Origin of the sequence: Corynebacterium sp. HMSC08A12 (assembly GCF_001807485.1) — a bacterium.
Taxonomy (GTDB): domain Bacteria; phylum Actinomycetota; class Actinomycetes; order Mycobacteriales; family Mycobacteriaceae; genus Corynebacterium; species Corynebacterium evansiae.
On sequence record NZ_KV789172.1, the window covers coordinates 1 to 56,420 of the forward strand.

Genomic DNA, 56,420 nt, shown 5'->3' on the forward strand with positions numbered 1-56,420 from the left:
TTCTCAGTCCAACTAATGGGGAGCAGTTCAGTAGCGGTTAACCGCTACGCTTCTTTTATGCTCTTCCTATGCCCCAACTTTGCAACAGCACCAATAAACTGGCGCCCCGGTTATAAGTTGGGGCGCCAAGTCGATGTGCTCGAGTCGGGGGATGTTAGTGGCCGGTGCCAAGCCGGCCAGACAGGCGGTTCAGCCGGTCCTGACTGGGACCGTCGAGCCCGATAATGGACACGGTTTTGCCTCTGTCCTGGAACTTCTGCGTAATCGCGTCAAAGGTCGCGACCGTGGAGGCATCCCAGATCTCCGCCTCAGTGAGATCAATAGTGATATGACGGGCAGAATCGGTGTAATCAAAGCGATAAACCAGGTCATTGCTTGATGCCCAAAACAACTGGCCATGCACCCGGTAGGTACGAGTATCAATCTCGCCATCGCCGTCGCCGTCGATCTCGGAGACCTTTTCAATGGAAGCGATATGTGCCATCCGACGGGCGAACATGATCATCGCGGTGACCACACCCAACACCACACCAATGGCCAGGTTGCTGGTGGCTAGGGTGGCAATAATCGTCACGGCCATAACAATGGTCTCAGAGACCGGCATGAGTTTAAGGGTGCGTGGATGCACCGAGTGCCAGTCGATGGTGCCGACCGAGACCATGATCATGATTGCCACCAGCGCAGCCATCGGGATCATGCCAACGATGTCGCCCAGTGCCAGGACCAGGACCAGCAGGAACACACCGGCTAACAGGGTGGATAGGCGGGTACGTGCCCCGGATTCGCGGACGTTGATCATGGTTTGACCGATCATCGCGCAGCCACCCATGCCGCCGAAGAAACCGGAGGCAATATTAGCCACCCCCTGTCCCCAGGATTCACGAGTTTTATCGGAATGAGTGTCGGTGATGTCATCGACGAGCTTGGCGGTCATCAACGATTCCATGAGACCGACCACGGCCATGGCCAGGGCATAAGGCGCGATGATCTGCAGGGTCTCCAACGTCCACGGCACGTTCGGAATAAACAGGGACGGTAAGGTCTCCGGCATCTTGCCCATGTCCGAGACCGTCGGGACAGTCAAACCGGCGGCAATGACCAAACCGGTGAGCACGATAATCGTGACCAGCGGGGCGGGGATCACACTGGTGAGCTTGGGGAAGAAAATCATGATCACCACACCCAAGCCGACGAGTGGGTAGACTATCCAAGGCACATCAATGAGGTGTTCGAGTTGGGCGGTGAAAATCATAATGCCCAGTGCATTGACGAAACCCAGCATCACCGATCGGGGGATAAAACGCTGAAGTTTCGCCACACCGAGGGCGCCGAGCACGATTTGTAGGACACCGCCCAACAGGACGGTGGCGATGAAATAATCCATCCCGTAACCACGCGCCACAGGAGCAATGACTAGGGCAATAGCCCCGGTGGCGCCGGTGATCATTGCCGGGCGGCCACCGGTAAAGGCGATCGCAATGGCCATGACTACCGAGGAAAACAGACCCATGGCTGGGTCAACACCGGCAAGGATGGAAAAGGCAATGGCCTCAGGGATCAGCGCCAGGGATACCGCCAGTCCGGCCAGAATCTCTATACGGATACGGGCGGGGGAAGAAAATGCGTAACGGAAGGATGCGATGATCCCGGTAGGGGCATCAGCGCCGTCTGGACTCAGGAGGGGGCGGGGGGCCGCCGTGCTAGTTTCAGTCATAGATGTCCAATCTTTGAGGGGATAGGTAACTGGGCGAACGCCCGAAAGGAATCCAACCCTCTAGTAACTTTAGGTTTGGTGATGGTGGTCATGGTAGCGGGAGTTTTACTCAACCGCCAACCCAGGCACAGGAACCCGTGGGCAACATCACCGTGAAGGAGAACAGGCAATGCAAAACAGTAATTTCAAGATCGGCGAGGTCGTTGACCAGACGGGGTTGTCGATTCCCACCTTGCGTTATTATGACAACGTCGGCCTGATTACCCCATCGGGGCGTAGCCCTGGTGGGTTCAGGCTTTATAGTGAGGCTGATGTACGTCGTGTTTTGCTGGTGCGACGGATGAAACCGCTGGGGTTTACTCTGGATCAGATGCGGGAATTCCTGGAAGCTGCGGAGATTCTTCATAGTTCAGATGGCGGGCAGGAAAGTGATACCGCACAGCAGGCACGGAGTAATGCCAAGGCCACCCTTGCCGACATTCGTGAGGAGACGCGCACCCGCTACGAAAAGCTACGCAAGCAAATTGCCTACGCTGAGGAATTCCTCGATCTGGTCAACACCCTGGCACCCTAAACTGCCCCCATCCTTCGCAGGGAGAAAAAGACCATCGTATTGAATGCGCTCTGTCGAATCGCGTTCCAGATGAAGTGGACGAACGCCCGCGGCCTCTCCGGAGTGGATGGCGATAGTACAGAGGACTTCTGAAATCCGTGCAGACGACTCCTCAAAACGACACAGTCATCCAAGGTCACAAAATCGAAAATTGTCACTTAACCCCATCACTTCCAAACCGGCTTAAGTGACAAAAAGGGGATGCGGACGTTTTTTTAGACAGTTTCGATGTCACGCTACATTGACTTTTCGGTATTCGGTAATGCTCAAACCATCGAGGCTGATCTTGATTCGGTGATTGTTGTAGAACTCGATGTATGTCGCGATTGCTTCTTCGAGCTCTTGGGGGTTCTGCCAGGTTCTGCCGTAGTACATTTCGTTTTTCATTCGGCCGAAGAACCCCTCACATGCTGCATTGTCGGGGCTACAGCCTTTCTTCGACATAGAGCGAAGTATTCCGAACTTCTCGGTCATGCTTCGCCAGCTGCTGCCTCGATAATGTGCTCCGCGGTCTGAGTGAATCACCAAGGATCCATCCATTGCCGGCTTTTCGGTTGCGATTGCTGCGTACAAAGTTTCTTCTGCTAACTCCATGGTGGGATGAACACTTGTTTTTGCTGCCACGACCTTGCCGTCAAAACAGTCGATGATGGCAGACAGGTACACGCGACCTTGGTTAGTAGCGAAAACACTGATGTCAGTCAGCCACAACCGGTTTGGATGCTCAGCATGAAAATTGCGGTTCACCAGGTTAGGTGGTGCGGGAGAAATTTCCCCTTGATAGCTGGAGTAACGCCACTTTCGTTTCGGGAACCAGGGGTGAATTCCCTCTTCGTGCATGAGACGGCGGACGACCTTCTCACTGATAACGATCCCTCGATGGCGTAGTTCCCACCAAAGTCGGCGATAGCCGTAGGTGTTATTCGACTCAGAACTGATCTCATGAAGCATTTCGCGGATATGCGCGTGCTTATCCGGAGCAAATCGCTGTTGGAGTTGGTAGTAGAAGCTTGATGCCGCAAGATCAATAGCAGCAAGCAGCATAGATAACGGAAACTCACCGCGTAACGCGTCAACCACTTCAGCCTTGTGCTTATTGCTGAGCTGACCCGGGATGACGCTGACGTCTTTTTTTACAAGTTCCAGCTCCTTTTCCAAAACAGCCTTGTCAACGAGCAGTTGAGCCATTTGCTTTTTCAGTTCTGCAGGATCATCGGCTAATGATTTCTCAAGTGCTGCTCGGGTAGGCATGCAAGTGTGCTCTTTGCGTTCTCTTTTCGACATCAAACCCCATTCTCCCTCTTCACGGTGGCGTTGTGCCCAGGAATAGACACTCATCTTTGAGCGCAGCTCGCATTCCACAGCGATGTCAGCTGGCCTCCAGCCAGCGTGGAAGAGCTCAACAGCGCGAAGCTTGACCTCAAACGGGTAGCGACTCAGTGTTCTTGACTGTTTGCGGGGTCGACCAGGTTTGGCGGGTTCACGCAACCATTTGTACAGCGTCCATCGCCCTGGATAGCCAAGTTCACGGACGGTCTTGGTCACCGATTGAGTGCGCTTGTAAACCTGCAGAGCTATGCGTCGCTGCTCCTTGGTGTATGAGCGGTTCATGATGGAATCCTCCAAGATTCCGTCCGCATCCCCAAATGCCATCGCTAAAGTCCCGATTTGAGTCCCAGGACGTGCGCCTTAAGAGAAATAACTAAAGCCCCTACCAGTGTTTCTCCTGGTAGGGGCTTGGAAGTTGGTAGCGGGGGCAGGATTCGAACCTACGACCTCTGGGTTATGAGCCCAGCGAGCTACCGAGCTGCTCCACCCCGCGACGAGTGCTGTACGCTATCGCGTCAGCGACTCCCCTACTGTAACGCAGAGCTTGGATAAAGTGAAATCGCCTGGTCACAGGCGATTTCACCAGAGCCTAACGCTCGGACTGCAAGTCCTGGACCGCCTTGTCCAGCTCGTCCAGTGCCTTACCGAACTCCTCGAAGCTGCCGGACTCGCGGGTCTTGTTCACCTTGTCCATCGCATCGCGAACGCGCTGCTCCGGAGCCGTATCGGTGCCCTTGTTGTCAGACTTGCCGGCAGCGCCCTTCGCATCAGAGCTCTGCTCGTCCTTGGACTTCTTGTCCTTGTCTGCATCCTTGCCCTTATCGCCCTTGTTACCGCTGCCTCCGTCCTTAGTCGGATCAACGACCGAACCGTCGATCTCCTGGATGTCAGTGGTGGAGGATGTCTTGATCCCTACCTGGTCCAGGGCCTCAGCAATGGTCGGGGCATAGCCCACCTGGCCGTTGTAGCTCACCAGCACGCGCAGCAGCTTCGGGAAGGCCGAATCCTGGCCACTGCGCTGCGAGTACACCGGCTCGACGTACAGGATTTGCCCGTCGCCCACCGGCAAAGTCAGCAGGTTACCGTTCGTCAGGTCGTTCGTGCCCTTCAGCAGAGTACGCTCGCGGGCGATCTCGTCGGAGGACATCATCGTGTCCTGCGCCTGGTTCGGGCCCAGCGTCTGCGTGCCCGTCGGCAACACCCGCACGTTGATTTGTCCGTAGTTATCCGGGTCGGAGCCCACAGACATGTGCGCCGCCAGGAACTCACGGCGCAGGCCACGGAACGGGGTAATCAGCTGGAACGACGGCTTGTTGGTCTCCGGGTCAGCCGCCACCACGTAGTACGGCGGCTGCGCATTATCCTGGCGGTCCTGCGGAGCCGTCGGATCCGTCGGCACGGACCAGAAAGAGTCGTTCTGGAAGAATACGCCCGGGTCGGAGACGTGGTACTTGGCGATGAGCTCGCGCTGCACCTTGAACATATCCTCCGGGTAGCGCAGGTGGTCCTCCAGCTCCTTGCTGATCTCGGAGCGCGGCTTAACCACGTCCGGGAACGCACCCCGCCAGGCCTTCAGCACCGGGTCCGATTCATCGAAGGCGTACAGATCCACGCTACCGTCGTAGGCATCGACCACGGCCTTCACGGAATTGCGAATGTAGCCAACCTCATTGTCGACGACCTGGCTCTCGCTTACGCCGTCGGGATTGAGGGCGTCCGCAGTAGAATCGGTGAGCCCAATCCGCTCGGAGTAGGGCAGGTTATTCAACGTCGTGTAACCGTCAACGACCCACTTCACACGGCCGTCAATGACGACCGGGTAGGTCTTAGAATCCGTGGTCAGCCACGGAGCAACCTTGTGCACACGCTCGCGAGGGTCGCGCTCGTAAAGGATCTTCGAGCCCTCACCGATGCGATCCGTCAGCAGCATATTCATCGACTCGAAGTGGGCAGAGAACATCAGGCGGTTGAAGTAGTTAGAAACATCCACACCACCGGTGCCGGTGTAGGTGTAATTGGATGCGTCGGTATCGTACTCCAACGGCTCGCCCTCGGAATTGCCGACGATCGCGTAGTCAGAGTTGTTCTGTTTCGACGAGGCAATAACCGGGCCGAAGTAGATGCGCGGCTGCTTGATATCCAGCTCCAGCTCGCCACCCTGCTTACCGGACTGCATCGACTGCAGATCCGCGACCGTGTAGACCGGGTAGCCACCGCGGGCAGAGCCGACGTCGCGGGCGACCTCGTCGACCTTGCGGGCAGGCGCTGCCACGAAGCCATTTCCGTGGGTGTAAACCGTGTGGCGGTTAATCCAGTCGTTCTGATTGCCGTCCAGGGTGTTCGGGTTCAGCTCGCGGGCGGCAACTACAAAGTCGCGCATCTTGCCGTCCACCTCGTAGCGATCGATCGCCAGCTCGTCCGGGAACCCGTAGAAGTTACGCAGCTGCTGTTGCTGGGTGAACGTCGGGCTCAGCACCTCCGGGTCCAGCAGGCGCACGTTAGAGAGGGTGGCGGAGTCATCGGCAACGGCCTTCTTCTGCTCCTGAGAGGCAGCGTCACCGGCAGACCCCCAGTCGCGGTCGTAGGTGACCTTGTCTTCACCGATGCCGTAGGCGAAGCGGGTGGCCTCGATGTTGCGGGCGATGTACTCGCGCTCCTTCTCCGCACGGTTCGGGTTGACGGAGAACTGCTCCAGCATCGCGGGCCACGCCAGCCCCACGGTCAGCGACGAACCCACCATCAGCGCCACCGCTAGTGCCGGGATGCGCAGGTCGCGCAGCACAATCGTGATGAAGAACATGGCTGCCACGAAGATCGAGATCACCAGCAGCACAATCTGCGCGGGCAGCGCGGCGTTGATGTCCGTGTAGGAGGCACCCGTGAACGTCTCGTGTGAACGGGTAAGCAGGCCGTAGCGGTCGAACCAGTAGCCGACCGCCTTCAACAGCATCCACACACCTGCAATAACCGCCAGCTGACGGCGGGCATTCGTAGAGATAGAGGCCTTCTCCCCCACCCGCGGGTTGCCCGTCGTGATGGAGCCCAGCAGGTAGTGGCCAACGCCGTTGATCACAAAGGCCAGGATCAACAGCACGCTGAAGGTGGAGACCAGCATCTGCAGGAAAGGCAGGTTAAAGGCATAAAAGCCCAAGTCCTTATCGAACTGCGGATCGTGCACCCCAAAGTTCGACCCGTTCAGGAACAGCAGCACCGAGCGCCAGTTGGCCTGCACAATCATGCCGGTGATCACGCCGACGAACAGCGGAATGCCCACCAGGAATGGGCGCATGTTGCGGCGGATCAGCGGCCGGTACTCAGCCAGGGGCGAGGACGTGCCAAGGGATTCGATCTCGTCCGGCCGCGCACGGTACGCCAGATACGCCGCCAACCAGGAAATCAGTGCGCCGATCAGCCCGAAGACAACAAAGAGCACCAGGCGGGTCACGATCACGTTCATGAACACGCCCTGGTAATCCACGCTGCGGAACCAGGCGAAGTCGGTGTATGTGCTCACCACCACCGGCACAATGAAGATAATGATGGCGATAGCTGCCACCAGGATTCCCAGGAACTTCGAGCGCCTGCTCGACCCTGGGCTGGACGGGAACGGCTGCTTCGGGCGACCCGAAGACGGTGGCGTGGGCGTGCTCAAGGCTTAAATACTCTCCTGCTAATCGCACCTGTGGGTATCGCTGATCGCGATGTTTCTACCAGGATACGTACAATTCTTAAAGCCTCATAACAAACCCCAACCCATCCCCCAACGAAAGAAAGGCATCACGAATGACCTCTCCCGATTCCTCCCCGAACGTCGATCTGCAGGATGAGCGCGTGCTCAACGCAGCTCTGCGCGAGGCCGTGGACTTCGTGCAGGCCGAGGGCTGGGATCAACCGGCCACCCTGTTCGCCCTGGTGCCGGCCTCTCTGATCGCCGATGCCGCACCCCAGGCCTTCGACGACGATGCCCCGGCCAACCCTTTGGCTCTGGTGGTGCAGGAGGACATCCCGGAGCACATCCGCCCTGGCAGTGAGGAACTCGGACAGTTCCTCGCCACCATCCGCTGGCCTGCCCCCGTCGTCGGCGCGATCCTCGCCCAGGAGATCACCTTCTCCAACGCCGCGCCCGGTGCGGACCCTGCCCCGCGCCAGGCTCGCTTGTTTAGCGGACTTCTTTGTGACGCCGACTTTTCCGGCCCCGAACGCTCCCTTATCCAGCTCCGCCCCAGCGAGGAGGAGCTTGCGAAGGATCCCTTCGGCCAAGACAAGGTGCAGCTGCTCGGCGGGGACGACATCGCCCCCGGCGTGATTCACACCCTGCGCGCCACCTTCGAGGCCGACGAATAAGAGCAGATAAAAGCGGGTAGCCGCTGGCTGCTACTTACAGGTATCGGCTTGCTTTCCGTCGTTGTAGTCCTTGAGGTCCTTGATCGCATCGTCGAGCGTATCGACCTTCAGTAAGGTGATCCCCTCCGGCGGCTCGTGGATCGCCTCGGCGCAGTTCTGCGCCGGCACTAGGAACACCTCTGCACCGGCTTCCTTGGCGGCGGCGATCTTGTGAGTGATGCCACCAATGGGGCCGACCTTGCCTGCGGCGTCAATAGTTCCGGTACCGGCGACGAACTTCCCACCTGTCAGTTCCTCGGGCGTCAGCTTGTCGACGACCGCCATAGAGAACATCAGTCCGGCGGACGGGCCGCCGATGTCGGTCAGGTTGTACTCCACCTTGATGTCACCGCCGGGCTGGGCGACGGCCGTCACGCCGAGGAAGGCAGTGTCCTTCGGATGGTCGCCACGCACCTCCTCCGGTAGTTCGGCGAGCTTGACCTTGATGTCCTTGTCCTTCTCCTGGCGCTTGACGGTGACGGTGACCTCGTCGCCCGGCTTGTAGCCCTTGATTTTGTCGGACAGTTCGCTGGGCAGCGTGATCTTCTCCCCATCGACCTTCGTGATGATGTCGTTGACCTCGATTTTGCCCTGCGCCGGGGAATCCTCGGAGATCTCCAGCGCCATGGTCTCCAGGGGCTTGTCCAGGTGGTTCATCGCCGAAATCGTGGCGTTGGACTCCGAGTTGGCGAACGCGGCGGCGTTCTGGCGCTGCACTTCCTCCGAAGACTTACCGGAGGGGAAGATGTGCTCGATCGGCACCAGGGTGTCGTCTGTAGAAACCCAGCGCTTCAGCGCCTGCGCCAAGGTCATGTTCGTGCGGACGGACACGGTGGTCATGTTGAGATTTCCACTGGTCGGGTGAGTCTTCGCACCACTGATGTCCACGATCTGGCGGCCATCGACCTCGCCCAAAGTATTGAACGTCGGCCCGTTCCCCTCAGCTGCGTAGGGGACGGTCAGGTTGATGTCGGTGCCGGGGATCGACGGCAGGCCAAGGAGGGAAAAGATCGCCACGACGGGCACTGCACCCACGACGATGGTGCGATTTCGCCTGTTCCAGAATTTCACCCGCCCAACTTTACATGCTTCCCCCACCAGGTTCGCCCACCCTGGCACAGGCCGAACCCTGTTCGCTCTCAGCACACGCTTTTAGCCGCCTTCACGGCCTTTCGAGGTCGTTTTCACCCTGCAACAGTCGGTACGGTGGGGTACATGAGTAAATTCGGTTTTGGCTTCCACGGCCCGCACGATTCCGATGACGACCGCGACAAAGACGGCGATAACAACCGCGACGAAAACGGAAACAACGGGAACGAGAACAACCCGTTCGGCTTCTTCTTCGGCGGCCCGATGGGCGGCGGCGCAGGCGGAATGAACGGCGGCGCGGGCAACATGGGGGCCGGCAACCTGGGCGACATCCTGAACCAGTTCGGTTCCATGCTCTCCGGATTCGGTACAGACATGAACAGTGCCGAGGGCCAGGGGCCGGTCAACTACGGACTGGCCAAGCGCACCGCGCGCCAGCGGATCGCCGCCACCAATAAGGACTCCCGCCCCAGTCATAACGACTCGCAGGCAGTCGCCGATTCCGTTCGCCTGGCCGAACTGTGGCTGGACGAGGCCACCCACCTGCCCGCCGGCGCCTCCGGCTCCGTGGCCTTTGGCCCGGCGCAGTGGCTCGACGAAACCTTCGAAACGTGGAAGCGCGTCGTCACTCCCCTGGCCGACAAGCTCGGCGACGCCGCCCTGGGTGGCGTGCCGGAGGAAATGCGCAGCCAAATTGGCCCACTGGCGGGAATGATGAAGCAGATCAACGCCATGAACTTCGGGGCCCAGCTGGGCAACACCCTGGGCGCGATGGCCACCGACGTCGTGCTGTCCACCCAGTGGGGCGTGCCGCTGGCCGAGGGCGATACCGCCGCCATCGCAACCGAACACCTGGATTCCATGGCCAAGAAGCTGGGCTGCGAGCCCCGCGAGGCGCTGATCTACCTGGCCGCCCGCGAGGCCGCGCATCTGCGCCTGTTTAAGCACGTCCCATGGCTGGTGGAGCGCCTCATCCTGGACGTCGAGGAGTTTGCCGCCGGCCTGTCGCTGGACTACTCCGCCATCGAGGAAGCCACCCGGGAGATCACTCCGGAGTCCATGAATGATCCGGCGAAGATGCAGGAGATGATGGAGAGGATGCAGGGCCAAGACCTCTCCCCCCAGGTCGTTTCCACCAACGCCCACGCCCGCGAACGCCTGGAAACCAGCCTGTCGCTCATTGAGGGCTGGGTGGATTATGTCGTAGGTTCCGCCTTGAACTCCCGCATCCCCGGCGCGGCCATGATCGGCGCCGCCTGGTCCGAGTTCCGCAACAACGGCTCCCCCGCCATGGATGCTCTGACTAAGGCCGTCGGAATCAGCTTCACTGCTCCGAAGGCAAACGAGGCAGCCGAGCTGTGGCGCAAGCTGGATGATGCGGTGGGCGTCACTAAGCGCGACGGCGTGTGGGACCACCCCGACTTCCTTCCCGTGGCCTCCGACCTGGACAACCCGGCGGCCTTCATCAGCAGCGTGGCTTTCGACGAGGACGAGATGGAGGACTTCAACCCCATCAGCGAGATCGAGAAGCTGGAGCGGGAGCTCAACGAGAAGCGCGGCAAAGAAGACGGCGAGGACGGCACCGGCGAGGACGGCGACAGCGACAAAGAGTAGCTAGCCGCGCATCCCCCAGCGCTTGAAGGCCTCCAGGTAGCCCTGCGCCCTCTCCAGGTGCGGGGTGCGCGCCTCCCACTTACGAAACTCTGGCCCGTGATTCGGCACAAACGTGTGGATCAGCTCGTGGATAATAACGGCGTCCAGCACGTAGCCGGGCACTTCCTGCAGCTGGTGCGCGATCCGGATGCGCTTGGATTGCACCGAGCAGCTGCCCCAGCGCGTGTTCATGTTCGTGACGAACTTGATCTCCCCGATTGTCGCCCGGCCGTCGAGGTACTTGTCGTTGAGCTGCACCGCCCGCGCTGCTAGCTCCTTGTTGCCCATTGTTTGACGCCGACTCTTCAGCGCCTTCCGCACCAGCTCTACGCTGATTCTGCGCAGCTCGGCCTCTCCGATGGCCGCGGGAGACATGACCAGGAACCCTTCGCCTTCTTCCCGCACCGCGACCGTCTTCTTGCGCCGGGTGGACAGGCGGATGGTGATGGACGGAACCGTCGCCTCGGGGCCCAGCTGGGCCGAAAGCTCCTCCTGCACCTCGCGGGCCAACCGCTGCGGGTCGAGCGCTTGAGAGCGGAAGGGGGGAGCCATCGGAACAACCTTTCCACCAGCGAGGACAATGCTGCGCTGCTAGGGTGAGAGGCAACTGCACAGCGCGCATGGGGAGCGCAGGCTGCCGCACTGGGATATTAGGGACTGGGGTTTTAAGTGACAGGGGTTTTAGGGGAATGCAATCATGCTAGAGCTTAACTTGCCGTCGAGCACAGCCATCCTGGCCAGGCCGACGATCGGCCTGCAGTTCGGGGTCTTGCCGCACGAGTCGATGATTCTGCCGCTACCGAAGAGTGTGAACCCTGGCCAGGTGGCACACGTGTTCGCCCTGGCACGCGGGGGAATCGACTTCGACGAGCTGCACCAGAAACTGGGCTACTGCGGGCTGGAATCAGAGGATGCGCGGCTGATGCTCTCTGAGATGGTGCAGGCGAAGATCCTGCGCCCCTCCCAGGGGAACGTAAGCTTCCACGTCCTGGCCTCCGGCGTGGCTAGCGAGCGGCTGGAACCCGTTCTGGAGGCGCTGGGCTTAAGCTACAGCATCACGTCCACGCCCAGCGAGGCCCGGCGTTCGCTAATCGCTTTGCCCGGCGCGGTGTTCCCCACCCCGGACGTGCAACATGCGCTGATGGTCAACCGCGTGGCCCACTACCCCGCCGGCATCGTGGACGGCAAAACCGTGCTGGGGCCGTTGGTCGTTCCGGGCGTTACACCCTGCTTGGCCTGCGCGGATAGCTACTACGGCAGGATCGACGACGGCTGGCGCGGCGTTCGCCTGCAGGCCACGGGCAGGCCCGGCAGCACGGAGAGGCACCTCATTCAGGCTGCCTCCACGCAGCTGGCGATGATGCTAAATGAGCACGTCCTGCCTTGGTGGCAGGCGCACAAGGACTTCATCCGCACACGCCGGGCGGCGCGGCTCCAGCAGGAACCCCCACCGGAGGAGCCGGAGATCCCCGAGGTTTTGAAGCAACGGCGGCTGGTGGACTTCGCCACCGGCGCCGTGCAGACCTATCAGGTGCCCTTCAACGACAGCTGCCTTTCCTGCCGGGCAGTGCGGGTCTAGTTGGCCACGGTTAGGCACAGTTAGGCATAGTTGCTGACGATCGCCAGCACGTCCTCACCGAACTCCTGGACCTTCACCGGGCCTATGCCCGGCACAGCCAGCAACTGGTCAGACGTGGTGGGCAGCTTTTCGGCGATGGCGCGCAACGTGGCGTCCGTAAAAATGACATACGCCGGCACCGCCTTGTCTTTCGCCTGGGTGGTGCGCCAATCGCGCAGTTCAGTGAGCAAAAGGTGGTCGGTTTCGGGGGCGTGCTGGCCGCAGCGGCCGAGGATCTTCAGTTCGGGGCTGCCCAGGCGGGCGCCGCAGACGACGCAGGCGTTCTTCGGCGCGCCGAGCCTCTCGCGGGAACCTCCGCTGCCGGAGCGACGCTGAGCGGCGGCTACTTCCTCCTGCGGGACCAGCCCGTCGAGGAAGCGGGTGCGGTGACGGTTCGCCTTCGACCCCTCCTGGCGCGCGAGCGACCAGCTGAGGTGCAGATGCTCGCGGGCGCGGGTGATGCCGACGTAGAACAGGCGGCGCTCCTCCTCGATGGCCTCCTCCGAGCCCGCGCCCTTGAGCGCATGGCGGATCGGCAGGGTGCCTTCGTTCAGGCCCACGAGGAAGACCGCATCCCACTCCAGGCCCTTGGCGGCGTGGATGCTGGCGAGGGTAACCCCCTGGAACTTCGGCGGGTTCTTCGCACTCATGCGCTCCTTCAGCAGCGCAACTACGCCCGGCATGCTCAAGGGCTCGGCGGCGCTGGCTGTAATCTCCTTCACCAGGTCGAACAGAGCCTGCAGGGACTGCCAGCGGGCGCGTTCCTGCGAGCCGGAGGGTTCGGTGGTGGTCAGGCCGACGGGGACGAGGGCGGCGCGGACGGCATCGGGTACATCTTCCGGAGCTGGGTCGTATTTCTTCGCCGCGGCGATGATGGCATTCATGCCCTCGCGGATCTCGGTGCGCTTGAAGAAGCCCTCGCCACCCTTGACCTGGTAGCCGATTCCGGCCTGCTCCAGTTCGTATTCGTAGTTCGCCGACTGCGAGTTGATGCGGTACAGGATCGCGATGTTCGCAGGCTCCACGCCCTTGCTGATGAGTGACTGGATTTCCTTGACCACCGCCACCGCCTCAGCGGGTTCGTCCGGATATTCGTGGAACTGCGGGAGGGGACCTGCGGGGCGCTGGCCCTCCAACTTCAGGCGAGTGCCCGCCACGCGCCCTTTCGCCTTGCCGATGACGTTGTTGGCCAGGTCCACGACCTGCGGGGTGGAGCGATAGTCGCGGTACAGGCGCACCGTGGTGGATTCCGGGTACTTGGTGGTGAAGTCCAGCAGGTATTCCGGGGTGGCTCCGTTGAAGCTGTAGATCGTCTGGTTAGCGTCGCCCACCACGGTCAGGTCGTCGCGGTCGCCCACCCAGGCGTCCAGCACGCGCTGCTGCAGGGGCGTGACGTCCTGGTACTCGTCGACGACGAAAGTGCGGTAGCGGGAGCGGAACTCGTCGGCGATGCCCGTGTTGGATTCGATGGCCGCCGCCATGTGCAACAGCAGGTCGTCGAAGTCCAGCAGCATGCCCTCGGGCGTGGTCTTCATGCTCTCGTACCCCTGAAAGACCTTGACGAATGTCTTGGGGTCTACCGGGCAGTCGCGGCGCCGGGGCTCGACGTATTCCGGGTAGTCTTCCGCGCTGATCAGAGAGGACTTTGCCCATTCGATCTCCCCGATCAGGTCGGCGAGCATCGCGGTGCTGGTTTCCACTCCCACGGCCCGGGCGGCGCGGGAGACAATGCGAAACTTGTTGTCCAGCAACGTCCATGGCAGGTCGCCTGCGTAGGCGGGCCAGAAGTACTTCAGTTGCCGCATCGCCGCGGCGTGGAACGTCTTGGCTTGCACCTTCGGGATGTTCATGAGCGCCAGGCGCTCGCGCAGTTCCGCGGCGGCGCGGGCGGTGAAGGTGACGGCAAGCACGTGGTCGGGGTTGACGAACCCGCCGTCCACTAGGTGGGCAATGCGGTGGGTAATGGTGCGGGTCTTACCGGTGCCGGCGCCGGCGATGATGCTGACCGGCCCGCGCGGGGCCGAGGCAGCTCTTGCCTGTTCCGGGTCCAGTCCGTCCAGCAGGGAGCTCACTTAAGGCACCCCTACTTCGCGCCGAGGATGTCGTCGGCTCCCGGATTAGAGCGCACATACAGCACGCGGTCGCCCGGTTCGATGGTCTCCGCCTCGGCGGAGTCGATGCGGTACAGCTCGCCGGAGCGCACCACGCCCAGTACCACGTCCTCCAGAACGCGCGGGTTGCCGCCCACTTCCTCTTCGCTGACCAGCCGCTCGGCGATGGAAAAACCTTCGTCCGGGGACAGCAGATCCTCCATCATTTCCGTCACTGACGGGGTGACGGTCGCCAGCCCCATCAGACGGCCCGCCGTTTCGGAGGAAATCACCACGGAGTCCGCGCCGGACTGGCGGAGCAGGTGCGAGTTATCGGATTCGCGCACGCTGGCGACGATGGTTGCGGACGGGGCGATCTCACGCACCGACAGGGTGATCAGCACGGCGGTATCGTCCTGGTTCGGAGCCACAACGACGGCGCGGGCACGGTTAACACCGGCGAGTTTTAGCACGTCGGACCGGGTGGCGGAACCCTGCACAGTGACCAACCCCTGTGCGGAAGCCTGGTCCAGCACCTCCCGGTCCGTATCCACGACCACGATCTGCGAGGGCGATACGCCGTCGGCCAAGAGTGCTGCGATGGCGGAGCGCCCCTTCGTGCCATAGCCGATGACGATGGTGTGGTTGCGCATTTTCTTCCTCCAGCGGCGGATGTTGAGGGTCTTGCGGGACTCTTCGGTAAGGACGGACAGCGTGGTACCGACCAGCAGGATCAGGAAGATCAGGCGGGCCGGGGTGATGATGAGGGTGTTTACGAGCCGCGCATTTTGCGTCTGCGGCGAGACATCACCATAGCCCGTGGTCGACAGGGATACCGACGAGTAGTACAGGGCGTCTACAAACGTTTCCATCCCCTCGTACCCGTCCCGGTCGAAGTAGGCCAGGCAGGCGACGAACAGCACCAGCAGGAAAGCGTAGAACATTCGTCGGACGATGAGCCACCAGGGGCTTTGCACCACTGAGGTTGGGATCTGGACGATGTTAAGCAGCGCGTGCGGCGGTAGCTCATCGACTTCATCGTCGGCGCGGAAGCGTTCGCGCAGCCGGTACTTCATCTACGTCCTCTCGTCACTGCTCGATGTTGTCTTGGTTGGTCTTTGTAGTGACGCCCCCAAGCATCCCTTCGAGCTCGTCTGCAGACAGTAGTGTACGCGGTTCATAGGTTTCATTTGCCGCGACATAGTGGAACGCAGCCCGGACGTTCTCGGCGGGTACTTCCACCCCCAGTTTCGCGCTGAGCAGTTTCGCCCAGGCGAGCCTGTAGACGGCCAGCTGCATGGCGGCTGCGTCCATGTCCGCACCGGCGGGTTTGCGTCCGGTCTTCCAGTCCACGACGATCCAGCCCGCGGTGGGGTCGTCGCCATCGTGGAAGACCGCGTCGATGCGGCCTTCAAACACGTGGCCGCCGATGGTGACGGAGTACGCCCCTTCCACGCTCTCGGGTTGGCGGTCGGCCCACTCGGAGCGCAGGAAGGCATCCTTCAGCGTTTCGAGATACGGGTCTTCCAGGGTTGCATCGGAGGCGCCGGGAAGCTGATCTTCGTCCAGCAGGCTGACCTGCTTGTAGCGTTCCTCCACCCAGTTGTGGAAGGCGGTGCCGCGCTTGGCATAGGGCTTCGGTTCCAACGGGATGGGACGGCGGGCACGCAGGGCGAACTCCTGGTCGTCCTTGCGCAAGCTCACGGCTTCGGTGGCGGTCATGCGAACGTTCAGCGGAACCACCAGCTCGGCATTATCCATTGCCGAGAACTCCTCGAGTAGCAGGTTCGTCTCGAGGTCCCAGGCCTCGGCAAGGGTGGTCGGCGCTTCGCCCGCAGCGGCGCTTGGCTCGGGCCGGTGCTGTGCGTGTTGGGCGTGTTCTGCACGATGTGCGGGCATGGCCGCGATTTCCTTGCGCACCTGTTCGGCGGCTTCGGCCACACCGGGGCTCGCCATTGCGGGCGCGGGGCTGGGCCAGCTAGCGCCGGTGGATACGACGGCATCTCGTTCCTTGCGATCCTCTTGAAAGCCCAGGCGCTCACCATTGAGCTGCGGGGTGGGCAGCATGAGCTTGTCCTCAAGGGGCAAGTCTGGGTTCTGCAACAGCTTATCCAACTCCGAGTAGTACTTGCCCATGTCGGACCAGTGCTCCACGCTATCTGCAGCGCCGCTTTTCTCGAGGTACTCGCGCAGCAGGGTTAGGCATATGGATGGGTCGTTACCTTTGTCCGTGGACGCCTTAAAGGCCGATCCGCTGACGTACAACACCCGCTCGGAACGGGTGATAGCCACGTAAAACAGTCGGTCGTTTTCCTTGGCGCGGAAGCGGTTCACCTGCCTATTGAACTCTTCGTACGCTTTGGTGTGGTCCCCTCGATCCTTCACGTTGGCCATCGAGAGCACCGGGTACGCCCCCGGTTTGTCGTCGGAATCACCGCGCAGGCTGCTCGGCATAACCCTTGCGTTGGTGGTCCACGCGGATTCGCTTCGTGCCTGGGAGTAGTCTCCATAACGTTCGCGTGAGGCGTGCGGCACGGCGACGATGTCCCATTCCAGCCCCTTGGCCTTGTGAACAGTGAGGATCTGCACAGTGTTGTCCTTTTTCTGCACCTCGCCCGGGTCCAGCCCGCCTTCTTCCGATTGAGCCGCCAGTAGGTACTCCACCAATGCCTTTGGGGTGGCGGTACCGGCGCGGGAAACGTCTCGCACAATCTGCGCGAACTTATCCAAGTGGCTGGTGCCGATCGCCTGCTCGGGGCGGCGGTGCCAGCGGGTGAGGACTTCCGTGCGGACTCCCAGCATCTTCTCGATGTCCGCCACCAAGTCCGGCAGGTTCTTGCCCAGGCTGTGGCGGCGCAGGTATCCAAGCTCTCGGCCTAGCAGTGCAAGTCGCTTCGCACCTTCGGCCGACATGCCCATCTCCTCGGCATCGGTCAGGTCGGCGAGCGCATCGATCAGTCCAACGGAGAACTCCGTGGCATTCGGAATGGCCTCCAGCACTGCCTCGATCAGCTCGTCGCGCACTCCAGGAGTTCGAAGCAGCTCGATGTTTTCCTGGCGCTGCCGTTCCATTGCAGCGTCGTCGACGGCCCCCTCTTCCCCGGCTCCGCGTTGAGCGATCTGCTCTGCCCGGCGCGTAAGAATGGCAAGGTCGGCTGCACCGATGTTCCACCGCGGTCCGGTCAAGAGGCGCAGCAGAGCCACGTCATCCGTCGGATCCACCAGCACGCGCAGGGTTGCGAACACGTCCGCGACCTCGGGAATGTCCAGCAGTCCCGGCCCCGCGGTCATGTCCGCGGGCACCCCGCGCTCTACTAGTTTTTCGTAAATCGGCACTGCGTCCTTGTTCACCGTCACCAGCACAGCGGCGGAAAAGGGCTTGACCTTCGTCGGGTCGTCGGCCATCTCCAGTTTCCGTTGGTAGTCCTCCCACTGCGACTGCAACTTGTCAGCGAGCCAGTCGAGTTCCTGCTCCCGCTCGTCGAAGAAAGCCACCGCCGTCTCGCCTTCCGCAGCACCGGGGCGCGGGCGTAGTTCGGAGACCAGGCGCCCGGTGCTTTCGGTGCTGCGCTCCATGGACCATGTAGAGATCTTGTTGGCCATGTCCAGCACCGTGGTGGGGTTGCGCCAGGAGGTCAGCAGCTGCAGCTTTTCGGCGGGCTTGCCGTTCGCATCGGGGAAATCGGTGCGGAATTTCTCCAGGTTGGAGGCCGTTGCCCCGCGGAATAGGTAGATCGACTGCATGGGGTCGCCCACCGCCATCGCGGAAAACTCGCCATCGCTTTCTTTCTTGCCGCCGAACAACGATTTCAGCATGATGCGCTGGGCGTGGCCGGTGTCCTGGTACTCATCCAGCATCACCACGCGGAAGCGGCGCCGCTGGTCCTGCCCCACTATCTTGTGGGTTTCCACTAGCTGCGCGGCCTTGCTCATCTGCTGGCCGAAGGTCAGTAGATCGCGCTCCTGCAAGGTTTCGCGGAACTGTTTCACCAGCGTCAACAGTTCGGTGCGATATTGCTGTGCTTTAAGGAAGTCGGTGTTAGCGCCGGTGAATTCATTCTTGCTTCTCTTACCCTTGGGCAGGTCCTCCAACAGCTTCTTCGCCGCCGCCGTGCTTTCCTTCTCGACCTCTTCGATGCTGGCCAGGTGGTTATCCATCTCATCCGACAGAGCACACACGTCCGCGATCACGCTGGGAACGGCCTTTTGCGCGCTTAATGGACTGTTGGAGTTGACCACCACATCGCGAGCCACCATCCACCGTTCGGCGTCCGTAATAAGCCGGGCGGCTGGCTCCGAGGGGATCAGCAGGCCGTACTCGCGGACGATGTCCCCCGCATAGGAGTCATAAGTCGCCACCGCCGGCGCAATATTCTTTAGCACCTCCCGCCGAGGATCATCTGCCGACAGCTGGTCCATGAAGGCGCTTTCCGCCAGGGTTTGCAGGCGCTGGCGGATGCGCTCGCCCAGCTCGGCCGCGGCCTTGCGGGTGAAGGTCAGGCCCAGGATCTGCTCGGGCCGAGCATAGCCGTTGGCCACCATCCACACGGCACGCGCCGCCATGGTTTCAGTCTTGCCCGCGCCGGCTCCGGCGACGACCAGGAAGTTGCCGAACGGCCCGGCCTGGATAACATCCGCCTGCTCGTCGGTCGGGGCGAACTTCTGCCCCATCAGCTGGGATAGCTCCTGAGGGCTGAAGATGTGTCGGTTGCTATCCATTTAAATCACCTGGTTCCCTTCGTCCTGCGCGGGGCAGATCGCCTTGAAGTCGCAATACCTACAACCGTCATTCAGCGTGGCCAGGTATGTCGGACCCGCTGTCACCGGAGCAATCTCCAAAAGCTTGTCGTGCACTTCGCTCAGTTGATCTTCCGTCAGCTGTACCTGGTCTCTTTTGGTAATCGACGTGGTCTGAGCCCCCGGGTACACCAGCCATGCACCGCCGGGGCGGTACTTTTGCCCGCCGCCTCCGGGGCGCTCGTTCAGCGTCAGCAGGAACTGGTATGCACTCAGCTGCGGGCTTTCCGCCGACGTTTTATACGAAACTGCGTTCTTGCCGGTCTTAAAGTCAATCACTTGCGTCAGTCCGTCCTCCGGGTTCGTCACCAGCAGGTCGGCGCGTCCGCTCAGCGTCACCTCGACCCCGTCGGGTGTCTGCCCGACGCGCGCCCGTAGCGTTCGCTCGGTCTCGAGCTCTTGGCCCCTGTAGCTGGCAATGAAGTCGTATAGTTTTTTGACGCCCTCTTCCCAGCGCGCCACCGTGTGCTTATCCTTCCACGCTGGTCCGTCGAGCACGTGCGGCAGGATTTCGCGGACGGCCAGCTGTGCCTCGTCGAGTTCCATCCCCTGCACAATCTGCTCGGCGACGGCGTGAATGAGTATGCCCACGCGCATCGGCTCGGTGGATTCGCTCACCCCTCCGTTACTGTCCAGGAACGTACGTAAGGCACAGGTGCTCCAACTCTCCAACTTGGAGGGGCTCAATCGGATCTTGTCGCCGGCCAGCACGCGCGCGTCCGTGGAGGGTTCCGCCATGCCCCACCAATCTTCGGGAGCTGCACCGTGCACTCCGGCCTGCGCCATCTTGGCCAGGTTCCGTGCTGCCGCACGCCGCTCGTGGCCGGGGCGGTTGGGGTCGGTGACGGCATCACGCAGCTCCGCCAGCAGCGATTCGATGGCCAGCACGCGCGGCAGCGCGCCCGCCCCGGACCCGGAGACCTTGCTCCTCGCGGCAGCTTCTGCCTCGTCGGTTGTAGCCAATTCCGTGGGCTCCACGCCCATCTCGGCAATGAACCTTGAGGGCACCAGCGCCTCATCGCCGGAGTTCCGCACGCAGGTCACGTGCACACTGTCGGTCGCGCGACTGAGTGCCAGCAGGAAGAGCCTGCGCTCCTCCTCGATGGCATCGTTGATGCGCGCCACCGGCACGCTCGGGTCGATCCCCCGGTCCAGTAGGTCCACAAGCTCCAGCTGGCCGAAAAGCCCGCCGACGGTCGGGCCGGTCGGCCACTCGCCTTCTTGCACTCCGGCGATGGCCACCACCTTCCACTGGCGCCCTGCAGCCGCGTGGGCGGGCAGGATTTCCACGGCCCCGGCGCGCACGCCGCGCTGGTCGCGCCCGCCGGTGGGCACCTTCTGGGCGCGGAGGTTCTCCACGAAGCTCTCCACCTGCGCATGCGGGTTGCGCTCCGCGAAGTCTCCCAGAATATCGAACAGGCTCATCACCGCGTCCAGATCCGCGTCGGCCTGCGCGCCGAGCGATCCACCCTTCAGAGCTTGCGCACGCAAGTGCATGTCCAGCTTGGTGGCCTGCCAGATCTTCCACAGCACCATCTCCGTGCCCTGGCGGTTCTTCCAAGCCTGCCGCCCAGCCTCTAGCACGGCAGATACGCGCTGGATGACCTCCTGCTCGCGGGGTCCGCAGTGGCCAAGAATCCACTGATTGTCCGGATCGTCGGGGTGGTTCAGCAGCTCCGTGACGTAGTCCGCGGCCTGGAAGGGCCTGCCATCCTCGTGAGCTCGCAGCGGCTGCCCGGCCATCTGCGCGGAGCGGATGGCCAGCGCCACCGCGCGGTGTACGCGGCGCACCATCACCGGGTCCGCGCCGCCCACGCTGCCTTCCAGCACAATGTGCATCTCCGCGACAGTGAGATCCCGGTAGCTCGCCTCTGCGACCAGCAGCAACATCCGCACCAGGGGTTGTTCCGCTAGCACCACGGAAGTCGGATCCACCTTCACGGGCACGCCGTAGGCCATCAGTGTCCTGCGCACCCGCGCGATACTTCCGGTGCCGCGCACGATCACCGCGATGTCGTCCCACGCGACCTGCTGTTCGATGTGTGCACGCCGCACCACATCCACAATCTTCAGCCGCTCCGCAGTCTCGGTCGGCGTAATCGTCACCTGCACAGTCTCGGCGCCTGTGGAGCCTCCACCTGCCCCTTCCCCCGCACCGGCAGAGCGCAGCTCCACGCGGCTCGGCTGCGCACCCAAGTGCCTACGGAGGGCGTTCACGGACTGGGCCGCAGGTGGCGTCAAACGATAAGAAGCACTCAAAACCACCCGGTGGTCCGGGTCCTGCGAGTAGGAGTCCAGGAAAGCCTCGTCCGCACCGCGGAAGTGGAAAACGCACTGGTCCGGATCGCCCGCAATGAGGGTACGGGTTCCTGGCACCATGAAGCTCTCGATCAGCCGGGCAGAGGCTGGGTCCAGATTGTGCGCGTCGTCGACCAGCAGCAGCTTCACCTTCTCCCGTTGCCGCTCGACCAGCTGCTCGCCTTCCGGCTTCTCAAAGGCCGCTAAGGTCGCGTGCAGCAGCTCGGAGGCATTCAGGCTCTCCGAACGGCTCAGACGCTGGACCTGCTGGTACTCCTCCTGGAAATGCCCCGCGGCCTCCCACATCGGCCGGTCGTGTTCGACCCCTAACTGCTGCAACTGCTTAGCCGACAGACCACGCTCGGTGGCACGCAGCAGCAGATCACGCAGCTGCTGGGCAAAGCCCGCGTAGCCCAGCGCGGGTACGACGTTGGCGGGCCAGTACCGGTTGCCGTCCTCCTCGGTGCCCCGCAGAATCTCCCGGATCTGCATGTCGTGTTCCGCACCCGTGATAAGCCGCGGCTGCTTCTGCCCGCGCAGAGTCTGCACGCTGCGGTAGAACGCGAAGGCCCACGAGTGCACCGAACGCACAAACGTGCCGGACGCAGCGTAGTCGCCCTCCCCCGCCATGCGCTGGTACAACGCCGCACGCACGGCCGTCGCCGCCTCCTTCGACGGTGCGAAAAACATTATTTCGGACGCCGATCCCCCCTGCAGCAGGAAGTCCCGCGCCGCAGAGATCAGCAGCGACGTCTTGCCCGTGCCCGGCCCGCCGAGGACCGCGTAGGGCCGGGCGTAATCCACCTGCGTCGACCCCTCGACCAAGGCTCCGGCCAGACCGTCGAAAGCCTCCGTTGGCGGAATCCCATCCGTGGGGTGGCCCAGCCGTACCTTCGGTTTACCGCTGGCTCCGAGGCGTTTTTCGAGATCGTGGTTGGGGTTTATCGGCGGGTTGTTGTGAGTGCTCTTTAGGCTGTCGTGGTCCATGGCTCTAAGTCTGTCATGCGCCTTGGACAACCTCCCGCCGAACACCTTTTTCGTGTTCGATTACGGGCGAGGGCCTCGATTATGGGCGGCGACTAGTCTTCCCGCTTCGCTACCCAGGCGGCCACAACGTCGGCCACGCGCGCCAGCCCCTCCCACGATTCCGGCTGGGAGTTCGGCAGCATGGCGTGCAAGAACAGCCGGTACATCGCCGCCCGCAGCACCAGCTGCGCGAAGTCGGGCAGGTGCGCCCAGCGATCCAGCAGGGCATCCGGCGCGTTACCCCAGGCCATCGTGTCCACGATCAGCAGCGCGACGCTCCAGGCCGCCGGGTGCCACGCCGGGTAAAGATCCGTGACGATGGGGTCGGCGGTGCCGTCGAAGATGGTGCAGCCGGCGATGTCCCCGTGCACCAGCTGGTCGTCCTCCACGATCGGTTCGCGCAGCTCGGCCAGGTTTGCGGCCTTCACCAGGGCGGCGGCCGCGTCCTCCCGCGGCACGCTCTCGGGCGCCAGCACCGGGGTGACCCATTCCGCCGGATCCTCGGCGAATGCGGCCTGGTCCGCCGCGGCAAACAGGTCGTGTTCGTTCCACTTCTCCCCTGCTACAGGCGGCGCCAGGAACGTCGGCTTCTTTTCGCCACGCAGTGCCTCGTTCAGGCGCAAGGCGGCCGCCACCATCTCGTCGAAGCGCGGCGACTGGTGGCCGGACATGAAAGTGCGCGCCCGCCAACCGGACACGCTAAAGCGCCCGTCGGAGGAGAAGATGGGTCGCGACATGGAGACCCCCGCCGGGCGCACCTTCGACATGATCTTGGCAATCCACGCCGCCCGCGCCGGCTCATCCGCCCGGGAGATCACCGCCCGGTCGCAGCGCCACCCCTGGCTCCACTCCTGTTCCAGCAGCACCGGGTGCGCCGAAGGCACCTGGAAGCTGGCCAGAATGTGTGCCGGCGGCGGGGAGTTGAAGTCGCTATGAGAATCTTCGTTGATCATGTGCTCGCTTATTTGCTGTTCTTGTACCCAAACGGGAACACCCACGGGTTTGCCTTGCAGGTGTTCGGGTTGTCCTTGAAGGCCTTGTCTGGGTTGATCTTATAGATCTCGGCGTTGTTCAGGCTGATGGTTTGTTGCATCATGATCGGCGCCAGTGCGCCATCCTTGGAACACGGCACGTGGGCTTTGTGCCCGATGCCGTGGCCGACCTCGTGGTTAATCATGTACTGCCGATACGCGCCCAGATCCCCCTCGAACGGGATGGCGCCGCGCACCCAGCGCGCCTCGTTGAGCACCACCCGCCCCTCGCCCGGGAAGTTGCAGCTGGTCTCAATGCCATAGCTGTCGCCACAGGTCGCGGCAGTGGTTTCCGGCGAGGTCAGCTGAATCCGCATATCCGGCTTCTTCCCCTTCGGCAGCTTCTTTTCGTCCACGTGCTGGAAGGAATACTGCGGATCGCCCACCCACGACTTCGGGTTGGCCAGGGTGGCGTCCACCATCGCGGCAAAAGCGTCGTCACCGCCGTAGGCCGAGGACTTCAGCGTCGTCTCGACCTCCACCACGTAGGTGAACTTCTTCTTCCCTTTGCCGAAGGTCTTGCCGGGCTCGCCGGCGGTGCGGAACTTCCCGCTGCCCTTCTTCGTGTACTTGCCGCCCGGGGGCAAGGAACCGAACTTCAGGTCCTCATAGTCGCCGATTTCGCTGCCGTTAGAAGAGCCGCCGTCGTCGCTGCTGGTAACCGCGACCTCACCGGTGGCCTGCGTGTCCTCCTCGTCACCCAGACCATGCAGAATGCTGTACATGACCAGCAGGGTCACCAGCACAAATGCGACAGTAATCAGTATTACGCCACGGAAGCTAAACCGCCCGCGCTCGGGCTGCCTCATATCTGCGCCCGGTATTTCCGGCGCGGACTTCCGCGCCGGCGGGATGGGGTGGCGCTTCACGTTACTGCCGCTACTCATACAGCTAGTCGCTGCCTGCTTAGCTTACGAAACCGACAGAGTTCTTGGACTCTGCGCCGACCTCTACGTAAGCGATCTGTCCACGTACCAGCACGTAGCGCGCCCCCTTGGCGCCTTCAATGGTCAGCGTCTCATTCTCGCCGGAACGCAGGAAGTTCTCGATCTCTGCCACGTACTCGTCCTGGGACTTGGCCTGCTCGCTCTTGGTGTCGATGGCGATAGCCAGCTCGCGGGCGTTGTGTACGAATCCGACCTTGATCTGCATGGGAAACCCTTCCTTCATGTTCGTTCTATACTCACGTGCAGTATTGTGACCATCATAGCTATCAGGTCGAGCAAGGAAGGCAGGTGCTGCAGGTGCTGATGCCCTCTGCGTCTTCTGGATCCTCTGCCTCCCGCCCAACCTTCAGCTCGCTCGGCGTGGCCGCGGAAATCACGGAGGCTCTGGCCACGGCCAACATTACGCGCGCCTTCGCCATCCAGGAATACACCCTGCCCATCGCGCTGAAGGGCTCCGACGTTATCGGCCAGGCACGCACGGGTATGGGCAAGACTTTGGGGTTCGGCATTCCTGTTCTCGATCGGGTTTTTGATGACGCCACCATCACCGCCCCGGACGGCACTCCGCGCGCCTTGATCGTGGTGCCTACCCGAGAGTTGTGCCTGCAAGTCACCGACGACCTGACCCTGGCCGCCCGCAACTTGCGTGTGCCGGTGGGGGCCGAGGGGGCGTCCCAAAGAAAGAAGAGCAAGACCCGTGCCCTGCAGGTACAGGCGGTGTACGGCGGCGTGGGCTTCGACGCGCAGACGGCGGCCCTGGAGCGCGGCGTGGACGTGGTCGTCGGCACTCCGGGACGGCTGCTGGACCTGGCGAAACAGGGGTATTTGCAGCTGCAGACGGTCGAGATCGTCGTGTTGGACGAGGCGGACGAGATGCTGGATCAGGGGTTCCTGGACGATGTGCGCGACATCATCACGCAAACCAGCCCGCAGCGACAGACGATGCTGTTTTCCGCCACCATTCCGGGACCGATTGCGGCGCTGACTAGGACGTTTATGCGGCACCCGGTGCTGATCCAGGCGGATAGTGCGGCGACGGAGGCAACCCACGAGTCGACGAAGCAGGTGGTGTTCCAGTCCCACAAGCTCGATAGGCTCTCCGCACTCGCCCGTATTCTGCAATCCCCCGGGAGGGGCCGCAGCATCGTTTTTGCCCGTACGAAGCGGCAGGCAGCGGGCGTGGCCGAGGAGCTTGCCAAGCTGGGCTTCCGCGTGGGCGCAGTACACGGGGACATGCGGCAAAAAGACCGCGAAGAATCCCTGGACGAGTTCCGCCGCAACGAGGTGGACGTGATGGTGGCCACCGACGTGGCGGCGCGCGGTATCGACATCGAGGATGTCACGCACGTGATCAATTACCAGGTGCCGGACGACGAGCGGACCTATGTTCACCGCATCGGCCGTACGGGGCGCGCGGGCAACACGGGCACGGCGGTGAGCCTCATCGGCTGGGACGAGGTCGCGCGGTGGAACGCCATCAGCGACGCCCTGGGGCTGGACTTGCAGGACCCACCACAATGGTTCTCTTCCAGCGCGGAATTTCTGGCTGAGTTCAACCTTCCCGACGATGTTGGCGACCGGGTGGGGGCACCGCGCGGCGTGAAAGGTGCAGCTCTGAAGGTGAAGAAGTCCCGCAGGAGGCCGCGCCCATGAGCCGGCGCATCCCCTCCCCCGAGCGCGCCCGTCGCGGCGACCACATCGTCGCAGCCGCGTTGGCTTGCGGGCTGCTTGCCCTCGGCGGGATCACGTGGCTGGATTCCGACGCCCGCGAGGTGGACCACCGGGTCGCTGATCACCCGATCGAGGCCGAGGACAAGACCCTTGCATCCTCCGACTCCGCCAAGGGCGACCGGCAGATTCCAGAGCATCTGCGCGAGCTGTGGGAAGCGAGGACGGACTCCGCCGGCCTGGTGGTGGATCAGGGTGGGGTCGTTCTAACCTCCGGCAACAAGGCCACGATGGTGCGGGGCGACGACGGCACCGAGGTCTGGCACTATAAGGCACCCCACGACCTGTGCGCCATGGCGGCGAACTGGGGCAAGGCGAATCTCTTCTTGCAGGGCCCCAAGGGATGCGGACAGGTAGTGGCGCTGGATAGCGGGACCGGCGAATACCGCCACACCCGCGACATGCTGGCCGCCGACCACGTGGAGTTGTTCCAGAGCCGGGACAACATCGGGATGCTCTCCCCCACGCGCACGGAACTGCTGCGCTCGGACGCAGTGCGGCGCGTGGAGGTCGGCGACAAGCTGACGGCAGGCAAGCCGAACAAGCAGGCATACACCGAGTGCACCTTTACCTCCGCACTGACGCGCAGGGATCTGCTAGTTACGGCGCAGACCTGCCCCAATAGCGAGAAGAAGCTGATCCGGCTGCTTAAGACGAACCCGGAAGACTCGGATGCCCCGGAGAAATACCACGAGTACGAGGTCCCAGCGGACAGCGAGCTGGTGGGCGTGGGGCTAGACCGGGCGGTGATCTACGCTCCCGGCAACGGCACCCGTGCGAAGGACGAGAACGATAACGAAGGGTCGCGCTTCCAGGTGCTGGATAAGGAAGGCGACTTCCAGCAGTTCCCCGCCGACCCCGCCCCGCTACTGGATCCGCAGCAGCGGGATGGCACGCTGTTCCGCGCCCAGACCGCGGATTCGGCGCACCTGATGAGCTGGTTTGATGGCACCCGAGTGGTTACCTTCACCCCGTCAACCATGGAGCCTGCGTTCCAAGTTAATGGCGCAATCGGCCCTGCCGCTCCTATGGGCGGGCGGCTGCTGGTTCCCACCGCTAAGGGGATTGCAGTGGTGGACTGGGATAACGGCAAGGTCCTGCGCACGATCCCAGTGGATCGCAAGGGCTACACCGGGCAGGTGACGCTCAAGCTGGCGGGTGAGGTGCTGGTGGAAAAGCGCGGTGAGTCCGTCGTGGCGCTGGGGGATGCTGACGCTGGGTAAAACTGCCCATTAACCGCTTTCCCCTGGCATACCAAATCATTTTCTTGTGATGTTCGTCACAATTTGAGAAAAAGCTCTAGCCAAACTGGCAATAACGTGCCAAAATCATCCAAGTAACCGATAAGAGACCAAAAGGTTAACAACAAACCAACAAGGTCTTAATCGCAAGGCGAGAAGCCGCCGCGACCCCCTCTACACACAGGTCTGCACGCCACTTCGCCACCACCACTTTTGCCTGAATTTACCTAGAGATTCTCTAGGTCAATTCGTCGAGCCCAACTTCGATCACCGGCCAAAGTGCCCACACCGACTGCAAAGAACCGAAACGACGCACCTTCGGACATCCTTTGTCTGAAAAAATAGAAGGGAAACACAATAATGGATTGGCGCCACAAAGCCGTTTGCCGTGAAGAAGACCCAGAGCTGTTCTTCCCCGTTGGAAACTCCGGCCCCGCCCTGGCTCAGATCGCCAAGGCCAAGCTGGTCTGCAACCGCTGCCCCGTCGCTTCCCAGTGCCTGAACTGGGCCATCGAGTCCGGTCAGGATGCCGGCGTGTGGGGCGGCATGGCCGAGGACGAGCGTCGCGCACTGAAGCGTCGCACCAACCGTGGCCGCACTCGTACCCGCAAGCGCATCACCGTTTAAACCCCAGCATTTTATTCAGCTATTTTGTCCAGCTACGCGCCCCCGCTAAGCTGAACAGGTTGAAACTGTCCCCTTAAACACCAAGGAGCTGCACAATGAGCAAGCGTGGCCGCAAGCGCAAGGATCGTCGCAAGAAGAAGGCTAACCACGGCAAGCGCCCGAACTCTTAAGCCGTAACTCAAAAAGGCCGGCAGGAGCACCGCAGAAAACGGTGCCCGCCGGCCTTTTGCTTTGGCTCGCTACTCCTCCACCCGGTAGCTAATCACCCGCAACTGCGTGCAGATCCGCGCCCGCAGCTCCACCGGGGCGGGCTGGCTACAACAGCTCCGCAGCAGGTCGCGCACCTGCTGCTCGAGTCCCAGCTGCCGCAGGCACTCCGGGCAAGCGTCGGCGTGAGCGCGCAAACGTTCGCGGCTCTCCCAGTCGGCGTCACCATCAGCCACCTCGTACAGGGCATCCAGCAGGTCGTCGCAGTCCGTCTTTCGCGAATTGTCTTTGCACATGTGCTCTTATCCCTTCGCTTCCGTCAGCTTGTTCTGAGCCGTCTTGTTCTGCACCGTCTTGTTTCGTGCCGCCTCCGTCACAATCCCGTGCTCCGCCGCCACGTCCTTCAGCTTGCTGCGCAGCTGCTTGCGCCCGCGGTGCAGCCGCGACATCACGGTGCCGATGGGAGTGTCCATGATCTCGGCAATCTCCTTGTATGCCAGCCCCTCAACATCCGCGTAGTACACGACCATGCGGTAGTCCTCGCCCAGGCTCATCAGGGCATCCTGGATGCGCTTATCCGGGATGTTCTTTAGCGCCTCCACCTCGGCGGATTCGAGCCCCACGGAGTCATGCTTAGCAGTCTCGGCCAGCTGCCAGTCGGTCATCTCGTCAGCACTGGATTCCGTCGGGCGTCGCTGCGCCTTGCGGTAGCTGTTGATGTACGTGTTCGTCAGGATTCGGTACATCCACGCCTTTAGGTTCGTACCTTCCTTGAAGGAACCAAACGCCTGGTAGGCCTTCATATACGCATCCTGCACCAGATCCTGCGCGTCGGCCGGGTTGCGCGTCATCCGCACCGCCGCACCGTAGAGCTGATCCAGCAGGGGCAGCGCGTCAGCCTCGAATCTTTGCAGCAGCTCGTCTGCAGTATCATCGCTGCGTTTCATTCGCTCACCTCTCACCTTTCTTCCAACGCAATTCTATCGCCGGTTCATTCCCACCAGTTCCGGGAAGTTGTTCGCCACGGTGCCGACCTTCCTGTCCGCCTTCCTGCTGTGTACTTCTGTTCCCTTGTTTGGTGACGCCACCAGCTCCGCCCCTGCGCCCTTCAGCCAAGTTTCTAGCTCGTCGCCCACCAGGATCCTGGGCATGCGGCTGTGCAACCATTCGAGTTCCGGCAGGGCCGCGACGGTAATGATGGTGCCGTAGAGCTTGCCTTCCACGGCCTTGCACAGCCCGGCGGCGTATAGGGGGTGGCCGTCGGTGGCGGTGGTGAACCAGGGTTGCTTCTTGCCATCCTCCCCGACCGTCCACTCGTACCAGCCGTCCATCGGGAAGGCGCATGGCAGGGAGCCGGCGAACAGGGGCTTGGAGAATGCGGTCTCTCCCCGCGCGTTAAACACCGTCTTCGGCGGATAGCCCCAGCGTGCGGGGCCGATCGCGGCCTCGCTTCGAAACTCCCGCACGATGGGCACCTCGGTGGTGGGCGCCACGTTGTAGTTGGCGGGCCACTCCCCGGCCCCGGCGCGGGGTATGCGCGAGGCTCCCAGCCGTCGTTGCAGGTCACCCGAAAGCTCTTCTAAGGAGCTGAACAAAACGTATCGGCCACACATACTCGCCCATTATGCCCACCCCACACTTCTTTTCCAGCGAAAAAGTGAGACAATGTGGGTATGTCTGCAGGTATGTCTGAACAACTCTGGCCGGCTCCGGTCGCCACCGAGCCCGTACAGGCCACCGTGGCTATCCCCGGCTCGAAATCCATCACAAACCGTGCGCTGATCCTCGCCGCGCTGGCGGATGCGCCCTCCACCATCACCGGCGGGCTGGTGAGCCGCGATACGGAGCTGATGATGTCGGCTCTGCGTTCCATGGGAACCCAGATCCTGTTGAAGAACGACCAGATGTACGTCACCCCGGCGGAGAAGCTGCACGGCGGCCAGGTGGATTGCGGCCTGGCCGGCACCGTGATGCGCTTCGTCCCGCCGATCGCTGCCCTGGCCACCGGCACGGTTGCCTTCGACGGTGACGTGGAGGCCCGCCGCCGCCCGATGTCCACCACGTTGGACTCCCTGCGTGCCCTCGGCGCCACCGTGAAGACAAGCACCGAGTGCAACCCGGAGGGGCTGCCCTTCTTCGTGGAGGGTTCCGGGGAGATCCAGGGCGGGGAGATCACCATCGATGCCTCCGAGTCCTCCCAGTTCGTCAGCGGCCTGCTCCTGGCCGGTGCCCGCTTCACCGAGGGCGTCACCGTTATCCACGAGGGCAACTCCCTGCCCAGCCAGCCCCACGTCGAGATGACGGTGCAGATGCTGCGCGAGGCCGGGGTGGACGTGGAAACCTCCTTCAACCGGTGGACCGTCCCCCCCGGCCCGATCAGCGGCCGCCAGTGGCACGTGGAGCCGGACCTGTCGAATGCCACCCCGTTCATGGCTGCGGGCGTGCTCACCGGCGGCACCGTGCGCATCCAGAACTGGCCCGCCACCACCAACCAGCCGGGCGACCAGTTCCGCCAGATCCTGCTGGACATGGGTGCGGAGGCGGAGCTGGACGTCCACCACGGCGATCTAGTTGTCTCCGGCACCGGCCGCGTCAACGGGATCACCTGGGACATGCACGATATTGGGGAGCTCACCCCCACCGTCGCCGCCCTGGCGGCCCTGGGAGATAGCCCCAGCCACCTCTACGGAATCGCGCACCTGCGCGGGCACGAGACCGACCGTCTGCAGGCGCTGGCGGATAACATCAACGCCCTCGGCGGCAACGTCGAGCAGACCGCCGACGGGCTGATCATCCACCCGGCTGCCCTGGAGGGCGGCCGCTGGGAGTCCTACGCCGATCACCGCATGGCCACCGCCGGAGCGATCCTGGGCCTGCGCGTCGAAGGCATCGAGGTCTCCGACGTTGACACCACCGCCAAGACCCTCCCCGGCTTCCGCCGCCGCTGGGCGCAGCTGCTGGGCCAGGAACGCTAGATGGGGCGGAGGCACAGCAACGCCCACCACTGGGACGAGTCCGACGTCCGCGTCCGCCCCGGCAAGGGCTCGCGCCCGCGGACGAAGGATCGGCCGAGCCATAAGAACGCCAAGCGGGGCATGGTCGTCTCCAAGGACCGCGGCCGCTGGGGCGTGGTGCTGGACGAAGACGGCACCCTCGTCACCTGCATGCGTGCCCGCGAGATGGGGCGCACCAATGTGGTCGTCGGCGACCACGTCAGCGTGGTCGGCGATACCTCCGGCAAGAAGGACACCCTGGCACGCATCGTGCGGCTCGAAGACCGCACGTCCATCCTGCGCCGCACCGCGGACGATACAGACTCTTTCGAGCGGATCGTCGTGGCCAACGCGGACTACCTGTTGATCGTCAGCGCCGTGGCCGATCCGCCGCCGCGCACCGGCTTCGTGGAGCGCGCCCTCATCGCCGCCTTCGTCGGCGGCCTCACCCCGCTGGTCTGCCTCACCAAGTCCGACCTAGCCGACCCCAGCGCGTTCGCTGCCGAGTTCCGTGACCTCGACGTGGAGGTTCTCACCACCGGCGTCAGCGACTCCCTGGACGAACTCACCGAGCACATCACGGGCAAGGTCAGCGCACTCGTCGGCCACTCCGGGGTGGGCAAATCCACCCTGTTTAACCGCCTCATCCCCGACGCGGAACGCGCCACCGGAGAGGTCAGCGGGGTGGGCAAGGGCCGCCACACCTCCACCCAGTCCGTCGCGCTCCAATTGCCCGCGGGCGGCTGGATCATCGACACCCCTGGCATCCGTAGCCTGGGGCTCGCACACGTCGACCCAGATACCGTCGTACAAGTTTTCGAGGACCTCCGCGAGGTCACCGAAGACTGCCCGCGCGGCTGCACCCACATGGGTCCGCCCGCCGACCCGGAGTGCGCCCTGGATACCCTCACCGGCGCGTCCGCCCGGCGCGTCACAGCGATCCGCCGCCTGCTGGAGGCCCTGCGCAGCAACAACGAGTGGGAAATGTAGCTAACCCGCTACATCAAATCCACCAGGAACGGCAGCTCCTTCGCGTCGTACCAGCTCATCAGGTTGTCTTCGCAGTCCCCCAGCGCGAACTCCGCGTCCTCATCCCCCAGGTCAGCTGCGTCGATGCACTCGATCGCTTTCGCCGTGGCGGCCTCCGCGTCGGCGTCATCAACATGGATCGCCAACAACTGCTGCACCTTCACAACGGCCGGGTCCAGCCGCACCACGGACTCACCGTCGGCCGGCGCCAAAGTAACCGCCGAGTCGTCGATCTCCGCGCTGATCACCACGCGCCGGTGCGGGAAGCGCTCCTCCCCACCCGCGCTCAGCAGGCGCAGCGAGGCCCGCGCGGCGTCCAGGAAGGCCGTGTACGCCAGCTCCTCCTCGTCGCCGCCGGTGTAGAACTCCCGCACCGCCGGCGTTAGCGCAAATCCCACCGCGGAGCGCACCGGGTGCTCCCCCTGCTCCGCGAGTGTGCCCAGCATGTCAAAAGTCGCGGGAATGTACACCAGCATGGTTTAGAACTCCCCCTCCAGCTCGAACACGCCGGTAATCTCCACCACCGCGCGGTCGAACTGCTGGTAGTAAATGCCAATCAGGCCGGCATCCACGGCGCCGCGGATGTTCAGAATGTTGTCGTCCACCAGCACCAGATCCTTCTGCGGCAGGTCCAGGCGGTCGGCGGTAATGCGGAAGATCTCCTCCGAGGGCTTCTCCGCGCCCACCTCGCCGGACAGCACCACGGCATCCACATAGCCGCCCTCCAACCACGTACGGATGGGGGCCGCGCCCGCCCCGCCCGGATCGTTAGAAAGAATCGCCGTGGCAATGCCCTCCGCTCGCGCCGCCGACAGCAGCTTGCGCCACCGCCTACGGTCTTCCTCGGCGCCGTCCAACACTCCGCAATAATCAACTACTAGTCCACGCATGCTCTACATTCTGCCATCTTTTCGCCCTCCGGCGCCCCGCAGGGCGCGCACTTCGCTATAGTTATGCCCGTATGGCGCCTTCGGGGGAACGCACCGTACGGCATCAATGGCATGAACAACAGGGGGATTTTCTTTCGTGACCACTTCAACTTCCACGCGCCCACTTCCGGACTTCGTGTTCCTGCGCCCACCCACCCCGGCCGTCGCGGTGCAGGTCACTGAGGAGGAGGTCACCGATTCTTTTCGGGACGCCAACACCCCACCGCCCCAACGCATCGCGCAGATCGTAAAGATGTGGCTGGAGGCTTTGGAGGGGCGCCGTCCGATCGACCATTTGCGCCGCGCGCCCTTCGGCGAGCGGGTGCTAGAGCAACTTCGCGTCCGCCGACACGTGCGGCCGGAACCGACGAGCGGGCGGGTGGAGAAGGGGGCGTCAATAATAAGCCTGCACATCCAGCCCAGCGCGGGCGATTGTGTTCGCTTCTGCGCGTCGGTGCAGATGGGCGAGCGCGTGCGGGCAATTGCGGGCAGCATGTCGCAGCACACGCAGAAGCGCCGCGCGGAGCTGCATCAGCTGCACAGCTCCGCGCGGCGCGGGGTCAAGGTTTGGGCGATCGATAGCCTCAGCTTGATCTAGCGCTTAACCACCCATGGTGGTCTGCGTGGCGCGGTCCACGGCCACGCCCTCGTTACCGGCCGCCGGGTCCTCGACGTGCACCTGGCCGGCCTGCTTCAGCTGGTTACGCACCAGGAACAGCTGGCGGACGGTCTCTTCCTTGATGCCGTCCTTCATGCGGTTGAACATGTCGCCGCCCTCGCGCTGGTACTCCACCAGGGGATCGCGCTGCGCCATCGCACGCAGGCCGATGCCTTCCTTCAGGTAGTCCATCTCGTAGAGGTGCTCGCGCCACTTCTGATCCACGACGTTCAGCAAAGCCGCGCGCTCCATGCCGCGCATCTGCTCCTCGCCGGCGATCTCCGTGACCTTCTCCTCCAGCTCGTCGTACTCGCGGTTCGCGTCGTCGAGCAGCGCCTCCAGCAGCTGAGAAGAGCTCAGCTCGCCCGGGCGGCCGTAATCGTCGCCTTCCACCAGTTCCTCGTGGGTAAAGGTCGGGCCGTAGAGGGAATCCAGGGCGTTCCACAGGGTATCCAGATCCCAGTCCTCGACATAGCCCTCGGCGGTCGCGCCGTCGACGTATGCCTCGATGGTGTCCTTCAGCATGTTGCGGATCTGCTTTTCCACATCCTCACCCTCGAGGATCTGGCGGCGCTCGCCGTAGATCACCTTGCGCTGCTCGTTCATGACTTCGTCGTACTTGAGCACGTTCTTGCGCATCTCGAAGTTGGCGGACTCCACCTGGGACTGTGCGCCCTTGATGGCGTTGGTGACCATCTTCGAGTCGATAGCCTCGTCGTCCGGGATGTTCAGGCGAGTCATCATCGCCTCCATCGTCTGGCCGACGAAGCGCACCATCAGGTCGTCGCGCATGGACAGGTAGAAGCGGGTCTCGCCCGGGTCGCCCTGACGTGCGGAACGGCCACGCAGCTGGTTGTCGATGCGGCGGGATTCGTGACGCTCCGTGCCCAGCACGTACAGGCCACCGACCTCGCGGACCTTCTCCGCTTCTTCCTTGGACTCCTCTCGGACCTTCTCGATCTCGTCGTCCCAGGCCTCTTCGTATTCCTCCGGGGTCTCCACCGGATCCAGGCCGCGCTCGCGCAGGTTGATGTCGGCGATGATGTCCGGGTTACCGCCCAGCACGATGTCGGTACCACGGCCGGCCATGTTGGTAGCCACGGTGACGGCTCCCAGACGACCTGCCTGGGCGACAATCTCCGCTTCCTTCTCGTGGTACTTCGCGTTCAGCACATTGTGCTTGATGCCGCGGCGCTGCAGCAGCTTGGACAGGTATTCGGAACGCTCCACCGAGGTGGTACCCACCAGCACCGGCTGGCCGGTCTCCACGCGCTCGGCGATGTCCTCGGCCACGGCCTCGAACTTCGCCTCCTGCGTCTTGTAGATCAGGTCGACGTGGTCCTTACGCTTGTTTTCCTTGTTCGTCGGGATCGCGGCGACGTCCAGCTTGTAGGTGGACTTCAGCTCGGCGGCCTCGGTCTCCGCCGTACCGGTCATGCCGGCCAGCTTGTCGTACAGGCGGAAGTAGTTCTGCAGGGTGACGGTGGCCAGCGTCTGGTTCTCGTTCTTGATCTCGACGTGTTCCTTCGCCTCGATCGCCTGGTGGATGCCCTCGTTATAGCGACGGCCGTCCAGGATGCGGCCGGTGAACTCGTCGACGATGACGACCTCGCCGTTGCGGACGATGTAATCCTTGTCGCGGGTGAACAGCTCCTTCGCCTTGATGGAGTTGTTCAGGTAGCTCACCAGCTGCGAGTGCTCCGGAGCGTAGAGGTTTTCGATGCCCAGCTGGTCCTCGACGAACTCCACACCCTCTTCCTTGACGCCCACGGTCTTCTTCCGCTCGTCCACTTCGTAGTGGATGTCACGGGTCAGCTTCGGGGCGATTGCCGCAAAGGCGGTGAACCACTTGCTGGAGCCCTCGACCGGACCAGAGATGATCAGCGGGGTACGGGCCTCGTCGATGAGGATCGAGTCGACCTCATCCACGATGGCGTAGTTGTGGCCGCGCTGCACCAGATCGTTCAGAGAGTGCGCCATGTTATCGCGCAGGTAGTCGAAGCCGAACTCGTTGTTCGTACCGTAAGTGATGTCGGCGTTATAGGCCTCACGTCGCTCAGCGGGATTCTTGCCGCTCAGGATCACATCGGTGCTGAGCCCCAGGAAGCGGTGCACACGGCCCATCCACTCGGCGTCACGCTTTGCCAGGTAGTCGTTCACGGTAACGACGTGCACGCCCTTGCCGGACAGTGCGTTGAGGTATGCGGGGAGCACACAGGTCAGGGTCTTACCCTCACCGGTCTTCATCTCGGAAACATAACCGAAGTGGAGGCCAGCGCCACCCATGATCTGCACCTTGTAGTGCTTCTGGCCGAGCACGCGCCAGGAGGCCTCACGCGCTGTGGCAAAAGCCTCGAGCAGGACGTCGTCCAGGCTCTCGCCGTCTTCCTGAACTCGCTTCTTCAGCTCGTCGGTTTTGGCCTGCAGCTCCTCGTCGGTGAGTTCGGTGTATTCCTCATCGAGGTCCATCACCTGGTCGGCGATTTTCGCGAGACGCTTGACCGCACGGCCTTCGCCCATACGGAGAATTTTCGAAAGTCCTAGCACGCTGATGCTGTCCTTTGCTCGATTTCTAAAACTGGTTAGCTAATTGGTCGGCTTCGGATAATCCTACCCCCAGCCCCAAGGCCGGGGGCAACTACACCCGGCAAGTCCAGTCATAAAAAGCCCGGCCCCCACGGGCTAGTCGTGAGGGCCGGGCTGCTGGGTTAAAGACGATTTAGAGAAAGATGTTACTTCTCTGCGTCCTTCTCCGCTGCCTTCTCCTCCAAGGTGATCAGGCCGTAGTCGAAAGCGTGGCGACGGTACACCACGGACGGCTGGCCGGTCTCCTCGTTAATGAACAGGAAGAAGTCGTGACCCACGAGCTCCATCTCGCTCAGCGCCTGGTCAACGCTGATCGGAGCCGACTTGTGCACCTTCTTGCGCACGATCTGGCCAGGCTTGAACTGATCCTCGTAGGGGTCGACGTCGTACGGACCTGCCTCCTCCGGCTTGGTCTCAGCCTTCGGCTGTGCCTCTTCCACCAGGCTGGCAGCTGCCTCGCCCATGGACATCGGAGCGCGGTGGCCGGAACGGGCGATCTTGCGACGCGCCTTCACCTTGCGCAGGGAGCGCTCCATGCGGCCAACGGCGACCTCGAGGGCAGCGTAGAAGGAATCTTCCTTAGCTTCTGCGCGAGCGATGTGGCCCTTGCCGGTTGCGGTGATCTGAAGGCGATCCTGCTGGTCACCACGGCGCGGGTTGGGCTCGTGCTGCAGCTCCACGTGGAAGAACGTGAGGGTCGGGTCCAGGCGCTCGATCTTCGCGAGCTTGCCCTTGACGCGGTCTGCGAAGTGCTCCGGCACCTCAACGTTGCGCCCAGTGATCTCTACGCCTGCCTCGGGTGCAGCAAGTTCCTCGTTGCCAAAGTCGGACGAGTTTTTGCCGGTCGACATTGCTCAACCTCCAAAGTCATTCACCGCCAGAATCGGGCCGGATTACCCACCTTCCAACGGCGATCGTTCCAATTCCTAGTCTACCTATCGCCGTTGCTGCACTTGTGCATATACCCCTTATTTATGTGAACTACGCGCCAGCCAATACCAGCGCCAATCGCGGCCGCACTCCCCGCGCCGACAGAGCCAGCGCAAACTGCGCTGTTGTGGCGCCCGTAGTGCACACGTCATCGACAATCACAACCTCCCCCACCCCGCGCAATCGCCCGACCGCCGCCGAGTCAAACAGGATACTGCTGGCCACGTTCTCGCGACGCTGGTGACGGTCCAGCCCCACCGAATCCACACTCGCCTCGCTCAGCCACGCCACCGGGTGGACCTCCACTCCGGGATACAGCGCTGCGGCGGCGTGGCAGAAGCGGGTAACGATGTCCCCACCGCGCTTCCGCGCTGCCGATTTCCGGGTGGGGGCGGGCACCAGAACCACCCTCCCCAAACGCGGATCGGGCACCAAGCCCAGGCCACTAACGTGCAGAATTCCGGCGGCAAGAACTCTGCCGGCCACGTCTATGGCCGCCGGCCGTAGTCTCTCCTTGGCGCTGAGGATTAGCATCCGCCTCGCTCCGCCGTACACCCCACTGGCGAAGACGGGCACTACCGACACTCGTGGTTGCCAGCGTTGCCAACGCTGCATCAACTGGAGCCCGCAAGCCTCGCACAGTTGTCCACCGGTCACCGCCCCGCAGCACACACAGTCCGCCCGCCACACCAGCCCTGCGAGCGCACCGAAGTCCCCCTTAATCCCCACGGGCACTCAGCCTAGTCGGCTAGCACCGGGGTTGCCCGCTTTCCCTGCATAGTTGGTACTTCGCGCCAGAAGCGCGACTCCTCGGAGGTGACGTCGAACTGCATCAACGCATTGGCATCCGTAACGTAAATCTTGCTGCCGTCCGTGGCCACCGACACCACCGGGGCGGATAGGTTGCGGCCCGTGATCTGCTGCGAATAGGACCCATCAACCTCGATATCCCACACTGGGGCGTCATTGGCGCGCGTGCCCACCAGGACGGACCCGTCATCAGACCAGTCGGCGCTAACCGCGGTATCCCCCACGGCATGTCCGATCTCCACCGGTGTGCCCAGCCGTTTCGTGCCATCGTCGGTCGTCTCCAACGTCACCACGTAAACCCTTCCGTTCACGATCATCACGGCGCGGGCACCGTCGTGCGATACGCGGAATACACTGATGCGCTTCTCGTCCCCGTCGACCATTCGCATCGTGGAGCTATCCACCTTCTGCTCCCCCACGGCGCCGGTCTCCGGGTTGCGAGTGATCTCCGTAATCCGCTCGCCATCGGCTACCACGTAGGCCGATGTGGCATCCAAGCCCCAGGTCGGGCGCGTCAGCGAATCCGCCCGCACGGAGCTCACGGGCTGGTCCCCCTTCGCCCCGATCATCAACTGGCGCGGTTCATCGCCGCGTCCGGTTACGGCCGCGAAGACTTCGTCCCGCGGGCTGAGGGCCACAGATTCGACATATTGTTGTGCAAGCCAACCGTCCAGCTTCTGCGCTCGCGTCCCGTCCTGCTGGTAGATGTCGCCGCCCGATACGGCCCGCAGCGGCGCCTGCACCTGCACGTTCGGGTCGTATTGCGAAAGGTCCTGCACCAGCCACTTGCCGTGCGTGTCATCGCTCATGGGCGTGCCGTCCGCCGTGAGCTCATAGGGGCCACGGACCTCGGATCCCGCCAGTGTCCACACCACTTGTGCCGCCAGCAGCCGACGCGCATCAGCGGACAGTTCCTGCAGGCCGGTGAAGTGTACGGCGGGGTCTCCCTCGTTGTCGCTGGAGACCTGGGCGGTGGCGTCCTCAGGAATAAGGTTTCGCACCGCCTTCTTTAAACGGTCCTGCGGCCCCGCAACCAGCAACGAGACCAGGGAGGCGGCGGTGGACTGCTGTCCGGTGTAGATCCAACGGCGGTCCGGCACAAGCGCCCGACCGTTGATATCCGGGAAGTAGATGTTCCGCGCGCGGTAGGTGCCCACGAAGTCCTGCCGATCCAGCACCACGACGTTCGGCAGGTTGCTGATGCGCCACTGGCCATCGACATTTTGCATCTCGTAACTGGTCTCGAACGCGGTGTACTGCGGGTCAAACACGCCGCCCACGCCCAGTGTGCCGACGATATTGCCGCGCACGCGGTAGGTGATCTTCGAATCATCGCCCGGGCCTTCGGAGGCGATGTCGATCCGGTCCAGCACCATCGTCGGCGCATCGGACTGCCACCGCCCCTGCATGCCGCTGGTGAGGAACCTTTTTGCCGCCTGGTGGTTGCGCAGCGGGTGGGCGCTGGCGGTGAAGAAATCGCGTAGCAGCAGGTCGGAAGGCTGCCCATCGGTCGGGGTCGGCGCCTCTTGCCCGCTGGGGGCCGGCGCGTAGCTAGAGATCGCCTCGGGGTTCGTATCGTCCGGCAGGGTCGAGCAACCGGCCAGCAGACCCAATCCGGCCACCGCGGACAGTACCTTTTTGACCTTTGTGGTCTTGTTACTCATCATCGCCCCCTTCTTGTTCTTGGGTAGTGACGCCCTCAGCCCCCACCGCCAAAGGCAGCGGCGAAGCATTTACCTTGTGGCCTTGCTCCAGCGGAAGGGTCAACAGGAAGCACGCGCCCACGCCGGGTTCGCCGATGGCCTCGAGGCGACCGCCGTGCAGATTGGCATCCTCCTTGGCGATGGCCAGGCCCAAGCCAGTGCCGCCCGTGCGGCGCTCGCGCGACGGGTCGGAGCGCCAGAAGCGGTTAAAGACCATCTCCTCCTCGCCGGGTTTTAGCCCCACTCCGTGGTCGATGACGGCGACTGCCAGCGCGTCCTTGCCGATGGCCATCTTCACGTCGATCGGATTTCCTTCCGAGTGGTCGACGGCATTGGCCAGGAGGTTGCGCAGGATGCGCTCCACGCGGCGCGAGTCCACGGCGACAATCACGGGGTCTTCCGGCAAGTCCACGTTGAACTCGGTGCCGATTTCCTCGGCGATGGCACGCACCTGCTGTAGAGCGGAGCGCACCACGCCGCGCACGTCTACCTTTTCAGCGGATAGGTTTGCCACACCCGCGTCGTGCCGGGAGATCTCCAGCAGGTCGCCTAGGAGGGTCTCGAAGCGGTCGAGCTCTTTCGTCATCAGGTGGGCTGCACGGGCGGTCAGAGGATCGAGCTCGTCGGCGTTGTCTTCGATCATGTCCGCCGCCATACGCACCGTCGTAAGCGGGGTGCGCAGCTCGTGGGAAACGTCGGACGTGAACCGGCGCTGCAGCGAGCCGAATTCTTCCAGGTTGCGAATTTGGGTGGAGAGTTTCTCCGCCATGTCGTTGAAGCTGTAGGCGAGCCTGGCGACTTCGTCTTGGCCGTCCACAACCATGCGCTCGTGCAGGTGGCCCGCCGCCAGCTTCTCGGCGATCTTCGAGGCCGCGCGGACCGGGCCGATGATCTGCTGGGAAAACACCCAGCCGATCACCAGCAGCAGGATAATGAGGACGATCCCACCGGCCATCAGCAGGCCGCGCATAAGGTTCAGTGTGGCCTCTTCGGAGGTCAGCGGCACCAGCAGGTAGAGCTCTAGACCAGGGATATCGGAGTATACGGGACTGCCAATAATGAGTGCCTTGTAACTGCCGTTTTCACCGTCGACGCTGGCGTACTGGTAGGCCACCTGACCCTGATGCACAAACTCGCGCAGATTTTCAGGGATATCGATGTGATTGGGAATCCGCGTTTCCGTCTCGCTGGCATTGTTGGCGATAAGCACCGAGTCGTACACCGGGACGCTTGTCTGCTCCACCCCTGCCGAACGGTTGGTGAGCACAGCCCTGGCGGAAGTCAGCCGCACGGACACCGGATTGGAGGAGTCGGTGGCGCTGATCTGCTCTTCCACTGCCGTGCGTGCCCGATCCATGCTGTCCACGGCCTCGGAGAACTTGGTGGCCAGCAGCTGCTGGCTCAGGAAACCGACCAGCAGGAAACCAATGAGCAGGAATGCGAAAGTACTGGAGGCCACCACGCTACCGATGACTCGCAGCTGGATGGACTGTTGCCAGCGCAATCGGATCGAATTAATGAGCCGCAGCCAGGTATCCCGCGGCCGGCGGAAGAAGTCGCGCAGCACAGACCAGAACGTCGCACCCGCGGCCAGCGTCTTCCCCTGCACCTTCTGCGGGAAACCCGGGGCCTTCGGTTGTGCTTGGCGGGCTGGCTTGCGTTTCTTGGCCCTCGCTTGTTCCCTCGCTTGTTCCTGCTCCACGAGAACCTATTCGCCGGTCTTGTAGCCGATCCCGCGGACGGTCTGGATGATCTTCGGGTCGTCCGGGTCCTTCTCCACCTTCGAACGCAGGCGCTGAATGTGGACGTTCACTAGGCGCGTATCGCTGGACTTGCGGTAGCCCCACACCTGTTCCAGCAGCTCCTCGCGGGAGAACACCTGGCGCGGGCGGGAGGCCAGCGTGACCAGCAGGTCGAACTCGATCGGGGTCAGCGCGATCTCCCGGCCATCGCGGATCACCTGGTGGCCGGGCACGTCGATCTTCAGGTCTGCCACCTCGATCGTCTCCGCAGGGGCCTCCTCGGGGGTGCGGCGCAGGCGTGCCCGCACTCGCGCCACCAGCTCCTTCGGCTTGAACGGCTTGTGCACGTAGTCGTCGGCGCCGGACTCCAGGCCCAGCACCACGTCCACGGTGTCGGTGCGTGCCGTCAGCATGACGATCGGCACCGTGGAGGTTTCGCGGATCGCCTTGCACACGTCAATGCCGTTCATTCCGGGCAGCATGACGTCCAGCAGGATGAGGTCCGGGTTGTGTTCCTCCGCGGCCTTCACGGCCTCTACGCCGTCGCCCACGACCACGGTGCGAAAGCCCTCGCCCTGCAGAACGATGGTGAGCATTTCCGCGATTGCCGGGTCGTCGTCGACCACCAGAATCTTCGTTTCCACGGTTGTCATCCTCTCATTTCTTCCAGCAGGTCCGCGACCTTAGCCGCGCGGGCCTCGTAATCGTCTCCGGTGCTGTCGACTGTCACCCACGGGCTCAGCCACTGCTGCTCCGCCAGTGCCCGGTAGGCACGGACGGTGCGTTCCTGCAGGCTGCTATCCCGCTCGTAGGCATCCCGTGCCCGCGATTGGTCCTGGGCCTCGCGCGACTCGGCGCGCTGCCCGGCCACCTCCGCCTCGACGTCCACCAGGATCTGCAGGTCGGGTGCCGGGATTCCTAGCTTCTCCTGCTCCAGTTGGTTAACCCACTGGCCGACCTCAGCCACGTCGCCGTTGACGCGCGCGGCGGAGTAAGCCACGTTAGAGGCGGTGTAGCGGTCGATCAGAATCACGTAGCCATCTGCGTCGAAGTCCGCCAGTTCCGCCCCGATCTCGGCGCGGTCGAGGGCGAACAGGGTGGCCATGCCGTGCACGGAATCGATCAGGTCGCCCAGGTTCTCGTGCAGCGCCTCTCGCGCCAGCATCGCTGGGTGGGATTCCTCGTATCGCGGAAACGCGATGCGCGCGACCGGCACCTCGCGCTCCACCAACTCTTTTTCTACGGCCGTGACCAGGGTGTTCTTTCCCGCGCCGTCGACCCCTTCAAAGCTAACGATCATGTCTAGTAACGGTAGTGCTCCGGCTTGAACGGGCCGGCAACGTCCACGCCGATGTACTCAGCCTGTTCCTTGGTCAGCGTCGTCAGCTTTCCGCCGAGCGCCTCGACGTGGATGCGCGCAACCATCTCGTCCAGGATCTTCGGCAGGCGGTAGACGTCGTTGCCGTACTGGTCGGACTTCGTGTACAGCTCGATCTGCGCGATCGTCTGGTCAGCGAAGGAGTTGGACATCACGAACGACGGGTGGCCGGTGGCGTTGCCCAGGTTCAGCAGGCGCCCCTCGCTCAGCACCACGATGGAGACCGGGTCACCGTTGGCACCCGGGAAGGTGAACTCGTCTACCTGCGGCTTGATGGTCACGCGGCTGACGTCCTCGCGGTGCAGCAGGCTGGCCATATCGATCTCGTTGTCGAAGTGGCCGATGTTTCCGAGCACCGCGTGGTTCTTCATCATCTGCATGTGCTCAAACGTGATGATTCCTAGGTTGCCCGTTGCGGTGATGACGATGTCGGCGTCGCTAATAAAGTCCTCAACCTGCACGACCTCGAAGCCGTCCATGAGCGCCTGCAGGGCGTTAATCGGGTCTACCTCGGTGACCTTCACGATCGCGCCCTGGCCCGCCAGCGCCTCGGCGCAGCCCTTGCCGACGTCGCCGTAGCCACACAGCAGCACCGACTTGCCGCCGATCAGCATGTCGGTGGCGCGGTTGATGCCGTCGATCAGGGAGTGGCGGGTGCCGTAGCGGTTGTCGAACTTGGACTTCGTCACCGCATCGTTGACGTTCATCGCTGGGAAGGGCAGCAGACCCTGCTCCGCGAAGTGGTACAGGCGGTGCACGCCCGTCGTCGTTTCTTCGGTCACTCCCTTGATGTTTTCTGACGCCCGGCTCCAGAACTTACCGTCCTCCGCCAAGGTCTCACGCAGCATTCCGAGGAAGGCCTTGTACTCGTCCGAATCCTGCTCTTCCGCGTCGGGGACCAGGCCGGCGTTTTCGAACTCCATGCCCTTGATGACGGCCATTGTCGCGTCGCCGCCGTCGTCGAGGATCATGTTGGCCTCCACGCCTTCACCCCAGGTGAAGATCTGCTTCAGGCACCACCAGTACTCGTCCAGGGTCTCACCCTTCCAGGCGAACACCGGCACGCCGGCGGGAGCCTCCGGGGTACCGTCGCCAACGACGATGGCTGCGGCGGCCTCGTCCTGAGTGGAGAAGATGTTGCAGGATGCCCAGCGCACCTCTGCACCAAGGGCCACCAGGGTTTCGATGAGCACGGCGGTCTGTACGGTCATGTGGATGGAGCCGGCGATGCGGGCGCCCTTCAGGGGCTGCTCTTCTGCGTATTCGCTACGCAGCTGCATCAGCCCGGGCATCTCGTATTCCGCCAGGCGGATCTGGTGGCGGCCGGCCTCTGCCAGCGAGAGATCCTTGACTTTAAACTCCATGGGTGGGGTGACTCCTCGGTAAATGTACAGGTATATAGCTATAGGGCTATTTTTCTTCAGACAGTCTACTAGCTCAGCGCCTCGACGAAGGTTTCCAGCCCCTCGGCTTCCAGGTCTTCCTCGCCCTCGCGCCGCTCCATCTCCCCGTCCAGCAGCTGCAGCGAAACTTCCTGGAGGTTGGTTGGGCATTCGCCGATGTGGGCGCGGATAAAGGGGTGTTCGTCAGCCACCGTTGCCGTGCTGAAGGGCGCGCCGCCCCAGATGGCTGCGACTGTGGCCGCACACAGGCCGATGGAGTAGTCCACCGAACCGGATTGTTCTTCGCGCAGGGCGAGGTTCACGGCGTCCACGAGAGCCCCAGCTACCTCGGGGCCGTCCAGGTCGGCCAATTCGTCCAGGAAGTCCACGTTGTCTTCCTGCGAGAAGATGAATTCGTCCCAGTTGCTCATGGTGCTGCCCTTTCTGTCGCTCAATTACCGACTGTAGCGCGTTTACACGCCCAATAACTGTGGTCAAAGCCGTGTATCCCTGCTAGGCTCTGTTGTGCCTTAACCAAATTGTGACTTTTGCCGAAAAGGAGGTGAGCCAGATGGCCGAAGAAGAACAACGCGGCGCCGAAGAAGAAAAGGGCACCGCCGTCATCTACGAGACCGGTGAGCAACACTCCCCGGTTCCCCGCGCCATCAGCGGCATCGCCATCGTCGGCTTAGTCCTGGCCGGAGTCATCGGCGTCTGGACCTGGCAGTCGGGTTCGGAGGCCACCTCCCCGAAGCGCAATACGACAGAGGAGTCGACTGTCGCCATCAGCACAGGCGCGGCTTCCCAGGATCACGATGTGGTTTCCGACGAGCCGACCTCGCAGCCGGATCCTCCTGCCTACTCCACGCGCGCCCCGCAGTCCGGGAACGGGTCGAACTTCAGCAATGTCGCCCCGCTGGGCCAGGATCCCTACCTGCCACCCAACGCCTGGAACGGCCAGCAGAACAACGGCTCGCAGCCATCCGAGACCATCGTCGCGGAGGGCCTGGAGTCCCCCGGGCAGGCACAGCAGCCACAGGTTCCGACCCAGCCCCCGTCGACCCAGCAGGCTCCACAGGTCTCGTCGGCTCGGCCGGGCGCATCTCAGGCGGAACAGCCCGGCACAACTAAGCCCGGCCCCGTCACCGAGACCGGCAAGGCCACGGACGGCAGCGCCGAGATCCCATTCCCGACGGATGGCTTCCCTCTGGAGCCTTCCGACTCGACTAAGACCGCCGAGCCGCAGCGCGGGACTGACGAGGCCGAGGAACCAAAGGAACCTAACAACGGCGAGGCCTCAGACGGGCCCACCGACACCACGGCAGGCCCGAAGCCTAAGCCCCGGGACGGGCGATAAAGGCCTTCCCGCTCACGCGCACCTCCTCGCCTGCGGGCACCCACGCGGCGGAGCCGCTATCCAGGTGCAGCTCCCCGCACTCCGTGGCTCCCCCGACGGCCAGCACGATTGCCGGCCCGGCGACCTCTGCATCCCCGTCCACTCTGCGCAGGCTGAATTCCTCCGCCGGGGTGTGATACACCCCATCCGCATCGGCCTGCAGGCGCGGATCCGCGAGCTCCTCCCAGCGCACCACGCTCAGCAGCTCCTCGACGTCGATGTGCTTCGGAGTCAGCCCACAGCGCAGCACGTTGTCCGAGTTCGCCATGATCTCCACGCCCGTGCCGCGCACATAGGCGTGCAGCTGTCCCGCGTCCAGGTACAGTGCTTCGCCTTCCTGCAGAACCACGCGGTTGAGCAGCAGCGCAAACAGCACGCCCCGGTCGTTCGGGTACTGCTGCTCCAGGCGCAGAACCAGGTCCGCCACCTCGCCCACCCAATCGTCCGCGTTGGCCACAAGCTCCCGGCAGCGCCGCGTGAGGGCGTCAATAATCTCCGGAAGATCCCCCGGCGGCATGTGCAGCGCGCGCTCGACCGCGCCGCGCAGATCGCCTCGCAGGAAATCCAGTTCGGGCAGGGCCAGCCGATCCAGCAGCTCGGCAGTGCGGGCGACCGGCCGGAAGCCCGCCATCGCCTCGAACTCACCTAGGGCGACCAGCAGCTCGGGCTTGTGGTTGTCGTCCTTGTAGTTGCGCTCGAAGGCGTCGCGGGCGATCCCGGCGGCCTCGTCGGCGGCGAATCCCGCCTCGGCCTGTGCCTTCGTCGGATGCACTTGAATGCTCAGTGCGCGCTCGGCGGCCAGCAGCTTCAGCAGAAACGGAAGGGCCTTGCGCCCCTGCCCCAGTTGTCCTTCGGGATCGGCGTTAATCAGGTCCAGCAGCACCCCGGGAGCACCTGGGTGCGCGCCGAACCACAGCTCGGCCTCGGGCTGCTCGGTCGGGGTAGGCCGCCCCTGCAGCTTCGCCAGCGCTTCGTGCGACCCCCAGGCGTAGTTCTGGACAGCACCTTCGATGCGGCGCATGTGTGCCTCCTAAGCCCGGATCACGGCGAGAGCTTCGTCGACGATGGCCTGTACTCCCTCGTCGTCGCGCGCCTCGACGTTGAGGCGCAGCAGCGGTTCGGTGTTTGACGCCCGCACGTTCAGCCACGAGCCGTCCTGCAGCTCGATGGTCACGCCGTCCAGCCGGTCGACGGATGCAGTGCGGTCGGCGAAGGCCTCCACCACGGCCTCGGTGCGTCCTGCCTGGTCGGCAACCTCGGAGTTGATCTCCCCGGAGGCGCGGTAGGTCTCATAGGCGCGCTTCAGTTCGGACAGCGGCTTGTCCTGCCCGCCGAGGGTCGCCAGCACGTGCAGGGCGGCCAGCATGCCGGAGTCCGCGTTGAAGAAGTCGCTGAAGTAGTAGTGCGCGGAGTGCTCGCCGCCGAAGACAGCGCCTTCCTTGGCCATCTGCGCCTTGATGAAGGAGTGGCCCACGCGGGTGCGCACCGGCTTGCCGCCCTTGGCCTCCACCAGTTCGCGTACGGACTTGGAGGTGATCAGGTTGTGGATGATCGTCGCGCCCGGCTGCTCGTCCAGGTAGCGCTCGGCGATCATGGCGCAGATGGTGGAGGGGGAAACGGCCTCGCCCAGCTCGTCCACGATGAAGCAGCGGTCCGCGTCGCCGTCGAAGGCGATGCCGAGGTCCGCACCCTTGTCCACGGTGAACTTCTGCAGGTCCACCAGGTTCTTCGGGTCCAGCGGGTTGGCCTCGTGGTTCGGGAAGTTGCCGTCGAGCTCGAAGTAGAGGTCGAAGATCTCCAGCGAGTCCTGCTTCAGCACGGCGGGAACGGTAAGCCCACCCATGCCGTTGCCCGCGTCCACCGCGACCTTCAGGGGGCGGATGTTCAGCGGCACCAGGTTGTTCAGGTAGTCGGCGTAGCCTTCCAGCACGTCCTCGGTGGTGTTGGTGCCGGGCTCGCCGTCGTAGGCGGGGATGCCCTCGACCAGCTCGGAGGAGATGCGGTCCAGGCCGGAATCCTGCCCCACCGGACGTGCGCCGGCGCGGCAGAGCTTGATGCCGTTGTACTTCGCCGGGTTGTGGGAGGCGGTGAACATGGCACCCGGGCATTCCTTCACGCCGCTGGCGTAGTACAGCTCGTCGGTACTGGTGAGCCCCAGGGTGACGGTGTCCAGCCCCTGCGCGTTCACGCCTTCCGCGAAGGCGGCGGCCAGGCTCGGAGAGCTGTCGCGCATATCGTGGCCGATGACGATCGTCTCCGCGCCCTCTTCGCGCATCAGGCGGGCGAAGGAGGCAGCCACGTCGCGCACGAACTCCTCGTTGAGGAATCCGGCGCCCTCGCCGACAACTCCACGGACGTCATAGGCCTTGATGGCCGCTGCTACGTCTTTGGGGGAATGGGTAGCCATGGGGTTTCCTTTCGCTAGTGCTGGTCGCGGACCGCGCGCAGGTGGCGGCGCGGCGTGGACCGGGGCAGGTTCTTCATGGATGGATGGTGCGGCGTGGCTTCGGGGATCTCCGAGCGCCGGTAGAGCCGGGGGGCGGGTTGCGCCTGCTCCTGCTTCTCGTGCTCGGCGGCCTGCTGCACGGCCTCGGCCAGCGCCATCAAGTCTTCTTCGTCAGCTTCGGCGGCCGCGGGTTCGTCGGCAAACTCCAACGTCCAGCCCTGCGGAACGGTGGTGCGGCGGGCGTGGCTTTCGCACAGGTCCCACCGGTGAGGGTTTCCGCTAACGCTCAGCGGCCCCACGATGGCCAGCTGCTCTGCATAGTTGAACTCCAGCGTGGCGACGGCAGGCTTGCCGCAGCCGGGGCGAGAGCATTGTCGGATAAAAGTCACGCGCATTAGTGTAGCCCTTTTACCCTGGCTTTCGAGCGTGCCCTCGTGGCATGTCGCCGCAGCGCGGTTAAGATGTGTTCCTATGAAGCAGGACGCGCGCATGAGGCAGGACCCCCGAGGCAGGGGCATCCGGGGCATCTTGCTGCCGGAGGTGCCGCGGAATAAGTCGCGTTCGGAGCGCTTCGACGATGCGGTTTTGGATGCGTTCGAACCTATTTTGGAGCGTTTTGACGCCGAACTTTCCAGCCTCGACGTCGCCGTCGACGTCGTGCCGCGCATGCGGCTGAGCGCGGGTTACCGGCAGTGGCCGGAGGATGTGGTCGCCGATGGTCAGGTTCCGCTGGGCCGACTGGTCACCGCCGGCGTGGACAACACTGGCGCCCCTACCCGTCCGCGCATCATTATTTTCCGCCGTCCAGTGGAATCCCGCGCGACTTCCGCGCGGGAGCTGCAGGACATCCTGCGGATGATCATTGTGCGCCTGGTGGCCTGCTATCTGAACGTCTCCCCCACTCAGATCGACCCGCGGCTTTAGTTAGCCAATACGCTTCTTCAGGCGGCGACGCTCGCGCTCGGAGAGCCCGCCCCAGATACCGAAGCGCTCGTCGTGCTCCAATGCATATTCCAGGCACTCGTCGCGCACGCCGCAGGCCTGGCAGATGCGCTTGGCCTCGCGGGTGGAGCCACCCTTCTCCGGAAAGAACGCCTCCGGGTCGGTTTGCGCGCACAGCGCCTGCTCTTGCCAGTCCTGCTCTACTGCATCGAAAAGCAGATCGAAGTCCTGCGTCAGATCGAAGAGGTTCTTCTGGCGAGCTTCATTGTCCACGTTCGCCTCCTGCTCTACCGCCGAGGAACCGTCAGCAAAGTGGCCACGAAGGGCGGTGTCTACTGACTTGTCCACGGAGGTCTCCTCATCTGATGTATCTGATGTATCTGATGCCTGACTTTGTTGGTCTACTGAAGATTACACACTGGTAATTACACCGCGTCAAGCTTTGGGAAATTCCCTCAAGCCACTTCATTCACATCAGTCACTAGCGCCCCTACAGCCACAGCCTCCTGAGAAAATAGGCTCTAACGCAACCACAACGTATGCACGGAACGTTACCTAAAACCACAACATATGGACATTTTCCTGAACCTTTAGTTCAGGACACACTAGATGTAGTGAAATTTGTCTAAATTTTTCCTCGGACGGCGAAAAACGCTAGATGTCGGAGGAAAAGCGCACGCCACCATCCGGCAGACTCACTCCCGGCCACACGCGCAGGCCATCGCGCAGCTCGCAGCGGGCACCGATGACGGCACCCTCACCGATCACGCAGTCCACCAGGTGCGCCCGCGCACCGATGCGCACGCCCGCGGCAATCACGCAGCGCTCCACGGTCGCGCCCGCCTCGATCTGCACGCCATCGAAGACCACGGATTCCTCCACGCGCGCCCCGCCGCCGATCTCCACGCCGCGGCCGATCACGGTGCCGCCCAGCAGCAGTGCCCCGCCGGCGATGGCGCTGGACTCGTCCACCAGGCTCTCCCCGTGGCGTCCATCGAGCAACGGTGAGGGGGCGATGCCGCGCACCAGGTCCGAGGACCCGCGCACGAAGTCCGCCGGCGTACCCATGTCGCGCCAGTAAGACTGGTCCACGTGGCCGAACACGCGGGCTCCGGATTCCAGCAGGGCCGGGAAGATCTCGCGCTCCACGCTCACCGGGCGGCCGGCGGGGATCTTCTCGATCACGGAGCGGTTGAACACGTAGCTGCCGGCGTTGATCTGGTCCGTCGGCGGGTCCTCCGTCTTCTCCAGGAACGCGCTCACGCGGCCGTCGGCGTCCGTGGGCACGCAGCCGAAGGCGCGGGGGTCGGAGACGCGCAGCAGGTGCAGCGTCACGTCGGCCTCTTGCTCCACGTGGGTCTTCAACACGGCATTCAGATCCGTCCCGCCCAGCACGTCGCCGTTGAAAACCATCGCGCGGTCGTAGCGCAGGTGGTCCAGCACGTTGCGGATACCGCCGCCGGTGCCCAGCGGCTCCTCCTCCACCACGTACTCGATTTCCAGGCCCAGGTGGCTGCCGTCGCCGAAGTGCTCTTCGAAGACCTCGGCCTTGAACGAGGTGCCGAGCACCACGTGCGTCATCCCGGCGGCCTTGATGCGAGCCAGCAGGTGCTCCAGGAATGGTGCACCGGCCACCGGCAGCATCGGCTTCGGGATGGAGTTAGTCAGGGGGCGCAGTCGGGTGCCCTTGCCTCCGACCAGGATCACTGCGTCGGTCGTGGCTGCGAGATCTACCACTTCTTTGGCCTTTCTGTTCCTTACTGCTTTTTGCTATTGGTTTTCACACACTAGTCACTGTTTTTGCCGCGGCGTTCAACCCACGCCGTGCGCTGCCGCAATTGCAATCTTCTCGCGGATCTTCAGCCCGGCCTTCAGCACCATGCGCACCGGAAGGTAGCGCCACCCCGGCAGCCGATCCGCCTGGAAGCGGTAGGCGCTGTCGTGATGGGCCTTTAGCACGACGTCCGGGTGCTTGCCCGCCACGTGCCCCTTGGCGTGCCGGATCTCCGCGCTCGGAACGAAAACATTCAGCCACCCCGCGCGCCCCAGCCGGTCGCCCAGGTCCACGTCTTCCATGTACATGAAGTACCGCTCGTCGAACCCGCCCAGGGCCTCGAAGGCATCCCAGCGCAGCAGCAGGCAGGAGCCACTCAGCCAGCCTGCGGTCCGCTCGCTGTCCATGTCTTCGTCGTCCAGGTAGCGCTTGGTCCAGGGATTGGTCGGCCAGATCTTGCCCAGCAGCGCATGCCCGATGCCGGAGCCGAGTTGCGGCACCGCGCGGGCGGATGGGTAGGCGCTGCCGTCTGCCTCTACGATGCGGGGGCCCAGCGCTCCTGCACGAGGGTGACGCCGCGCCGCCTCCAATAGTTTCTCGATCGCGTCTTCGCTAAACACGACGTCCGGGTTGGAGATCACCAGGTAGTCCGAGTTGATCTCTCCGGCTTCGCGGGCCGCACGCAGGTGGCGGGCGCCGAGGTTCATGCCGGCCCCGTAGCCGACGTTGCCCCCGCTGTAGAGCAGCTCCGCGCGCCCGGCCTCTGCGGCCGCTTCGGGAGCTCCGTCCGTAGAACCGTTGTCCACCATGACGACCCGCGCGTTAGTTGGCACCGAGTCCAGGAACTTGTTTAGGTACTCCCCCGGTGAATAGGTCACGGTGATAATCGCGATGGGTGCCTCTGTCATGGCCGTTGAGGTTACCCCAGGGCAGCCCGCAAACTATCCCGCCACGCGGGCAGGCCGGTCGCCGGAATCTGCAGGGCACTGTTGCGGGGCCGGCGCGCGGGAGTGGGATACTCGCTGCTCGGAATGGCCTTTACTCGCGCCGGATCGCACCCCAGTGTGGCGAAGATCTCGCGGGCGAAACCGCACCATGTGGTCAGCGGCCCGGAACCGGTCACGTGGCTGATCGCCGGAGACTGCCGCCCATCCACCATCGCCGCCAGCTCCGCCGCCAGCACGTCGGCGTGGGTGGGCCGGCCGAATTGGTCGTCCACTACCGAGGGATTCACGCCCGCCCGCGCCAAGCGCGCCATGGTGGTGGCGAAGTTGCGCCCAGTCGCGTCGTAAACCCAGCCCGTGCGGACCACGTGCCCGCCGAGGTTCAGCACCCGCCGCTCCCCCTCCAGCTTGCTGCGCCCGTAGGCGTTCAACGGGCCGGGCTGGCCGTCGACCGGGTTTTCGCAGCCCACCGGCAGGTCTCCGGAGAACACGTAGTCGGTGGAGACGTGCCACATCGGCACCCCGTGCACCTCGGCCCAGGAGGCTAACCTCCCCGGGGCTACCGCGTTTACCTGATGCACCACACCCGCGTTTTCAGGCTTCTCGGCATCGTCCACGGCTGTGAATGCAGCGAGGTTGACGATGGCTTCAACGTCAGACGGCGGCGTCAATAAGAAAGAATCCACAGATCCCGCAACGGCGAGGTCCGCGTGCGCGCGCCCTACCGGCACAAAGTCGGGGCGGAGGCGCAGCAGGGCACGGCCTACCTGACCGGAGGCTCCGAAAACCAAAACACTCATAAAATCAGTACTACACCAGCGGCATCTTTGCCGCTAAAGTGTGAATAATGACAGAGCAGACAGGGCATCAGAGAAGCCGCCATTCACGGCGTATCCAGGCAGCCCCCGGTGGCGTAGAAGCCAAGCAGATCGGCCCCGGCTGGTCGCGCGGGGTGCTGGCTGCGGTCTCGGCACTCGCGCTGGTCGTGATGGGTATCGGCTACATGGCGGTCGGCAACCTTAACGGTGGGCTGGCCCAGGCGGACAACCTGAACCTCGGCAATCAGCCGGACGGGGCGACCGACATTCTGCTGGTGGGCGTGGATTCCCGTACGGATGCGAAGGGCAACCCCCTGTCCCAGAAGGAGATCGACATGCTCCGTGCGGGCGAAGAAGAGGCCACAAACACGGACACGATGATCCTCATTCGCATCCCGAACGATGGCTCCTCGGCGACCGCGGTCTCGCTGCCCCGCGACACGTACGTCAGCACCCCTGACAACGGCAACATGAAGCTCAACGGCGTGTACGGCACCGCCAAGTTCGAGAAGTCGCAGGAGCTGGCGAAGGACAGCGACTACAGCGAGTCCGACATCGACCAGAAGTCCACCGAAGCCGGTCGCCAGGCGCTCATCAGCTCGGTGGCGGACCTCACTGGCATCAACGTCGACCACTACGCTGAGGTCGGCCTGCTGGGCTTCGTGCTGCTCACCGACGCGGTTGGTGGCGTGGACGTGTGCCTGAAGAACAAGGTCGACGAGCCACTGTCCGGCGCGAAGTTCAAGAAGGGCCGCCAGACCCTCAACGGCCAGGACGCGCTGAGCTTCGTCCGCCAGCGCCACGAGCTACCGCGCGGCGACCTGGACCGCATCACCCGCCAGCAGGCCTACATGGCCAGCCTGGCCAACAAGGTGCTTTCCTCCAAGACGCTGACGGACCCGGGCAGCATGTCCAAGCTCAACGACGCGGTGCAGCGATCCGTGGTGCTGGACAGCGGCTGGGACGTCATGGGGCTGGCCACGCAGATGCAGAACATGGCCGGCGGCGACGTGAGCTTCCAGACCATCCCCGTGACCAGCATCGACGGCACGGGCGACTACGGCGAGTCCGTCGTGACGGTGGATAACGACCAGGTTCACGAGTTCTTCGAGGATCTGCTGGGCGACAAGCCGGGCGAGGAGAGCACTTCCTCCGACAAGCCCGCCGACATCACCGACTACAAGGCCAAGGACTACAAGGTCAACGTCTTCAACGCCTCCGAGGCGCCCGGTCTCGCCGCCAGGGTGTCGGACCTGGCTAAGGACTACGGCTACAAGCCGGGCAAGGTCGGCAACCACGCCGAGACCGGCATTTCGGAGTCCCAGGTCAACGCCAAGAACCCCGACGATCCGGCGGCCCGCGCCCTGGCGAAACAGCTGGGCGGACTGACCGTGGTGGAAGATTCCTCCCTGGACGAGCACGAGCTCTCCGTCACTCTGTCCGGCACCTACGCCGGCCCGGGCATCCTGGAGCAATCCGCCCCGCTGACCAAGCCGGACGACCCGAATGTCGGCACTCTCACCGAGGGCATCAAGGACCTCGACGGCGACGGCATCCCGGACGAGGACGCCTCCGCAGCCCAGACCGGCACTGACACTACTGGCTCTGGTTCCGACTCTGACAAGCCCGCCTCCGTCGGCACGCCGGGCTCCGGCGAGGGCATCGACCATAAGGATCCGATCGACGCCGGCGGCGACGGTCCGATGTGTGTGAACTAATGGATATTATCGCCCCACTCGTAGCCCAGGATCCGGCCAGCCCGCGCCTGACCACCTACACCCCCGCCGGCCGCATGGAGCTGTCCGCCCAGACCCTGCACAACTGGCAATCGAAGGCTGCCCACCTGCTGGATTCGCTCGCCCCGGCATCGGTCGGGATCGCCTGTGCCCCGGGTTGGCAGCCGCTCATGATCGTTCTGGGTTGCTGGCGGACTGGTGTTTCTATTGTTGACGCCGACTCTTGCGACGTGCTTTTTACCGATGACTTAGCTCTGGCGGAGGCCCACTCGGGTGAGGTTTTCGTGCTCTCCGACGATCCTTTCGGCCGCGGCGTGGAGGAGTCCGGCGGCGAGCTGCCCTTCGGAGTGAACGACTTCTCCCCCGAGCTGCGCGTGCAGCCGGATGACTACCCCGGCCCGGCTGCCGCCCCCGCCCCGGAAGGCCCGCGGGTGCTGGTGCCCGCGTGGACCGATACCCAGTCGATGCTGGATACACTAAAGCCGCTGCGCGACGGCGGCTCGGTGGTGATGGCCACCGAGCCTACGGCCGAGATCGCAGCGGCGGAAAACGCGACTATTTAACGTCCTTGCGCTGGTGGACAAAGAAGGCCCAGGCCACCAGCACCACCGTCCAGGCGCAGACGATGGCCACGCTGACGGGGGTTTCGTGCGCGCCGATAGAGACGCTGCCGCCCAGGATCATCCAGATGTTGTTGAACGGCAGGTAGGGCGCGATGTTGTCGGCGATCCATTGGCTGAGCTGCTGGGAGATCAGCTCCACCGCGGTCGCCCACACCAGTGGCAGCGCCACCGCACCGGCCGTAGAGGGAATCAACACGCCGATCGCCGAGGCCATCAGGCTGATCAGCCCGGCGAACAGGATCGTGTAGCCCAGCAGCGGCAGCTGGTCGGTGTTGATCTCCTGCGGCAGGGTCGCCATCATCGCCACAGAGACTCCCACCGCCACGGCCATGGTCACCATCGCCAGGGCTGCGTTGACGAACATCTGCGCGAACAGCTGCTGCCAGCGGGCGGGGATCACCAGGAAGGACTGCGCGTGCAGGTTGTGCCCGCGCGTGCCGCTGACCCGCACGGCCGACAGCGACAGGATCAGCAGGTACGCCGGCATGAGACCCACGCCCAGCTCCGTCAGGCCCACCTCCGGCTCGTTCATCCCGTATTCGGACCGGTAGTAGCTCAGGGTCAGCGCGTTGGCGCCGATGTAGAACAGCAGGACGAAGCCCAGCATGATCCAGGTGCCCCACATGACGCGCGAGCGCGTCCATTCACTGCGGATGATTCCTAGCATTACTGACCCCTCCTGTCTTGAGTCCTGTACTCCACTGCCTGCCCGGTCGCGTCCAGGAACTTCTGCTCCAGGCCCGCGCGCTGCGGGGTCATCTCCAGCACCACCGCGCCAGTATCGCGCACCAGTTCGCCGAGGCGCCGGTCCAGGTCGGGAGCCTCGGAGGCGAACTCCAGGGATCCGTCGGGGCGCCGTGTGAGGTTGATGCCATCCAAGCGCGAGGTGGCGTCCACAAAAGAATCGGGATCGGCCACGCGCATCCGGATGGTGGGCTGGGCGCCCGTGCGCAGGAACTCGTCCATCGTGTATTCGCCGATGAGGGAGCCCTTGCCGATGACAACCAGGCGGTCGGCGGTGAGCTCCATCTCGTGCAGCAGGTGGGAGCTGACCAGCACGGCGCGGCCTTCGGAGGCGCTGCGGCGGATGAGCTCGCGCATCCAGTGCACGCCCTCCGGGTCGAGGCCGTTGACCGGCTCGTCGAGGATTAGGTGCTTCGGGTCGCCCAACAGTGCCACGGCCAGGCCCAGGCGCTGCTTCATGCCGAGG

At 63.6% G+C, this 56,420-nt stretch carries 50 protein-coding genes and 1 tRNA gene (1 of these 51 running past the window's edge); 15 read left to right on the plus strand and 36 right to left on the minus strand.

What is annotated here, in order from left to right; all coding sequences use genetic code 11:
* Positions 1-154 precede the first annotated feature (154 nt).
* The gene (locus HMPREF3166_RS04145) at positions 155-1,714 is read right to left on the minus strand and encodes a SulP family inorganic anion transporter (protein WP_034664651.1); all 1,560 of its coding nucleotides are present in this window, start codon (positions 1,712-1,714) and stop codon (positions 155-157) included.
* Positions 1,715-1,883: 169 nt separating this feature from the next.
* On the opposite strand from HMPREF3166_RS04145, the gene HMPREF3166_RS04150 reads away from it, so the two are divergent.
* Positions 1,884-2,288: a MerR family transcriptional regulator gene (locus HMPREF3166_RS04150; RefSeq protein WP_034664654.1), complete on the plus strand. Its 405-nt coding sequence runs from the start codon at positions 1,884-1,886 to the stop codon at positions 2,286-2,288.
* A gap of 270 nt (positions 2,289-2,558) precedes the next feature.
* On the opposite strand, the gene HMPREF3166_RS04155 is transcribed toward HMPREF3166_RS04150, so the two are convergent.
* From HMPREF3166_RS04155 to HMPREF3166_RS04165, 3 genes are all read right to left on the minus strand, one after another.
* Positions 2,559-3,938 carry an IS3 family transposase gene (locus HMPREF3166_RS04155; RefSeq protein ID WP_083293817.1) on the minus strand — a complete coding sequence of 460 codons (1,380 nt, stop codon included), beginning with the start codon at positions 3,936-3,938 and terminating at the stop codon, positions 2,559-2,561.
* A 134-nt stretch (positions 3,939-4,072) separates the two neighbouring features.
* A tRNA-Met gene (locus HMPREF3166_RS04160) sits at positions 4,073-4,149 on the minus strand.
* Positions 4,150-4,245: 96 nt separating this feature from the next.
* Entirely contained in the window at positions 4,246-7,308 is a 3,063-nt protein-coding gene (locus HMPREF3166_RS04165) for a UPF0182 family protein (protein WP_070487807.1), read from the minus strand.
* A gap of 131 nt (positions 7,309-7,439) precedes the next feature.
* Here HMPREF3166_RS04165 and HMPREF3166_RS04170 point away from each other — a divergent pair, with 131 nt between their 5' ends.
* Positions 7,440-8,000, plus strand: coding sequence for a PPA1309 family protein (locus tag HMPREF3166_RS04170; RefSeq protein ID WP_035004270.1), 561 nt, complete (start codon positions 7,440-7,442; stop codon positions 7,998-8,000).
* Between the two features lie 30 nt (positions 8,001-8,030).
* Here the strand turns inward: HMPREF3166_RS04170 and HMPREF3166_RS04175 are convergent, their stop codons facing one another.
* The gene (locus tag HMPREF3166_RS04175; RefSeq protein WP_070487808.1) at positions 8,031-9,110 is read right to left on the minus strand and encodes a YlbL family protein; all 1,080 of its coding nucleotides are present in this window, start codon (positions 9,108-9,110) and stop codon (positions 8,031-8,033) included.
* Between the two features lie 144 nt (positions 9,111-9,254).
* Between HMPREF3166_RS04175 and HMPREF3166_RS04180 the strand changes: the two genes are divergently transcribed.
* Positions 9,255-10,742, plus strand: a complete 1,488-nt coding sequence (locus HMPREF3166_RS04180; RefSeq protein ID WP_070487809.1) for a zinc-dependent metalloprotease — start codon at positions 9,255-9,257, stop codon at positions 10,740-10,742.
* Here HMPREF3166_RS04180 and HMPREF3166_RS04185 read toward each other — a convergent pair whose 3' ends face one another.
* Positions 10,743-11,333: a M48 family metallopeptidase gene (locus HMPREF3166_RS04185; RefSeq protein WP_070487810.1), complete on the minus strand. Its 591-nt coding sequence runs from the start codon at positions 11,331-11,333 to the stop codon at positions 10,743-10,745.
* A 145-nt stretch (positions 11,334-11,478) separates the two neighbouring features.
* On the opposite strand from HMPREF3166_RS04185, the gene HMPREF3166_RS04190 reads away from it, so the two are divergent.
* Positions 11,479-12,360, plus strand: coding sequence for a hypothetical protein (locus HMPREF3166_RS04190; RefSeq protein ID WP_070487811.1), 882 nt, complete (start codon positions 11,479-11,481; stop codon positions 12,358-12,360).
* A 20-nt stretch (positions 12,361-12,380) separates the two neighbouring features.
* Here the strand turns inward: HMPREF3166_RS04190 and HMPREF3166_RS04195 are convergent, their stop codons facing one another.
* The 7 genes from HMPREF3166_RS04195 to HMPREF3166_RS04225 form a co-directional block, all read right to left on the minus strand.
* Positions 12,381-14,471, minus strand: a complete 2,091-nt coding sequence (locus tag HMPREF3166_RS04195) for an ATP-dependent DNA helicase UvrD2 (RefSeq protein ID WP_070487812.1) — start codon at positions 14,469-14,471, stop codon at positions 12,381-12,383.
* Between the two features lie 11 nt (positions 14,472-14,482).
* Entirely contained in the window at positions 14,483-15,565 is a 1,083-nt protein-coding gene (locus HMPREF3166_RS04200) for a potassium channel family protein (RefSeq protein WP_070487813.1), read from the minus strand.
* A gap of 13 nt (positions 15,566-15,578) precedes the next feature.
* A complete protein-coding gene (locus tag HMPREF3166_RS04205) occupies positions 15,579-19,208 on the minus strand; it encodes a UvrD-helicase domain-containing protein (RefSeq protein ID WP_070487814.1) in 3,630 nt (1,209 codons plus the stop codon).
* A complete protein-coding gene (locus tag HMPREF3166_RS04210) occupies positions 19,209-22,571 on the minus strand; it encodes an ATP-dependent DNA helicase (RefSeq protein WP_070487815.1) in 3,363 nt (1,120 codons plus the stop codon).
* Between the two features lie 92 nt (positions 22,572-22,663).
* The gene (locus HMPREF3166_RS04215) at positions 22,664-23,563 is read right to left on the minus strand and encodes a TIGR02569 family protein (protein WP_049049840.1); all 900 of its coding nucleotides are present in this window, start codon (positions 23,561-23,563) and stop codon (positions 22,664-22,666) included.
* Positions 23,564-23,571: 8 nt separating this feature from the next.
* A complete protein-coding gene (locus HMPREF3166_RS04220; RefSeq protein WP_070487816.1) occupies positions 23,572-24,528 on the minus strand; it encodes a DUF3152 domain-containing protein in 957 nt (318 codons plus the stop codon).
* 19 nt (positions 24,529-24,547) lie between these two features.
* Positions 24,548-24,811, minus strand: coding sequence for a DUF3107 domain-containing protein (locus HMPREF3166_RS04225; RefSeq protein ID WP_080971939.1), 264 nt, complete (start codon positions 24,809-24,811; stop codon positions 24,548-24,550).
* Between the two features lie 80 nt (positions 24,812-24,891).
* Between HMPREF3166_RS04225 and HMPREF3166_RS04230 the strand changes: the two genes are divergently transcribed.
* From HMPREF3166_RS04230 to HMPREF3166_RS10430, 4 genes are all read left to right on the plus strand, one after another.
* Positions 24,892-26,241 (plus strand): DEAD/DEAH box helicase, encoded by a 1,350-nt coding sequence (locus HMPREF3166_RS04230; RefSeq protein WP_070487872.1) that lies wholly within the window; start codon positions 24,892-24,894, stop codon positions 26,239-26,241.
* Positions 26,238-27,539, plus strand: a complete 1,302-nt coding sequence (locus HMPREF3166_RS04235) for an Rv3212 family protein (RefSeq protein WP_070487817.1) — start codon at positions 26,238-26,240, stop codon at positions 27,537-27,539. Before HMPREF3166_RS04230 ends, HMPREF3166_RS04235 begins: the two co-directional genes overlap by 4 nt.
* Positions 27,540-27,917: 378 nt before the next feature.
* Positions 27,918-28,184, plus strand: a complete 267-nt coding sequence (locus tag HMPREF3166_RS04240; protein ID WP_005293852.1) for a WhiB family transcriptional regulator — start codon at positions 27,918-27,920, stop codon at positions 28,182-28,184.
* A 95-nt stretch (positions 28,185-28,279) separates the two neighbouring features.
* The gene (locus HMPREF3166_RS10430; RefSeq protein WP_011274008.1) at positions 28,280-28,354 is read left to right on the plus strand and encodes a 50S ribosomal protein bL37; all 75 of its coding nucleotides are present in this window, start codon (positions 28,280-28,282) and stop codon (positions 28,352-28,354) included.
* A 69-nt stretch (positions 28,355-28,423) separates the two neighbouring features.
* Here the strand turns inward: HMPREF3166_RS10430 and rsrA are convergent, their stop codons facing one another.
* The 3 genes from rsrA to HMPREF3166_RS04255 are packed head-to-tail and all read right to left on the minus strand — an operon-like array spanning position 28,424 to position 30,004.
* Positions 28,424-28,687 carry a mycothiol system anti-sigma-R factor gene (rsrA, locus tag HMPREF3166_RS04245; protein ID WP_035004292.1) on the minus strand — a complete coding sequence of 88 codons (264 nt, stop codon included), beginning with the start codon at positions 28,685-28,687 and terminating at the stop codon, positions 28,424-28,426.
* Between the two features lie 6 nt (positions 28,688-28,693).
* Positions 28,694-29,338, minus strand: coding sequence for a sigma-70 family RNA polymerase sigma factor (locus tag HMPREF3166_RS04250; RefSeq protein ID WP_049049837.1), 645 nt, complete (start codon positions 29,336-29,338; stop codon positions 28,694-28,696).
* A gap of 33 nt (positions 29,339-29,371) precedes the next feature.
* Positions 29,372-30,004 (minus strand): SOS response-associated peptidase, encoded by a 633-nt coding sequence (locus HMPREF3166_RS04255; protein WP_035004296.1) that lies wholly within the window; start codon positions 30,002-30,004, stop codon positions 29,372-29,374.
* A 72-nt stretch (positions 30,005-30,076) separates the two neighbouring features.
* Between HMPREF3166_RS04255 and aroA the strand changes: the two genes are divergently transcribed.
* Both aroA and rsgA read left to right on the plus strand, forming a co-directional pair.
* Entirely contained in the window at positions 30,077-31,366 is a 1,290-nt protein-coding gene (gene aroA / locus HMPREF3166_RS04260) for a 3-phosphoshikimate 1-carboxyvinyltransferase (RefSeq protein ID WP_070487874.1), read from the plus strand.
* Positions 31,367-32,374 carry a ribosome small subunit-dependent GTPase A gene (rsgA, locus tag HMPREF3166_RS04265; RefSeq protein ID WP_035004301.1) on the plus strand — a complete coding sequence of 336 codons (1,008 nt, stop codon included), beginning with the start codon at positions 31,367-31,369 and terminating at the stop codon, positions 32,372-32,374.
* 8 nt (positions 32,375-32,382) lie between these two features.
* Here rsgA and HMPREF3166_RS04270 read toward each other — a convergent pair whose 3' ends face one another.
* Positions 32,383-32,889, minus strand: coding sequence for a DUF6912 family protein (locus HMPREF3166_RS04270; RefSeq protein WP_034984724.1), 507 nt, complete (start codon positions 32,887-32,889; stop codon positions 32,383-32,385).
* 3 nt (positions 32,890-32,892) lie between these two features.
* Positions 32,893-33,303: an HAD family hydrolase gene (locus HMPREF3166_RS04275; RefSeq protein ID WP_070487818.1), complete on the minus strand. Its 411-nt coding sequence runs from the start codon at positions 33,301-33,303 to the stop codon at positions 32,893-32,895.
* A gap of 136 nt (positions 33,304-33,439) precedes the next feature.
* Between HMPREF3166_RS04275 and HMPREF3166_RS04280 the strand changes: the two genes are divergently transcribed.
* Complete coding sequence (locus HMPREF3166_RS04280; RefSeq protein ID WP_035004308.1) at positions 33,440-33,940, plus strand: Rv3235 family protein; 501 nt, start codon at positions 33,440-33,442, stop codon at positions 33,938-33,940.
* 3 nt (positions 33,941-33,943) lie between these two features.
* Here HMPREF3166_RS04280 and secA read toward each other — a convergent pair whose 3' ends face one another.
* The 9 genes from secA to HMPREF3166_RS04325 form a co-directional block, all read right to left on the minus strand.
* Complete coding sequence (secA, locus tag HMPREF3166_RS04285; protein ID WP_049049833.1) at positions 33,944-36,547, minus strand: preprotein translocase subunit SecA; 2,604 nt, start codon at positions 36,545-36,547, stop codon at positions 33,944-33,946.
* Between the two features lie 185 nt (positions 36,548-36,732).
* Positions 36,733-37,437 carry a ribosome hibernation-promoting factor, HPF/YfiA family gene (gene hpf / locus HMPREF3166_RS04290; RefSeq protein ID WP_070487819.1) on the minus strand — a complete coding sequence of 235 codons (705 nt, stop codon included), beginning with the start codon at positions 37,435-37,437 and terminating at the stop codon, positions 36,733-36,735.
* A 130-nt stretch (positions 37,438-37,567) separates the two neighbouring features.
* Positions 37,568-38,050, minus strand: coding sequence for a ComF family protein (locus tag HMPREF3166_RS04295; protein ID WP_246816925.1), 483 nt, complete (start codon positions 38,048-38,050; stop codon positions 37,568-37,570).
* Between the two features lie 206 nt (positions 38,051-38,256).
* On the minus strand, positions 38,257-39,990 hold the full coding sequence (gene lpqB / locus HMPREF3166_RS04300) for an MtrAB system accessory lipoprotein LpqB (RefSeq protein ID WP_049049830.1): 1,734 nt from the start codon (positions 39,988-39,990) through the stop codon (positions 38,257-38,259).
* Complete coding sequence (mtrB, locus tag HMPREF3166_RS04305; protein WP_049049829.1) at positions 39,983-41,731, minus strand: MtrAB system histidine kinase MtrB; 1,749 nt, start codon at positions 41,729-41,731, stop codon at positions 39,983-39,985. Before mtrB ends, lpqB begins: the two co-directional genes overlap by 8 nt.
* A gap of 6 nt (positions 41,732-41,737) precedes the next feature.
* Complete coding sequence (gene mtrA, locus HMPREF3166_RS04310) at positions 41,738-42,415, minus strand: MtrAB system response regulator MtrA (RefSeq protein WP_141741127.1); 678 nt, start codon at positions 42,413-42,415, stop codon at positions 41,738-41,740.
* A gap of 5 nt (positions 42,416-42,420) precedes the next feature.
* Positions 42,421-43,071 carry a dTMP kinase gene (locus HMPREF3166_RS04315; protein WP_035004319.1) on the minus strand — a complete coding sequence of 217 codons (651 nt, stop codon included), beginning with the start codon at positions 43,069-43,071 and terminating at the stop codon, positions 42,421-42,423.
* Positions 43,072-43,073: 2 nt separating this feature from the next.
* Positions 43,074-44,513 carry an adenosylhomocysteinase gene (ahcY, locus tag HMPREF3166_RS04320; protein ID WP_070487821.1) on the minus strand — a complete coding sequence of 480 codons (1,440 nt, stop codon included), beginning with the start codon at positions 44,511-44,513 and terminating at the stop codon, positions 43,074-43,076.
* Between the two features lie 68 nt (positions 44,514-44,581).
* Positions 44,582-44,962, minus strand: a complete 381-nt coding sequence (locus HMPREF3166_RS04325) for a DUF4259 domain-containing protein (protein ID WP_035004323.1) — start codon at positions 44,960-44,962, stop codon at positions 44,582-44,584.
* A 140-nt stretch (positions 44,963-45,102) separates the two neighbouring features.
* Here HMPREF3166_RS04325 and HMPREF3166_RS04330 point away from each other — a divergent pair, with 140 nt between their 5' ends.
* Positions 45,103-45,888 carry a hypothetical protein gene (locus tag HMPREF3166_RS04330; RefSeq protein ID WP_070487822.1) on the plus strand — a complete coding sequence of 262 codons (786 nt, stop codon included), beginning with the start codon at positions 45,103-45,105 and terminating at the stop codon, positions 45,886-45,888.
* Here the strand turns inward: HMPREF3166_RS04330 and manA are convergent.
* From manA to HMPREF3166_RS04345, 3 genes are read right to left on the minus strand one after another with little or no spacing between them, the layout of a single operon-like run.
* Positions 45,866-46,948 carry a mannose-6-phosphate isomerase, class I gene (manA, locus tag HMPREF3166_RS04335; protein ID WP_070487823.1) on the minus strand — a complete coding sequence of 361 codons (1,083 nt, stop codon included), beginning with the start codon at positions 46,946-46,948 and terminating at the stop codon, positions 45,866-45,868. The genes HMPREF3166_RS04330 and manA overlap by 23 nt on opposite strands.
* A 9-nt stretch (positions 46,949-46,957) precedes the next feature.
* Positions 46,958-48,334, minus strand: coding sequence for a phosphomannomutase/phosphoglucomutase (locus tag HMPREF3166_RS04340; protein WP_070487824.1), 1,377 nt, complete (start codon positions 48,332-48,334; stop codon positions 46,958-46,960).
* A 14-nt stretch (positions 48,335-48,348) separates the two neighbouring features.
* Entirely contained in the window at positions 48,349-48,762 is a 414-nt protein-coding gene (locus HMPREF3166_RS04345; RefSeq protein WP_237746278.1) for a DUF3499 domain-containing protein, read from the minus strand.
* Positions 48,763-48,844: 82 nt separating this feature from the next.
* On the opposite strand from HMPREF3166_RS04345, the gene HMPREF3166_RS04350 reads away from it, so the two are divergent.
* Positions 48,845-49,297: a metallopeptidase family protein gene (locus HMPREF3166_RS04350; protein ID WP_035004332.1), complete on the plus strand. Its 453-nt coding sequence runs from the start codon at positions 48,845-48,847 to the stop codon at positions 49,295-49,297.
* Here the strand turns inward: HMPREF3166_RS04350 and HMPREF3166_RS04355 are convergent, their stop codons facing one another.
* The 4 genes from HMPREF3166_RS04355 to HMPREF3166_RS04370 form a co-directional block, all read right to left on the minus strand.
* Entirely contained in the window at positions 49,298-49,663 is a 366-nt protein-coding gene (locus tag HMPREF3166_RS04355; RefSeq protein ID WP_034971252.1) for a WhiB family transcriptional regulator, read from the minus strand.
* A 306-nt stretch (positions 49,664-49,969) separates the two neighbouring features.
* Complete coding sequence (locus HMPREF3166_RS04360; protein WP_070487825.1) at positions 49,970-51,052, minus strand: mannose-1-phosphate guanylyltransferase; 1,083 nt, start codon at positions 51,050-51,052, stop codon at positions 49,970-49,972.
* 75 nt (positions 51,053-51,127) lie between these two features.
* Positions 51,128-51,997, minus strand: coding sequence for a glycosyltransferase family 2 protein (locus HMPREF3166_RS04365; RefSeq protein WP_070487826.1), 870 nt, complete (start codon positions 51,995-51,997; stop codon positions 51,128-51,130).
* An 11-nt stretch (positions 51,998-52,008) separates the two neighbouring features.
* Positions 52,009-52,833 carry an SDR family oxidoreductase gene (locus tag HMPREF3166_RS04370; protein ID WP_070487827.1) on the minus strand — a complete coding sequence of 275 codons (825 nt, stop codon included), beginning with the start codon at positions 52,831-52,833 and terminating at the stop codon, positions 52,009-52,011.
* Positions 52,834-52,880: 47 nt separating this feature from the next.
* Here HMPREF3166_RS04370 and HMPREF3166_RS04375 point away from each other — a divergent pair, with 47 nt between their 5' ends.
* Together HMPREF3166_RS04375 and HMPREF3166_RS04380 are read left to right on the plus strand one after the other, a co-directional pair.
* Complete coding sequence (locus HMPREF3166_RS04375) at positions 52,881-54,569, plus strand: LCP family protein (protein WP_070487828.1); 1,689 nt, start codon at positions 52,881-52,883, stop codon at positions 54,567-54,569.
* Positions 54,569-55,150 (plus strand): TIGR03089 family protein, encoded by a 582-nt coding sequence (locus tag HMPREF3166_RS04380; protein WP_049049821.1) that lies wholly within the window; start codon positions 54,569-54,571, stop codon positions 55,148-55,150. The genes HMPREF3166_RS04375 and HMPREF3166_RS04380 overlap by 1 nt, the downstream gene beginning before the upstream one ends.
* On the opposite strand, the gene HMPREF3166_RS04385 is transcribed toward HMPREF3166_RS04380, so the two are convergent.
* Positions 55,143-55,877: an ABC transporter permease gene (locus tag HMPREF3166_RS04385; protein WP_049049820.1), complete on the minus strand. Its 735-nt coding sequence runs from the start codon at positions 55,875-55,877 to the stop codon at positions 55,143-55,145. The genes HMPREF3166_RS04380 and HMPREF3166_RS04385 overlap by 8 nt on opposite strands.
* On the minus strand, positions 55,877-56,420 hold the 3' portion of the coding sequence (locus HMPREF3166_RS04390) for an ATP-binding cassette domain-containing protein (protein WP_070487829.1). Its footprint extends 389 nt past the window's final position; only the last 544 of its 933 coding nucleotides appear in the window; its start codon lies off the right edge, out of view; the stop codon is at positions 55,877-55,879. Before HMPREF3166_RS04390 ends, HMPREF3166_RS04385 begins: the two co-directional genes overlap by 1 nt.

Coding starts and splice junctions, on each gene's coding strand:
- HMPREF3166_RS04145 (WP_034664651.1), bottom strand. CDS start 1,714: ATGACTGAAACTAGCACGGCGGCCCCCCGCCCCCTCCTGAGTCCAGAC.
- HMPREF3166_RS04150 (WP_034664654.1), top strand. CDS start 1,884: ATGCAAAACAGTAATTTCAAGATCGGCGAGGTCGTTGACCAGACGGGG.
- HMPREF3166_RS04155 (WP_083293817.1), bottom strand. CDS start 3,938: ATGAACCGCTCATACACCAAGGAGCAGCGACGCATAGCTCTGCAGGTT.
- HMPREF3166_RS04170 (WP_035004270.1), top strand. CDS start 7,440: ATGACCTCTCCCGATTCCTCCCCGAACGTCGATCTGCAGGATGAGCGC.
- HMPREF3166_RS04180 (WP_070487809.1), top strand. CDS start 9,255: ATGAGTAAATTCGGTTTTGGCTTCCACGGCCCGCACGATTCCGATGAC.
- HMPREF3166_RS04185 (WP_070487810.1), bottom strand. CDS start 11,333: ATGGCTCCCCCCTTCCGCTCTCAAGCGCTCGACCCGCAGCGGTTGGCC.
- HMPREF3166_RS04190 (WP_070487811.1), top strand. CDS start 11,479: ATGCTAGAGCTTAACTTGCCGTCGAGCACAGCCATCCTGGCCAGGCCG.
- HMPREF3166_RS04200 (WP_070487813.1), bottom strand. CDS start 15,565: ATGAAGTACCGGCTGCGCGAACGCTTCCGCGCCGACGATGAAGTCGAT.
- HMPREF3166_RS04205 (WP_070487814.1), bottom strand. CDS start 19,208: ATGGATAGCAACCGACACATCTTCAGCCCTCAGGAGCTATCCCAGCTG.
- HMPREF3166_RS04210 (WP_070487815.1), bottom strand. CDS start 22,571: ATGGACCACGACAGCCTAAAGAGCACTCACAACAACCCGCCGATAAAC.
- HMPREF3166_RS04215 (WP_049049840.1), bottom strand. CDS start 23,563: ATGATCAACGAAGATTCTCATAGCGACTTCAACTCCCCGCCGCCGGCA.
- HMPREF3166_RS04220 (WP_070487816.1), bottom strand. CDS start 24,528: ATGAGTAGCGGCAGTAACGTGAAGCGCCACCCCATCCCGCCGGCGCGG.
- HMPREF3166_RS04225 (WP_080971939.1), bottom strand. CDS start 24,811: ATGAAGGAAGGGTTTCCCATGCAGATCAAGGTCGGATTCGTACACAAC.
- HMPREF3166_RS04230 (WP_070487872.1), top strand. CDS start 24,892: ATGCCCTCTGCGTCTTCTGGATCCTCTGCCTCCCGCCCAACCTTCAGC.
- HMPREF3166_RS04235 (WP_070487817.1), top strand. CDS start 26,238: ATGAGCCGGCGCATCCCCTCCCCCGAGCGCGCCCGTCGCGGCGACCAC.
- HMPREF3166_RS04240 (WP_005293852.1), top strand. CDS start 27,918: ATGGATTGGCGCCACAAAGCCGTTTGCCGTGAAGAAGACCCAGAGCTG.
- rsrA (WP_035004292.1), bottom strand. CDS start 28,687: ATGTGCAAAGACAATTCGCGAAAGACGGACTGCGACGACCTGCTGGAT.
- HMPREF3166_RS04250 (WP_049049837.1), bottom strand. CDS start 29,338: ATGAAACGCAGCGATGATACTGCAGACGAGCTGCTGCAAAGATTCGAG.
- HMPREF3166_RS04255 (WP_035004296.1), bottom strand. CDS start 30,004: ATGTGTGGCCGATACGTTTTGTTCAGCTCCTTAGAAGAGCTTTCGGGT.
- aroA (WP_070487874.1), top strand. CDS start 30,077: ATGTCTGAACAACTCTGGCCGGCTCCGGTCGCCACCGAGCCCGTACAG.
- rsgA (WP_035004301.1), top strand. CDS start 31,367: ATGGGGCGGAGGCACAGCAACGCCCACCACTGGGACGAGTCCGACGTC.
- HMPREF3166_RS04270 (WP_034984724.1), bottom strand. CDS start 32,889: ATGCTGGTGTACATTCCCGCGACTTTTGACATGCTGGGCACACTCGCG.
- HMPREF3166_RS04275 (WP_070487818.1), bottom strand. CDS start 33,303: ATGCGTGGACTAGTAGTTGATTATTGCGGAGTGTTGGACGGCGCCGAG.
- hpf (WP_070487819.1), bottom strand. CDS start 37,437: ATGTCGACCGGCAAAAACTCGTCCGACTTTGGCAACGAGGAACTTGCT.
- HMPREF3166_RS04295 (WP_246816925.1), bottom strand. CDS start 38,050: ATGCTAATCCTCAGCGCCAAGGAGAGACTACGGCCGGCGGCCATAGAC.
- lpqB (WP_049049830.1), bottom strand. CDS start 39,990: ATGAGTAACAAGACCACAAAGGTCAAAAAGGTACTGTCCGCGGTGGCC.
- HMPREF3166_RS04315 (WP_035004319.1), bottom strand. CDS start 43,071: ATGATCGTTAGCTTTGAAGGGGTCGACGGCGCGGGAAAGAACACCCTG.
- ahcY (WP_070487821.1), bottom strand. CDS start 44,513: ATGGAGTTTAAAGTCAAGGATCTCTCGCTGGCAGAGGCCGGCCGCCAC.
- HMPREF3166_RS04325 (WP_035004323.1), bottom strand. CDS start 44,962: ATGAGCAACTGGGACGAATTCATCTTCTCGCAGGAAGACAACGTGGAC.
- HMPREF3166_RS04330 (WP_070487822.1), top strand. CDS start 45,103: ATGGCCGAAGAAGAACAACGCGGCGCCGAAGAAGAAAAGGGCACCGCC.
- manA (WP_070487823.1), bottom strand. CDS start 46,948: ATGCGCCGCATCGAAGGTGCTGTCCAGAACTACGCCTGGGGGTCGCAC.
- HMPREF3166_RS04340 (WP_070487824.1), bottom strand. CDS start 48,334: ATGGCTACCCATTCCCCCAAAGACGTAGCAGCGGCCATCAAGGCCTAT.
- HMPREF3166_RS04350 (WP_035004332.1), top strand. CDS start 48,845: ATGAAGCAGGACGCGCGCATGAGGCAGGACCCCCGAGGCAGGGGCATC.
- HMPREF3166_RS04365 (WP_070487826.1), bottom strand. CDS start 51,997: ATGACAGAGGCACCCATCGCGATTATCACCGTGACCTATTCACCGGGG.
- HMPREF3166_RS04370 (WP_070487827.1), bottom strand. CDS start 52,833: ATGAGTGTTTTGGTTTTCGGAGCCTCCGGTCAGGTAGGCCGTGCCCTG.
- HMPREF3166_RS04375 (WP_070487828.1), top strand. CDS start 52,881: ATGACAGAGCAGACAGGGCATCAGAGAAGCCGCCATTCACGGCGTATC.
- HMPREF3166_RS04380 (WP_049049821.1), top strand. CDS start 54,569: ATGGATATTATCGCCCCACTCGTAGCCCAGGATCCGGCCAGCCCGCGC.
- HMPREF3166_RS04385 (WP_049049820.1), bottom strand. CDS start 55,877: ATGCTAGGAATCATCCGCAGTGAATGGACGCGCTCGCGCGTCATGTGG.